General features: G+C 69.3%; 50 protein-coding genes (2 of these 50 running past the window's edge). 34 read left to right on the top strand and 16 right to left on the bottom strand.

The window, feature by feature from the left end:
* Positions 1-1,049 carry the 3' portion of a dGTP triphosphohydrolase gene (gene dgt / locus FL344_RS04320; RefSeq protein WP_141617646.1) on the top strand. 370 nt of this gene lie to the left of the window's left edge, so 1,049 of the gene's 1,419 nt are visible here — the last part of the coding sequence; its start codon lies beyond the left edge, outside the window; it ends in the stop codon at positions 1,047-1,049.
* Between the two features lie 15 nt (positions 1,050-1,064).
* Here dgt and FL344_RS38925 read toward each other — a convergent pair whose 3' ends face one another.
* Complete coding sequence (locus FL344_RS38925; RefSeq protein ID WP_228564773.1) at positions 1,065-1,805, bottom strand: hypothetical protein; 741 nt, start codon at positions 1,803-1,805, stop codon at positions 1,065-1,067.
* 52 nt (positions 1,806-1,857) lie between these two features.
* Positions 1,858-2,040, bottom strand: a complete 183-nt coding sequence (locus FL344_RS04310) for a hypothetical protein (RefSeq protein ID WP_090491820.1) — start codon at positions 2,038-2,040, stop codon at positions 1,858-1,860.
* 96 nt (positions 2,041-2,136) lie between these two features.
* On the opposite strand from FL344_RS04310, the gene FL344_RS04305 reads away from it, so the two are divergent.
* Complete coding sequence (locus FL344_RS04305; protein WP_141617644.1) at positions 2,137-2,811, top strand: SOS response-associated peptidase; 675 nt, start codon at positions 2,137-2,139, stop codon at positions 2,809-2,811.
* 10 nt (positions 2,812-2,821) lie between these two features.
* On the opposite strand, the gene FL344_RS04300 is transcribed toward FL344_RS04305, so the two are convergent.
* The gene (locus FL344_RS04300; RefSeq protein ID WP_140876523.1) at positions 2,822-3,211 is read right to left on the bottom strand and encodes a DoxX family protein; all 390 of its coding nucleotides are present in this window, start codon (positions 3,209-3,211) and stop codon (positions 2,822-2,824) included.
* A 58-nt stretch (positions 3,212-3,269) separates the two neighbouring features.
* Entirely contained in the window at positions 3,270-4,784 is a 1,515-nt protein-coding gene (locus tag FL344_RS04295; RefSeq protein ID WP_141617620.1) for an Hsp70 family protein, read from the bottom strand.
* Positions 4,785-5,044: 260 nt separating this feature from the next.
* Here FL344_RS04295 and FL344_RS04290 point away from each other — a divergent pair, with 260 nt between their 5' ends.
* The 3 genes from FL344_RS04290 to FL344_RS04280 all read left to right on the top strand — a co-directional run bounded on the left by FL344_RS04290 (position 5,045) and on the right by FL344_RS04280 (position 7,032).
* A complete protein-coding gene (locus tag FL344_RS04290; RefSeq protein ID WP_228564772.1) occupies positions 5,045-5,785 on the top strand; it encodes an AzlC family ABC transporter permease in 741 nt (246 codons plus the stop codon).
* Complete coding sequence (locus tag FL344_RS04285) at positions 5,782-6,090, top strand: AzlD domain-containing protein (protein WP_141592305.1); 309 nt, start codon at positions 5,782-5,784, stop codon at positions 6,088-6,090. Before FL344_RS04290 ends, FL344_RS04285 begins: the two co-directional genes overlap by 4 nt.
* Positions 6,091-6,189: 99 nt before the next feature.
* The gene (locus FL344_RS04280) at positions 6,190-7,032 is read left to right on the top strand and encodes a pesticin C-terminus-like muramidase (protein WP_141617618.1); all 843 of its coding nucleotides are present in this window, start codon (positions 6,190-6,192) and stop codon (positions 7,030-7,032) included.
* A 146-nt stretch (positions 7,033-7,178) separates the two neighbouring features.
* Here the strand turns inward: FL344_RS04280 and FL344_RS04275 are convergent, their stop codons facing one another.
* Positions 7,179-8,675 carry a sigma-54 dependent transcriptional regulator gene (locus FL344_RS04275; protein WP_141617617.1) on the bottom strand — a complete coding sequence of 499 codons (1,497 nt, stop codon included), beginning with the start codon at positions 8,673-8,675 and terminating at the stop codon, positions 7,179-7,181.
* Between the two features lie 219 nt (positions 8,676-8,894).
* On the opposite strand from FL344_RS04275, the gene FL344_RS04270 reads away from it, so the two are divergent.
* The 7 genes from FL344_RS04270 (at position 8,895) to FL344_RS04240 (ending at position 17,829) form a co-directional block, all read left to right on the top strand.
* Positions 8,895-9,644, top strand: a complete 750-nt coding sequence (locus tag FL344_RS04270) for an OmpA family protein (RefSeq protein ID WP_141592307.1) — start codon at positions 8,895-8,897, stop codon at positions 9,642-9,644.
* A 22-nt stretch (positions 9,645-9,666) separates the two neighbouring features.
* Positions 9,667-10,101, top strand: a complete 435-nt coding sequence (locus FL344_RS04265; RefSeq protein ID WP_163884324.1) for a chemotaxis protein CheW — start codon at positions 9,667-9,669, stop codon at positions 10,099-10,101.
* Positions 10,102-10,104: 3 nt separating this feature from the next.
* Positions 10,105-10,476, top strand: a complete 372-nt coding sequence (locus FL344_RS04260; protein WP_140794280.1) for a protein CrdC — start codon at positions 10,105-10,107, stop codon at positions 10,474-10,476.
* Positions 10,473-12,260 (top strand): methyl-accepting chemotaxis protein, encoded by a 1,788-nt coding sequence (locus FL344_RS04255; protein ID WP_011555120.1) that lies wholly within the window; start codon positions 10,473-10,475, stop codon positions 12,258-12,260. The genes FL344_RS04260 and FL344_RS04255 overlap by 4 nt, the downstream gene beginning before the upstream one ends.
* A complete protein-coding gene (locus FL344_RS04250) occupies positions 12,257-14,074 on the top strand; it encodes a methyl-accepting chemotaxis protein (RefSeq protein WP_141617616.1) in 1,818 nt (605 codons plus the stop codon). The genes FL344_RS04255 and FL344_RS04250 overlap by 4 nt, the downstream gene beginning before the upstream one ends.
* On the top strand, positions 14,071-16,467 hold the full coding sequence (locus tag FL344_RS04245; protein WP_141617615.1) for a response regulator: 2,397 nt from the start codon (positions 14,071-14,073) through the stop codon (positions 16,465-16,467). Before FL344_RS04250 ends, FL344_RS04245 begins: the two co-directional genes overlap by 4 nt.
* 180 nt (positions 16,468-16,647) lie before the next feature.
* A complete protein-coding gene (locus FL344_RS04240; protein ID WP_141617614.1) occupies positions 16,648-17,829 on the top strand; it encodes a hypothetical protein in 1,182 nt (393 codons plus the stop codon).
* A gap of 112 nt (positions 17,830-17,941) precedes the next feature.
* On the opposite strand, the gene FL344_RS04235 is transcribed toward FL344_RS04240, so the two are convergent.
* Positions 17,942-18,700, bottom strand: a complete 759-nt coding sequence (locus tag FL344_RS04235; protein WP_141617613.1) for a DUF6209 family protein — start codon at positions 18,698-18,700, stop codon at positions 17,942-17,944.
* Between the two features lie 340 nt (positions 18,701-19,040).
* Between FL344_RS04235 and cheB the strand changes: the two genes are divergently transcribed.
* The 7 genes from cheB to FL344_RS04205 all read left to right on the top strand — a co-directional run bounded on the left by cheB (position 19,041) and on the right by FL344_RS04205 (position 24,936).
* On the top strand, positions 19,041-20,099 hold the full coding sequence (gene cheB, locus FL344_RS04230; protein WP_141590196.1) for a chemotaxis-specific protein-glutamate methyltransferase CheB: 1,059 nt from the start codon (positions 19,041-19,043) through the stop codon (positions 20,097-20,099).
* Between the two features lie 6 nt (positions 20,100-20,105).
* Positions 20,106-21,428 carry a protein-glutamate O-methyltransferase CheR gene (locus FL344_RS04225; RefSeq protein ID WP_141617612.1) on the top strand — a complete coding sequence of 441 codons (1,323 nt, stop codon included), beginning with the start codon at positions 20,106-20,108 and terminating at the stop codon, positions 21,426-21,428.
* An 88-nt stretch (positions 21,429-21,516) separates the two neighbouring features.
* Positions 21,517-22,356: a tetratricopeptide repeat protein gene (locus FL344_RS04220; RefSeq protein WP_194858375.1), complete on the top strand. Its 840-nt coding sequence runs from the start codon at positions 21,517-21,519 to the stop codon at positions 22,354-22,356.
* On the top strand, positions 22,353-22,487 hold the full coding sequence (locus FL344_RS39700; protein ID WP_002634075.1) for a hypothetical protein: 135 nt from the start codon (positions 22,353-22,355) through the stop codon (positions 22,485-22,487). Before FL344_RS04220 ends, FL344_RS39700 begins: the two co-directional genes overlap by 4 nt.
* 72 nt (positions 22,488-22,559) lie before the next feature.
* Positions 22,560-23,498: a 5'-nucleotidase gene (locus FL344_RS04215; RefSeq protein ID WP_141617610.1), complete on the top strand. Its 939-nt coding sequence runs from the start codon at positions 22,560-22,562 to the stop codon at positions 23,496-23,498.
* A 111-nt stretch (positions 23,499-23,609) separates the two neighbouring features.
* Positions 23,610-23,831 carry a 50S ribosomal protein L31 gene (gene rpmE, locus FL344_RS04210; protein WP_011555112.1) on the top strand — a complete coding sequence of 74 codons (222 nt, stop codon included), beginning with the start codon at positions 23,610-23,612 and terminating at the stop codon, positions 23,829-23,831.
* Between the two features lie 220 nt (positions 23,832-24,051).
* Positions 24,052-24,936 carry a site-specific DNA-methyltransferase gene (locus FL344_RS04205; protein WP_140794271.1) on the top strand — a complete coding sequence of 295 codons (885 nt, stop codon included), beginning with the start codon at positions 24,052-24,054 and terminating at the stop codon, positions 24,934-24,936.
* Between the two features lie 21 nt (positions 24,937-24,957).
* Here FL344_RS04205 and FL344_RS04200 read toward each other — a convergent pair whose 3' ends face one another.
* Positions 24,958-26,712, bottom strand: a complete 1,755-nt coding sequence (locus tag FL344_RS04200) for a M1 family metallopeptidase (RefSeq protein WP_141617609.1) — start codon at positions 26,710-26,712, stop codon at positions 24,958-24,960.
* A gap of 127 nt (positions 26,713-26,839) precedes the next feature.
* Between FL344_RS04200 and FL344_RS04195 the strand changes: the two genes are divergently transcribed.
* On the top strand, positions 26,840-29,218 hold the full coding sequence (locus FL344_RS04195; protein ID WP_141253589.1) for a 3-hydroxyacyl-CoA dehydrogenase/enoyl-CoA hydratase family protein: 2,379 nt from the start codon (positions 26,840-26,842) through the stop codon (positions 29,216-29,218).
* A 79-nt stretch (positions 29,219-29,297) separates the two neighbouring features.
* Entirely contained in the window at positions 29,298-30,470 is a 1,173-nt protein-coding gene (locus tag FL344_RS04190; protein WP_026114036.1) for a thiolase family protein, read from the top strand.
* A 74-nt stretch (positions 30,471-30,544) separates the two neighbouring features.
* Here the strand turns inward: FL344_RS04190 and FL344_RS04185 are convergent, their stop codons facing one another.
* Positions 30,545-32,389 (bottom strand): DNA mismatch repair protein MutS, encoded by a 1,845-nt coding sequence (locus FL344_RS04185; RefSeq protein WP_194862986.1) that lies wholly within the window; start codon positions 32,387-32,389, stop codon positions 30,545-30,547.
* 166 nt (positions 32,390-32,555) lie between these two features.
* On the opposite strand from FL344_RS04185, the gene FL344_RS04180 reads away from it, so the two are divergent.
* Positions 32,556-33,650, top strand: coding sequence for a vWA domain-containing protein (locus FL344_RS04180; protein ID WP_141617607.1), 1,095 nt, complete (start codon positions 32,556-32,558; stop codon positions 33,648-33,650).
* A gap of 13 nt (positions 33,651-33,663) precedes the next feature.
* Here the strand turns inward: FL344_RS04180 and FL344_RS04175 are convergent, their stop codons facing one another.
* Positions 33,664-35,370: a HEAT repeat domain-containing protein gene (locus FL344_RS04175; protein WP_141617606.1), complete on the bottom strand. Its 1,707-nt coding sequence runs from the start codon at positions 35,368-35,370 to the stop codon at positions 33,664-33,666.
* A gap of 168 nt (positions 35,371-35,538) precedes the next feature.
* On the opposite strand from FL344_RS04175, the gene FL344_RS04170 reads away from it, so the two are divergent.
* Both FL344_RS04170 and FL344_RS04165 read left to right on the top strand, forming a co-directional pair.
* On the top strand, positions 35,539-36,297 hold the full coding sequence (locus tag FL344_RS04170) for a metallophosphoesterase (RefSeq protein WP_228564771.1): 759 nt from the start codon (positions 35,539-35,541) through the stop codon (positions 36,295-36,297).
* A complete protein-coding gene (locus tag FL344_RS04165; RefSeq protein ID WP_141617604.1) occupies positions 36,297-36,893 on the top strand; it encodes a hypothetical protein in 597 nt (198 codons plus the stop codon). Before FL344_RS04170 ends, FL344_RS04165 begins: the two co-directional genes overlap by 1 nt.
* A 45-nt stretch (positions 36,894-36,938) precedes the next feature.
* Here the strand turns inward: FL344_RS04165 and FL344_RS04160 are convergent, their stop codons facing one another.
* Positions 36,939-38,834 carry a sulfatase-like hydrolase/transferase gene (locus FL344_RS04160; protein ID WP_228564770.1) on the bottom strand — a complete coding sequence of 632 codons (1,896 nt, stop codon included), beginning with the start codon at positions 38,832-38,834 and terminating at the stop codon, positions 36,939-36,941.
* A 95-nt stretch (positions 38,835-38,929) separates the two neighbouring features.
* Between FL344_RS04160 and FL344_RS04155 the strand changes: the two genes are divergently transcribed.
* On the top strand, positions 38,930-39,850 hold the full coding sequence (locus FL344_RS04155) for a LysR family transcriptional regulator (protein ID WP_141617602.1): 921 nt from the start codon (positions 38,930-38,932) through the stop codon (positions 39,848-39,850).
* A gap of 103 nt (positions 39,851-39,953) precedes the next feature.
* Complete coding sequence (locus FL344_RS04150) at positions 39,954-41,525, top strand: aromatic amino acid hydroxylase (RefSeq protein WP_194862985.1); 1,572 nt, start codon at positions 39,954-39,956, stop codon at positions 41,523-41,525.
* Position 41,526: 1 nt separating this feature from the next.
* Here FL344_RS04150 and FL344_RS04145 read toward each other — a convergent pair whose 3' ends face one another.
* The 4 genes from FL344_RS04145 to FL344_RS04130 form a co-directional block, all read right to left on the bottom strand.
* Entirely contained in the window at positions 41,527-42,105 is a 579-nt protein-coding gene (locus tag FL344_RS04145; protein WP_141590209.1) for an SMI1/KNR4 family protein, read from the bottom strand.
* Between the two features lie 124 nt (positions 42,106-42,229).
* Positions 42,230-42,976 (bottom strand): Crp/Fnr family transcriptional regulator MrpC, encoded by a 747-nt coding sequence (mrpC, locus tag FL344_RS04140; RefSeq protein ID WP_002634092.1) that lies wholly within the window; start codon positions 42,974-42,976, stop codon positions 42,230-42,232.
* Positions 42,977-43,249: 273 nt separating this feature from the next.
* Positions 43,250-44,713 carry a sigma-54 dependent transcriptional regulator gene (locus tag FL344_RS04135; protein ID WP_141590210.1) on the bottom strand — a complete coding sequence of 488 codons (1,464 nt, stop codon included), beginning with the start codon at positions 44,711-44,713 and terminating at the stop codon, positions 43,250-43,252.
* Positions 44,714-44,720: 7 nt separating this feature from the next.
* Positions 44,721-45,695 carry a histidine kinase dimerization/phospho-acceptor domain-containing protein gene (locus FL344_RS04130; RefSeq protein WP_368667064.1) on the bottom strand — a complete coding sequence of 325 codons (975 nt, stop codon included), beginning with the start codon at positions 45,693-45,695 and terminating at the stop codon, positions 44,721-44,723.
* Between the two features lie 44 nt (positions 45,696-45,739).
* On the opposite strand from FL344_RS04130, the gene FL344_RS04125 reads away from it, so the two are divergent.
* From FL344_RS04125 to FL344_RS04115, 3 genes are all read left to right on the top strand, one after another.
* A complete protein-coding gene (locus FL344_RS04125) occupies positions 45,740-48,616 on the top strand; it encodes a fused MFS/spermidine synthase (RefSeq protein ID WP_141617600.1) in 2,877 nt (958 codons plus the stop codon).
* Positions 48,617-48,780: 164 nt separating this feature from the next.
* A complete protein-coding gene (locus tag FL344_RS04120) occupies positions 48,781-49,038 on the top strand; it encodes a hypothetical protein (protein WP_026114034.1) in 258 nt (85 codons plus the stop codon).
* Positions 49,039-49,213: 175 nt separating this feature from the next.
* The gene (locus FL344_RS04115; protein ID WP_194862983.1) at positions 49,214-49,993 is read left to right on the top strand and encodes a MerR family transcriptional regulator; all 780 of its coding nucleotides are present in this window, start codon (positions 49,214-49,216) and stop codon (positions 49,991-49,993) included.
* On the opposite strand, the gene FL344_RS04110 is transcribed toward FL344_RS04115, so the two are convergent.
* Positions 49,990-51,138, bottom strand: coding sequence for a hypothetical protein (locus FL344_RS04110; RefSeq protein ID WP_228564768.1), 1,149 nt, complete (start codon positions 51,136-51,138; stop codon positions 49,990-49,992). The two genes, FL344_RS04115 and FL344_RS04110, sit on opposite strands and share 4 nt — an antisense overlap.
* Positions 51,139-51,236: 98 nt before the next feature.
* Here FL344_RS04110 and FL344_RS04105 point away from each other — a divergent pair, with 98 nt between their 5' ends.
* The 5 genes from FL344_RS04105 (at position 51,237) to FL344_RS04085 (ending at position 56,627) form a co-directional block, all read left to right on the top strand.
* The gene (locus FL344_RS04105) at positions 51,237-52,562 is read left to right on the top strand and encodes an amidohydrolase family protein (protein ID WP_141617597.1); all 1,326 of its coding nucleotides are present in this window, start codon (positions 51,237-51,239) and stop codon (positions 52,560-52,562) included.
* Positions 52,563-52,570: 8 nt separating this feature from the next.
* On the top strand, positions 52,571-53,557 hold the full coding sequence (locus FL344_RS04100; protein WP_141617596.1) for a class I SAM-dependent rRNA methyltransferase: 987 nt from the start codon (positions 52,571-52,573) through the stop codon (positions 53,555-53,557).
* 262 nt (positions 53,558-53,819) lie between these two features.
* Positions 53,820-55,046 (top strand): serine/threonine-protein kinase, encoded by a 1,227-nt coding sequence (locus FL344_RS04095; protein WP_090491584.1) that lies wholly within the window; start codon positions 53,820-53,822, stop codon positions 55,044-55,046.
* Positions 55,047-55,049: 3 nt separating this feature from the next.
* Positions 55,050-55,847, top strand: a complete 798-nt coding sequence (gene truA, locus FL344_RS04090) for a tRNA pseudouridine(38-40) synthase TruA (protein ID WP_141617595.1) — start codon at positions 55,050-55,052, stop codon at positions 55,845-55,847.
* A gap of 21 nt (positions 55,848-55,868) precedes the next feature.
* Complete coding sequence (locus tag FL344_RS04085; RefSeq protein ID WP_141617594.1) at positions 55,869-56,627, top strand: hypothetical protein; 759 nt, start codon at positions 55,869-55,871, stop codon at positions 56,625-56,627.
* A 25-nt stretch (positions 56,628-56,652) separates the two neighbouring features.
* Here the strand turns inward: FL344_RS04085 and FL344_RS04080 are convergent, their stop codons facing one another.
* A protein-coding gene (locus FL344_RS04080) for a universal stress protein (RefSeq protein ID WP_228564767.1) crosses the window boundary here: on the bottom strand, positions 56,653-57,014 show its 3' end. 505 nt of this gene lie beyond the right edge of the window; only the last 362 of its 867 coding nucleotides appear in the window; the start codon falls outside the window, past its right edge; its stop codon occupies positions 56,653-56,655.

Genomic DNA, 57,014 nt, shown 5'->3' with positions numbered 1-57,014 from the left:
AGCATTGGGTGTCACAGCGGCTGGCGCGGCCCGGTGCCGAGGTGGACGGGCGGAAGAGCCCCTTCGAGACGGTGGAGCAGTGGCAGGACCTGGAGGCCTTCGAGGGCAACGCGCAGGGCTTTCGAATCCTCAACCGGCTTCAGTCTCGGGAGCGGCGGGGCGGCCTGCGCTACACCGCGGCGACGTTGGGGGCGATGAGCAAGTACCCGCGCGCGTCGGTGCTGCCGGGCGGGCGTGAGCGGGACAAGGGGCGCGTGTCTGAGAAGAAGTTTGGTTACTTCCAGGACGACGAGGCTCTGGCGCTGGAAGCGTACCGCGCGGTGGGGTTGGTGGAACGGGAGGCTGGCGTGTTCTCCCGGCACCCGCTGGCGTTCCTCGTCGAGGCGGCGGATGACATCTGCTACGCGGTCATCGACCTGGAGGACTCGGCGAAGCTGGGGCTGATTCCCATCAAGGATGCGTGTGAGTTGCTGGACGCGGTGCTGCCTCGTCCGGTGAAAGGGCCCGTGCGCCCGCCGCCGTCGCATCCGGAGACACGTCTTGCGCAGGCGCGAGCGCGGGCCATTGGCGAGCTCATCCAGGCCTCCGTGAAGGTGTTCCTGGAGAACGTGGAGGCGATGGAAGACGGGAAGTGGGAGACGCCGTTGGCCTCCGCGCGGGACGACGTGGCGAAGCCGCTGAAGGCCATCCGCAATCTCACGCGGCGCTACGGCTATGAGAGCGAGCGCGTGCTCCAGATTGAGAGCGCGGGCTTCAAGACGCTGGGCGGATTGCTGGACATGTTCGCGATGGCGGTCGTCACCGACACGCCGAACCGCGAGGAGAAGAAGCTGCGGCAATTGCTGCCACTGGACCTCTTCCAGCGTCCGGAGCACGTCCGGGACATGGCGGAAGCGCCCGCGTCCCGAGACGAAGCCATCACCGAGGCGGTGGCCCGTCTGTCGAAGTACCAGCGGCTGCTGTGCGTGACGGACTACATCTCCGGCATGACGGACGGCTTCGCCGTGGAGCTGTTCCAACGGCTGTCAGGCATCAAGCTGCCGACGTGATTCGCGTGGCGGGCCTCAATCCCCGGCGACGGCAATCTGCCAGTCGCCTTCGGGGGTGATGCCCACGCGCAGGCCGAGGTAGCTGCCCTGGTCCTTCATCCCCGCGATTTCCTCGTCCGGGTAGACGCCCTTGAGCGCGCCCCAATCCTTGTCGGACGTCGCGCCGGTGACATGGACGGCCGGCCAGAAGTAGAGATTGTCCTGCTTCGCGTAGGGCAGGTTCAGGACCTGGACGATGCGGGCCAGCTCCGGGTTGCCCAGCTTCTCCGCGGCGCGCCAGTACTCTCCCGCGTCGGTGCCGTCGCCGAAGGTGAACCGCACGGCCTTGCCGTTCTCGTCCGCCAGGGTGTTGAGCGCCGTGTAATCACAGGCCACCGCCGCGGCGATGATGCGCTGACGCATCGACTCCACGGGCGCTGGCAGCGCCGGGGAAGCCGGTGCTGCGCGCGGAGACAAGCTCGCCGCTGAGCAGGTGCCCTTCTCCGCGGCCGGCGCTCCCGTGTACTCGCCGACGCCCGAATCAGCGTTGGCTGCTTCGGCCGTTGCCGAGCCCGGCACCGCGGCATCCGGGCTGCCCGCGCCCTGGGACTCCGTGCTCGGAGCGGGGGAGGGCGTCTGTCCCTTGCCCGGTGCGGCAGGGGCGACAGGCGCGGCGCCGATACCGGAGTCGACTCCGGCGGCGGGGCTCGAGGTTCGCTCGGTGCAGGCGACGAGCGAGGCGGCGACACAGAGAGAAAGCAGAGTAGTCCGGTTCATGGCCCGCCCGTTGTAGTCCAGCGGACAGGCGGCAGGCTCCGGATTCCGCTGCTCAGCCGCCGCCTTTTGGTGACTCGATGACGACGGCGAAGGGGTCGAAGGGCTTGTCATCCTTCTTCTTCGCGCTCGGCATGCCGAACTCGCCGGTGGGGTGCTCAGGCCGGACCGACGTGTACGGGTCGATCTTCACCGGAACGCCAAACACCTTCGGGTTCTTCTTGGGGCCGTCGCTCATGCCGCCCATGCTACTGCAGCGGCCACCCGCCTGTTTGGCTGCACTGGCAAGGTGTCTTCTTGGGCATTCGGCCTGCCAGGGCGATACTTCCTGCCCATGTGTGGCCGTGTCACCGTCCGAACCTCTCCTGAGCAGATTGTCACCGGTCTGGGCCTCGCGGGCATTCGTACCGCCGTGGAACGCCCGCGCTTCAATCTCTGTCCCACGCAGTTGATGCCCGTGGTGACCAATGATGGCGCACGGATGTTGGATGCCTTCCGCTGGGGGCTCGTCCCGTCGTGGGCGAAGGACCCCGCCATTGGCAACAAGCTCATCAACGCACGGGGCGAGACAGTGGCGGAGAAGCCCAGCTTCCGCTCCGCGCTCAAGCGGCGCCGTTGCCTCGTCGTGGTGGATGGCTGGTACGAGTGGAAGCAGTCCACGAAGCCGAAGACGCCGTACTATTTCCACCGCAAGGACGGGCAGCTCCTGACGCTCGCGGGGCTGTGGGAAGAGTGGACCGCGCCCGACACGGGCGAGGTGCTCAACACCTGCACCATCATCACCATCGGGCCCAACGCGCTGATGGCGCCCATCCATGACCGGATGCCCGTCATCCTCGAGCCGGAGGCCCAGGAGGTGTGGCTGCGTCCGGAGCCACAGGAGTCCTCAGGGCTGCTCCCGCTGCTGGTGCCCTGCGCCGAGGAGTCGCTGGACGCCTACGAGGTGTCGCGCGTGGTGAACTCCCCCGCCAACGACACCCCGGAGTGTGTGGAACGCGTGGCCGCCTGATTCGCGTGGCTCAGGCGCGACGGCGGACCTTCGCGTCGAGGCTCCACGGCCCCGCGCCGATGAGCGCGATTCCGGCCATGACGGCGAGGTAGAGCAGCGCCATTTCCATGCGGCCGAAGGGGTCCGCGCGGTGCCGGTAGAGGGCCACTGCCATGGTGAAGCCCGCCATCGCCGCCGCCGGTCGCGTGAAGAGGCCCACGGCCACCAGCAGCCCGCCCAGGAACTCCGCCATCGTGGCGCACCAGGCGAAGAACGTCGGAAACGGGAATCCGAGCTGCGCCACGCCCGCCGCAAACTTGCTCATGTCGCCGGTGAGCTTGGGCAGGCCGTGCCCCAGCGCCAACGAGAGACCGAACACCACGCGGATCAACGTCAAACCCACCGCGGACTTACCCACCATGCTGTGTACCTCCCAGGTTGCCCGCGCATCCTCGCACGGCGACGTGCGTCACGCAGCGTTACGCGGAGCGCTTGGGCGCACGCATGTCGCTGATGGCCAGCGGATGCCGGGCGCCCTGAGGGGAGACGAGCGCGGCGCTGAGGACGAAGTCCTGGCCCATGCGGAGCTCCAGCGTGGTGGGGCCCTTGTAGGTGGTGCGCCAGTCCAACTCGACGCGGACGGTGCCCAGCAGCTCGCGGTCCACGGTGGTGGTGTCCAGCGCCTCGAAGAGGGCGATGGAGAGCGGCCCGGGAATCATCGGCAGCTCCAGCGTCACGGACTTCGTCGCGGGCACGGGGGTGTTGGCGGGGATGACCTCGTGCTGCGCGCCGCCGGGAACCATGATGCTGATGGGCATGGGCACCACGTCCGCCAGGCCGGTGATGCCGCGCGCCAGGTTCCGGCCGAGGATGGCCGCGCCCACCGCGACGCCGAGCTCTGGGTTGACCTCCTTGTCGGAGGACATGCGCTTGAAGTGGGAGAAGCGCTGGCGGATGGCGGGCATGCGCGTCTGGCCGCCGACGAGGACCAGCTCGTCAATCTGCTCTGCCTTCAGCTTCGCGCGCTCCAGCACGTCGTCGCAGGCGGAGGCGGTGCGCTCGATGAGCTGGAAGGCCATCTCCTCCAGGCGCTTGCGGGTGAGCGTGTAGTCGAAGTCGATGAAGCCGCCGTCCTTCTGGGCGATGCACGGCACGCGGAGCACCGTGGCGTCGCGCTGGCTCAGCGCCATCTTCGCGGACTCAGCGGCGAAGACGAGCCGCTGCATCACCACCTTGTTCCCGCGCAGGTCGATGCCGTGCTTCTGCTGGAAGTCGTCCACCAGCATCTCCACGATGCGCTCGTCGAAGTTGGCGCCGCCCAGGAAGGCATCACCGCCGGTGGCCAGCACCTTCACCACCTTGTTCTGCACCGCGAGCAGGGTGGCGTCGAAGGTGCCGCCGCCCAGGTCGAACACCATCACCGTCTGCTCGGGGTTGCGCAGGTTGGCGTAGTAGAGCGCGGCGGCGGTGGGCTCGTTGACGATGGCGCGCACCTGGAGGCCGGCCTGCTCCGCGGCATGGCGCACCGCCGCGCGCTGGCGGCTGCTGGCGTGCGCGGGCACGGTGAGCACGCACTCGCGGAAGGGCGTGCCGGCGGTGTGGTTCGCCAACGTGAGAATCTGCTTGATGATGAGGTGCGCCACTTCCGTCAGCGACGTCTGCTTCCCGTACATCGTCACGGCCGTGTAGCCGTCCTCGGCCTCGACGAGCTCGAAGGCGTACTTGTCCTTGTGCTGGGTGACGTACTCGGACTGGAAGCGGCGGCCCAGGAAGCGCTTGGCGCCGAAGACGGTGTGGCGAGGGTCATCAATGATTTGCCGGCGCGCGGCGTGCCCAACGATGGCCTTGTCCGCCGCGTGGAACCAGACGACGGAAGGCAGCGTGACGCTCTTGTCCGTCACCGGAACGACGCGAAGCTTGCCGGCCTTGTCGAAGAAGGCCGCGGCGGTGTTGGTGGTCCCGAAGTCGATGCCAAGGATGGAGCCCGTACTCATCACCGCTGACTCTCCCACGTCCCGTGGGCACGTTCAGCCCCTGAAAATGTCATCGAGTACAGCGTGGGTGGGTCACTTGAAGCCCTGTTGCGCTTCGCTTCACTCCGCGGCGGCGGTGGGAGGCGACGGGCAGTAGAAATGTACCGTTGGGTGGGCGCAGCGCGTACGCGGGGGCTTGCCGGCTCGAAGGCTGGGGCCTCGAGGTCCGTGCCGGTGTTCGTCGTTGACCGGCCCGTGTCTTCGTTTCATGGATGCGCGCCATGGCCATGGGGCATGTGGATCGAAGTCTGGTTCGGGATGTCGCGGCGATTGCCGCCGCCTCTGGCGTCATCGGGGCTTCGTTCGGCGCCATCTCGGTGGCGTCGGGATTGTCGGTGTGGGTCGCGTCGGCCATGTCCGTGCTCGTCTTCGCGGGCGGTTCGCAGTTCATGGCCGTGGGGGTGGTGGCGGGCGGTGGCAGTCCCGTGGCCGCGGTCATCGCGGGGCTGCTGCTCAACGCGAGGCACCTGCCGTTCGGCCTGGTGATTTCGGACGTGCTGGGAAAGCACTGGCTCGTGCGGCTGATTGGCACGCACTTGATGGTGGACGAGTCCGTGGCGTTCGCGCTCGCGCAGCCCACGCCGGAGCGCCGGAAGGCGGCGTACTGGCTGTGCGGTGGGGCGCTGTTCATGGCCTGGAACGCGGGCGTCCTCGTCGGCGCCCTGGCGGGAACGGCGCTGGGCAGCCCGGAGGCGATGGGGCTCGATGCCGCGTTCCCCGCCGGGTTGCTGGCGCTGCTGCTGCCGTCGCTGACTGCCCCCGCCAAGCCTCCGAACGCCGAGCCCGGTACCGCGGAGGGCGAGGTCGAGACAGCACGCGCCCACGAGGCCCGCGCGGCGGCTGCCCAGGCGCGCTGGGTGGCGGGGGGCGCGGCGCTCATCGCGCTCGCCACCACGCCGATTCTTCCCACGGGGGTTCCCGTGCTGCTCTCGCTGCTGGCGCTCGGGCTGGTGCTGCGATGACGCTGCTCCCCATCCTGGTTCTGGCGGCGGGCACCTATGCCTTCCGGCTCGCGGGCCCGCTGCTGAGCCAGCGCATGCAGGTGTCCGCGCGGGTCCAGGGCCTGCTGTCCCTCTCCGCGATTGCGCTGCTCACCGCGCTGGTGGCCACGGCCACGCTGTCGTCGAACGGGGGCTTTTCGGGCTGGGCACGTCCGGCGGGGGTGCTCGCTGGCGCCGTGCTGGCGTGGCGGAAGCTGCCCTTCGTCGTCGTGGTGGTGGGGGCAGCGGGTGTTACAGCTTTGTTGCGAGTATCGGGAGTGAGTTGAATTTTGGCTAAATCGCGCACTGCGGCTTGATGAAGGGTGATGTGGGTGGCAGGCTCCACACTGTTAGTCGAATTTTCCCGGACTCAGTGAGGACTTGCCATGACTGGAATCGATCGCTCTTCGTCTTCAAGAAGCTCCCAGCGGGAGTCGCGGGTGTCGGGAGGGGAGTCCGCCCGCGGCCTCCGGAATGAGACGAACCGGCGCGAGGACGCGCGGCAGCCCGAGCAGAACAAGGCCAAGGGCTATTCGGTGAAGGACGGCTGGGACTCGCGGCCCGCCCACGCGGCGAAGCAGTCGCAACCGGCGGTCGAGGCCCAGGCCGTGGCTCCGGAGGGCGGAGTTGCCGCCGCGACGGAGCCGGACGTCGACTGGGACTTCATCGCCGAGCAGGAGGGCCGGGCGGTACAGGATGGCTATGTCCCGGACGCCACGGGGAGCAAGAGCGGTGTCACGGTGGGCACGGGCGTGGACCTGGGCGCCCGGGACATGAACGATTTGGACCGGCTGGGGCTGTCGGACGCGCTGAAGACGAAGCTGGAGCCCTACCTGGGCAAGAAGGGCCAGGACGCCGCGGACTTCCTGGAGGAGAACCCGCTGAACTTGACGGCGGAAGAGGTCAAGGAGCTGGACCGGGCCGTGAAGGGCGAGGCGCTGGACAACGTCGTCAATGAGTACAACACCGAGGTAGAGCGCCTGAACGCCGCGGACGGTGGCAGCCGGCCGAAGTTCGCGGAGCTGCCGCGGGAGATGCAGACGGTGATTGCCTCCGTGGGCTTCCAGTACGGCTCGCTGAAGACGGCCACGCCCAACTTCTTCGCGCAGGTGACGGAGCAGCGGTGGGACGACGCGAAGGCCAACCTGGAGGACTTCGGTGACCGCTATCCGTCGCGCCGTGGCCGCGAGGCGGATCTGCTGGGCGAGGGCATCGCGACCCTGAGCTGAGCCCGCTGCGGCCAACAAGGCCCGGAGCGCGGCGGAGACGCCGAGGCTCCGGGCCTGCGCCCGCAGTACGGGAGCCGCCGGGCTGGAGCGGCACGCGATTGCTTTCGCGCGTCTGGAATTGCCTGGCGGTAATGACTGTCAGGCAGTCAGGATTCGCTCTGTCCGCGGCGCAAGCCCAAGGCCTTCATTTTTTTGTAGAAGTGACCGCGTTCCAGGTCGAGCAACCGCGCGGCTTCCGTCACGTTGTCGTGTGTATGGGAAAGCACGTGCTGGATGATTTCCCGCTCGGCGTCTTCCACCTGCTCGCGGAACGTCCGGTCCGCGCGAGGCCGGAAGCCCACGGGCGCGGGAGGCTCGGTCGCCACCGGGGCGGCGATGGCGGGCGCGGGCGTACTGGACGCCAGGACCACTGCGGCCTCGGGAGAAGGAGGGGGCAGGGGGCTCGCGGGTGTCTCCACCGGTGCGGGCGGCGGCACGTTCCGGCCTCGGGGCAACAGCTCCAGCGCATCCGTCCGGGTGACGATGGGGCCTTCACACAGGATGGCCAGCCGCTCCACCAGGTTGCGCAGCTCGCGCACGTTGCCGGGATAGTCGTAGGCGCTCATCACCGCCAGCGCGTCGGGGGACAGCGTCAGCGGCCGGCGTCCATTCTTGGCGCAGGCCTCGTCGAGGAACGTCTTGATGAGGTCCGGCAAGTCTTCGCGCCGCTCACGCAGCGGGGGCGAATGAATCTGCACCACGTTGATGCGGTAGTAGAGGTCCTCGCGGAAGCGCCCGGCGGCAATCTCCGCCTCCAGGTTCTTGTTCGTCGCCGCGACGACGCGCACGTCCACCTTGTGCGTCTCCGCGCCGCCCACGCGCTCCAGCTCGCCTTCCTGCAACACGCGCAGCAGCTTGGCCTGCATCGCCTGCGGCATGTCGCCAATCTCGTCCAGGAAGAGCGTGCCCTCGTGGGCCAGCTCGAACTTGCCCCGCCGCACGCTCACCGCGCCGGTGAAGGCGCCCTTCTCGTGGCCGAACAGCTCGCTCTCGATGAGCTCATGCGGCACCGCGGCGCAGTTGAGCTTCACGAAGGGCTGCCCCTTGCGCTTCGAGTGCTGGTGCAGCGCCCGCGCGATGAGCTCCTTGCCCGTGCCGTTCTCACCTGTAATCAGCACCCGGCCCTCGGAAGGCGCCGTGCGCTGGATGAGCGAGAAGATGCGCTGCATGGCCGGTCCACTGCCGACCATGTCGTAGCGGCCCAGCTGTGCCCGCAGCTCCTGGAGCTCCGCCATGGCGGCCTGGTGCTTGAGCACGTTGCGCAGCGCCACCAGCAGCCGCTCCCGGGCGATTGGCTTTTCCAGGAAATCCCTGGCCCCCAACTGGGTGGCCTTCACTGCGGTGTCGATGGTGCCGTGCCCGGACATCATGATGACGGGCAGCTCCGGCTTCAGCTCGGTCAGCTTCGCCAGGGCCGTGAGGCCGTCCATGTCCGGCATCCTCACGTCCATCAGCACCGCGTCCACGGGACGGGCGCTGACGACATCCAGGGCCACCTGCCCGCTGTTGGCCAGGTGCGTCTGATACCCCGCCAGTTGGAGCGACTGGCTCAGGGTGAGGAGGATGTTCTTCTCGTCATCGACGATGAGGACAGAGGCGGGCATGGCGGGCTTTCCCCGAGGCGCGCCACGGGGCGCGCCACACGCGGGTCAATCGTGACAATCTCACGGAAAATATTTGGAGATTCAAGGGTTTCGGCGATGGGGTGGGGTGTCCTGCGCGGGACAAATGTTTTGACTCACCCCCTCCAGTGAGACTACACGCCAACGACTACACCCCGCGGGCGCGGGCGCGTTTTCGACTACAGAATTCTGGAGGAAATAATGCGTCAGATTTCCCTTTTGGCGGGGCTCTCCCTCGCCGTCGCCATCATGGGCGGCTGCACCCCTTCCTATCCGAAGTGCAACGAGGATGAGCACTGCGCGGAGAAGGGCGAAGTTTGCGTTCAGGGCCAGTGCCAGGAGTGCGCCACTGACGCCAACTGCCAGGAGGGTTTCACCTGCCAGGCGAACAAGTGCGCCCCCAAGCCGCCTGAGTGCACCACGGACAGCGCTTGTGGCAGCGGCCGTATCTGCGAGGCCGGCAAGTGCGCCGAGGCCCAGTGCCAGCAGGACACCCAGTGCCCCGGCGGCGGCAAGTGCGAGTCCGGCCGTTGCCAGGTCCCCGAGAACACCTGCGCGTCCAGCGCTGACTGCGGCGAGGGCCAGGAGTGCCAGGCCGGCCAGTGCGTGACGGCCTCCGCGGAGCGCTGCGACTGGAGCCCCATCCCGTTCGGCTTCAACGAGTCCGGCCTGTCCGCGGACGCGCAGCAGCGCCTGTCCGACCTGGCTCAGTGCATGAAGACCGCGCCGGGCCGCGTCACCCTGGCGGGCCACGCCGACGAGCGCGGCACCGAGGAGTACAACCTCCAGCTCTCCAACCGCCGCGCGGCGTCCGTCAAGCGCTACCTGACGGACCTGGGCGTGCCGGCCAGCCAGCTGGGCACGGTGGGTTATGGTGAGACCCGCCCGGTGAACTCCGCTTCGTCCGAAGACGCGTGGTCCGAGAACCGCCGCGTCGAGTTCCAGCGCTAGTCTGAGGTAGGCTGCGCGTGTGATGGCCGTCCAAGAGCCGGAAGCGCGTCAGTCCTATCTCGTCTTCGCCTGTGGCAGTAGCTGGTATGCGGTACCCGCGGAGAGCGCGGCGGAGGTCGTGACCTTCCCCGAGCTCACGCGGGTGCCCGGCGCTCCAGCCCACCTGCTGGGCGTGTTCGCGCATCGGGGTGAAGTCATCCCCGTCGTGGACATGGGCCTGCTGGTGGGCGGCGTCAGTCAGGGTTCCCGAAGGGCGGTGCTCGTGCGCCTGCCGCGTGGGACCCTGGCCCTCACGGCCAGTACGGTGGCCGGCGTCTCCCCGGTGACGGGCACGCTGGAGCCCCTGGGCCCCACGGGCGTCCACGTCCACCTGCGCGGCCCCGCCAAGAGCGGCCCCCGGGACGTGGCCGTCATCGACCCGGAAGGGCTCTTCGACCACCTCAGTCAGGGGACCTGAGTCATGGAGCCGCCGGGCCACGTCCGGGGAATGCTCCTCTGCCATGCCGGTCCCCACCGGCTCGCCTTCCATGCGCACGAGGTGGCCTCCATCGCGTCGCCCTCCGGGCACGCGGCGGCCTCCGCGCGCCGGGCCTTCCATGAGACGGAGGGTTCCGCCCGCGTGCTGGTGTCCGCCTCGGGTGGGGCGGTGGGCGTGGACGCGCTGGAAATCGACGCGGAGCCGCACCGGGTGCTGCCCGCGCCGCCGGTGACGGTGCGCGCGTCGGGGGGCAGCCTCCAGGGCTTCGTGATGGCGCGAGGAGAGCTGTGGCCCCTCGTGGGACTGGCGGACTTCGAGCGCTTCCTGCGCGGGCATCCAGGGGAGGGTGCATGACGGTGCCCGGGGGCATGAGGGGCCTGGCGCGGTGGACCGCGCGTCCCGCGTTGTTGGGCAGTTCCATGGGCACGGTGCTGGTGCTGCTGCACTGCCAGCTCACCGGCACGGTGCCCGAGGGCACCTGGGGGCCCTTCCTGTTGCTGGTGGGCGTGGCGCTGTCGCTGGCGCTCTGGTTCACCGGCGTCCATGGACGGCGCGCGCTGCGGGTGCTGTACGCGCTGGGCGAAGGCCGGCTGCCGTCCACGCACGAGGCCCTGCTCAAGGCGCTGCTGGAAGCGCGCTCCTTCCCGGAGCGGAGCTTCGCCTTCGTCCTTCAGTGCTGGCTGTTGGCCTCGCTGGGCGTGGCGCTCGTCTTCGTTCCGCTGGTGGGTGGGACGTGGATGCTGGGGATGCGGCTCGCGCTGATGGGCCTGTTCCTGGGGCCGCTGAGCGCGCTGTTCGTCTACCTGATGGTGGCTCGCCGCGCCCGCAAGGCGGTGGAGCTGGTGGCGGCCCAGGGCTTGTCCCCGCTGGAGGTGGTGGCCACGGCGCCGCCGCGCCGTCTGCACATCCGCCGGCGGATGGTGCTCTTCACCGCCATCGCCGTGCTCAGTCCGTCCTTCTTCATCCTCGACGCGTCGGTGACGCGGGCGATGGACGCGGTGGATGCGATGGTGGGCGCGCCAGCCCACGTGCAGCGCGACGTGGCGGGACGGGCCAGTGAGACGAGCGGGCTCGCGGTGGCTGGATTGGTCGCGGTGCTGGTGATGATGACGGCCTATGTGGGCGGCGCCGTCATCGCCGAGCCGCTGCGCTCCATCACCGAGGACGCGACGCGCATCGCCCAGGGCGACTTCCGCCCGCCGCGCATCATCGCCGCGGAGGATGAGGTGTGGGCCACCTCCGCCGCCTTCGCGCAGATGCAGACGCAGCTGGGGCAGGCGCTGGCCCAACTGCGGCGCGCGGGCCTCCAGATTTCCACCACCACCGAGCAACTGGTGGCCACGTCCGGTGAGCAGGAGTCCGGCGCGGATGAGCAGTCCGCGTCGCTCAACGTGACGAGCGCCACCACGGAGGAGCTGGCACGCTCGGCGCAGCAGATTGCCGGCAATGCGGAGTCGGTGTCCGCCATCGCCGAGACGACCTTCGCCGCCGCGCAGACGGGACAGCGAGGCGCCGCCGCCTTCCTGGGCGCGATGCAGCGCATGAAGGAGGACAACCAGGCCATCGCGGACGCGGTGGTTCGGCTCAATAAGCGCGTGCAGCAGATTGGCAAGGTGGTGGAGTTCATCAACGAGATTGCCGACAAGTCCGACCTGCTGGCGCTCAACGCCGAGTTGGAAGGCACCAAGGCGGGCGAGGTGGGCCGCGGCTTCTCATTGGTGGCCGCGGAGATGCGGCGTCTGGCGGAGAACGTCATCCGTTCCACGAAGGCGATTGAGCAGCTCATCGCGGAGATTCGTGATGCGACGCACGCCGCGGTCATGGCCACCGAGGCGGGGCTGAAGACGACGGACGCGGGCACGGTGCTGGCCGCGCAGGTGGACGAAAGCCTGAGCCTCATCCTGGAGCTGGCCCGGCAGACGTCCCACGCGGTGCGCAGCATCTCCCTGGCCACGCAGCAGCAGCAGACGGGAACGGACCAGCTGGCGGCCGCCATGGGCGACATCCTTCGCGTCACCGAGCAGAACTTCGCGGCCACCAAGCAGATGGCGGCGGCCAACGCCGACCTGTCCACCCTGGCGCGTGATTTGAAAGACGCGGTGGAGCGCTTCCACGTCGGGCCGGGAGGTGACGCGTGAGCACGCAGAAGGGCCCCAGGCGGGCCTCCTTCAGCCGGCACCTCATGGCGCCCGTCCCGCTGGCCAACCTGGTGGGCGCGGCGCTCAGCCTGCGCTTCGCGTCGCTCACCCTCGCCGAACCGCTGGCGGGCCGGATGGGCTTGATGGGCATCCTGGGCGGCGCGCTCTGCGCGACGGCGCTGGTGTCGGGGGCCGCTGTGTCCCTGGGACGGCAGCGCACCCTGCGCGGGCTGGAGCGTGGGGATGTGCCCACCACACCGCAGACGCTGGCGTCGGCGGTGGCGGAGGTAACGCGCGCGCCGGACGAGGCCTTCCTGGGCTCGCTGGGACTGTGGCTGGTCACCACCCTGACGCTGGGCGCGTGCATGTGGCTGGGCGTGGGCGTGGAGTTGGCGGTGGCCGCTCGCATCGCCGCGCTGGGCCTGCTCTTCGGGCCGTTGACCGCGCTGCTCGTGTACTGCCTCGTCGTGCTTCGTTCGCGCAAGGTGGTGCTGTGGCTGGCGGAGCTGGGCATGACGCACGCGCAGCTCATCGAGGCCATGCCCCGGCGCGCGGAGCTGCGTGCGCGGCTGGCGGCCTTCGCCTTCGTGGCGGTGATGACGCCCGCGGTGCTGTCCGCGCAGCTCGCGTCGGCGCTGAGCAACCACATCTTCACCCGGCTCATGGCGGAGCGGGACGTCAGCCGTCAGGTGATGTTGGCGCAGGAGCTTCGAGTCGAGGCGCTGACGCAGGGCGGAGGGCTGGTGCTGCTCGTCTTCGCGCTGGCGCTGACGGCCGCCTACCTGGGCGGCACCATGCTGGGGCGGCCCCTCCGGGAGCTGTCGCGCGAGGCGAAGCGCATCGCCGAGGGGGACCTGGCCAGCCCGCGCGTGGTGCCCGCGGAGGACGAGGTCTGGGACGTCTCCGCGGCGTTCACCACCATGCGCGTGCATCTGGCGGACGTGATGTCGCAGTTGCAGCGGGCGGGCGCGCAGATTTCGGCGACGACGGAGGAGATTCTCACCACGTCGGGACGCTACGAAGCGGGCGCGACGGAGCAGGCCAGCTCGCTGGACGAGACGAGCGCCACCACGGAGGAGCTGGCGCGTTCGGCGCGGCAGATCGCCGAGAACGCGGGCTCGGTGGCGGAGATTGCCCAGCGCACGCTGGGCGCGGCGCAGCAGGGGCAGGGGAGCGCGGAGGCCTTCCTGGGCTCCATGGCGCGCATGCGCCAGGACAACGGCGCCATCTCCTCCGCCGTGGTGCGGCTCAACAAGCGCGTGCAGCAGATTGGCAAAATCGTCGAGTTCATCAACGGCGTCGCCGACAAGTCGGAGCTGCTGGCGCTCAACGCCGAGCTGGAGGGCACCAAGGCCAGCGAGGTGGGCCGGGGCTTCTCGCTGGTGGCCGCGGAGATGCGGCGGCTGGCGGAGAACGTGCTGGAGTCCACGAAGGAGATTGAGGGGCTCATCGAGGAGGTGCGGGAAGCCTCCGCCGCGGCCGTGTCCGCCACCGAGGGTGGCGTGCGCGCGGTGGAGACGGGCACCACGCTGGCGCAGCAGGTGTCCGAGTCGCTGCGGCAGATTGTCGACCTGGCCGGGCAGACGTCCTACGCGGTGCGCAGCATCTCCCTGGCCACGCAGCAGCAGCAGATGGGCACCGACCAGCTCGCCGACACGATGGCGGACATCCTCCGCATCACCCAGCAGAGCCTCAACGCCACCAAGCAGGTGACGACGGCGAACACGGACCTGCTCGTGCTCGCCAGGGACCTGCAGGGCGTGGTGGAGCGCTTCCAGATTGGCCAGGAGCCGCTGGGGGAGGAGGGCGGGTGACCCCGAGCGAGCGCCTGCTCAGACAGTTCCGGGACCTGGTGACGGTGCGCCTGGAGCGCATCACCCGGTCCTTGATGGAACTGGAGTCTGGCGCCAGCGCGGAGGCGGGGCGGGGTGTGCTGCGAGAGCTGCACGGCTTGAAGGGTGAAGCCCGGATGATGGGCTTTGATGACGTCAACGTGCTGGTGCACGAGATGGAGGAGTTGGTCCGCTGCACCGAGCCCTTGCGCTACGCGCTCTCCCCCGCGTCCACGGATGCGTTGCTGACCACGGCGGACGCCGTGCTCGTGTTCTCCGGGACGCAGGCCGCCGATGAGCCGCCGCCCGCGGTGGAGCGGCTCGTCGCGTGGTTGCAGGAGTGCGTCCGCTCCGAGTCGGTGCGGCTGCCGACCGGAAGTCTCGCGCCCGCAGAAGGAGCCCCCGCGACTCCGGAGGCCGCTGGCCGCGTAGGCGCCCAAGGTGGCCCTCACTCCGCCGTGCAGACGAACCCGGGGGCAACTCCGGGGCGGCTGTTGACGGTCCCCGTCGCGGAGGGGAGCCGACCTCACGTGCCTCCACCGGGCCGGAGCGCGATGCCGAGCCTCGTCTCTCCGCAAGCCTCTGGCGCCGCGGCGTCCTCCGGCGCGGGAGCCCGGGCGGCCTCCTCGGCTCCGACGGTGCAGGGTTCCAACGGCCTCACGGCGCCCCGGCAGCCCGAGTCACGTCCGGACACCGCGGTGCGCATCGGCGTGGAGAGCCTGGACCTGCTCACCAGCGCCGTCACCAACCTCACGCAGGTGGCGCGTCGCCGGGAGCTGGCCAATGCCCGGCGCCTGGCCCTGGCCCGTGAGCTGAGCCAGCTCGCACGCGAGGCGGAAGACCTGGGGCCCGCGGGCGCCGCGTTGGCGGCACGGTTGGGCTCGGCCAAGGAGATGGCCGCGGTCCTCCACCGCGAGTCGAAGCTGCTTTCCAACGCGGAGCTGCGCGACCTGGGCATGTTGGTGGAGGAGGTGCAGACGCTGCGCATGTTGCCGCTCTCCGTCCTCTTCGAGCCCTATCCGCGCATGGTGCGCGACCTGTCCCGCGCGCTGGGCAAGGAGGTGGAGCTGGTCGTCGACGGCGAGGACACTCGCGCCGACCGCGCCGTCGTGGAGGCGCTTCGCGAGCCGTTGATGCACCTGGTCCGCAACGCCCTGGACCACGGACTGGAGACGCGGGTGGACCGCGTCACGGCGGACAAGAAGCCGCGTGGCTGTCTCACGCTGCGTGCCGCTCGAGAGGGCAACCGCATCAACCTCCGTGTTGAAGACGACGGCATGGGCGTGGACCCCGTCCAACTCCGTAAGGTGGCCGTCCGCAGGGGGCTGTTCGACGAGAGCGCCGCCAACGCCCTGTCCGACGCCGCGGCCCGCGAGCTCATCTTCCTGCCGGGCTTCACCTCGCGGGACGTCGTCACCGACCTGTCGGGCCGGGGCGTGGGGTTGGACGCGGTGCGCACCTCCATCCAGGCCCTGGGCGGTGACGTCGGGGTGGAGTCTGCACCGGGCTGGGGCACCATCTTCGAGCTGCGCGTCCCCGTCTCCCTCACCGTGGCCCCGCTGCTCTTCATCCAGGTGGGGACGGAGACGCTGGCCCTGAGCGCCACCCATGTCTCGCGGGCGCTGAAGGTGGACTCGGTGGACCAATGCGAGGTGGCCGGCCGCCCGTCGCTCCTGGTGGAAGGCCGGGTCCTGCCGCTGGCCCCGCTGTCGTCACTGCTGGGGCTGGGGCCTCCGCGGCCCGCTCGAGAGGGGGAGCTGGCCCTGGTGGTGAAGAGCCAGAGCGGCGCGGCGGCGCTGGTGGTGGACCGCGTCCTGGAGGAGCGGGTCCAGGCCATCCTCCCCTTGAAGGGCATCCTGGGCCGCTTCGGCCACCTCACCGGGGCCACGTCCCTGGCGGATGGGCGCCTGGCCATGGTGCTCTCGGCGGCCTTCCTCACCGCCAGCGCCCACCAAGGCAATGCCTTGCCGCGTCCACCCCCATCGGTGGAGCCCGGTCCCGAGGCCCGGCGGCGCCGCATCCTCGTGGTGGACGACTCGCCCCTCACCCGGGAGCTCATCGCCAACCTGCTGGAGGCGGTGGGGTACGACACCGTCATCGCCTCGGACGGCGCGGAGGCCCTGGAGGTCCTGGAGTCGCATCCCGTGGACCTGGTCGTCACGGACCTGGAGATGCCGGGGGTGAACGGCCTGGAGCTGGCCCGGCGCCTGAAGGGGCACCCCGTCCATTCGAGACTCCCGGTGGTCATCCTCACCACCCGTGGGGGGGAGGAGGACCGGCGGCGGGGGTTGGCGGCCGGGGTGGACGGCTACATCACCAAGGGCGACCTGGTGCGCCAGGACCTGGTGGATGTGGTGCGGCGACTGCTGGGCTGACAGGCCCCTGTAGTGGCTGTACCCCGTCGGCGTAGAGGCGGGATAGGAGCCATGTTGGTTGAGGGTGAGGGCTGGAGTGGGGGAGGCGAGGAGGACCGGTGACGGGGGCCGGCCGGTGGATAGACTGCCGAGCCATCGCGGCGGTGTCGCTCAAACTCACCGCGCTCGAGGGCCAGGCCGATGGGTTACGACGTGAGGTGGGTTCGATACGACGACACGCTCCACACTGCGGCGTTCGTAAAGGCAGCCAGCCAGGAGGCAGAAGCGCGCGGAGGACTCGAAGTCGAGTTCAAACGCGGAGCCGGTGTGACCCGCTTGTTCGTCAAGTTGCCGCGCAGCTCACTCGAGGTGCAACCGGGTGAATCGGAACGAGCCCCGGACGACGGGGAGTGCTGGGGCGAGATCCACTTCAGCGTCATCCCCTCAGCTCAGCGTGGTTTCGAGGTCCTCCGACACTATCCGGATGAGCGAGGTTACATCGCGCTCTCGCGCTCCGGAGACGACGTGCTGATGCTGCGCGACGACGGAGTGGTGAGCCGGTGGGATGGCGTGGCCGTTCACGACGGGCCCCGCGTGTCCGAAGGATACCTCGACGATCTCTGGTCTCCAGAGCCAGGGGTGGCGTGGGTCGTGGGGGACGAGACGTTTCACCTGGGTCCCAGCGGCTGGACGCGCGTGGAGACGGGGGCGGGCGTTCCGCTTCATCGGGTCTCCGGCCGCCATGCGCGAGACGTATGGGCAGTCGGCGAAGGGGTGGTCTTTCATTGGGATGGGACTCAGTGGAGTCGAATCCCTTCGCCCGATTTCGGCGTGGGTTATGGCTTGTGGGTCGACGCCGAGGGGGTCTGGCTTACGGGCTCGAACGTGAAACTGCTTCGGTTCGAAGGCTCGCAAATGGTTCCGCTCGAGATTCCAGGCGGCGTCGGCGCCGAACACTCCTGGTACGAGGCCATCTTCCGAAGTGGCGGCGAGCTCTGGCTTGCAGCGGAAGGCGAATGCGTTCGCTGGAACCGCGGCGGGGCCACGGTGCTCAGGACCGGCGTCGAGGGCCCCTCTGCCTTTGCAGGCACTTCCTCAGACGCGTTGGTCCTGGTGGGGACTTGCACCTCGGCCTCGTGGGACGGCGGCAGTTGGTCGCCAGTCGCATCGCTCACCGAACGGTACGTGGCTGCGTGCGTTTACAGCGATGGTTCAATCCTCGCGTCGAATCCGGATGAAGGGCTCACGCGTCTGGTGCCCAGAGGCACGCACGCCGTGCTCTCTGTCAGCTCCGGCTTCAGTTCCAATCGCAACCTATGGCTTTCGATCGCTGAGTTCGCCGCCGCGATTGCACGTCGCCTGAACATGACGGTTCAACCTTAGGTCGGCGGTGCCGATGAGGATGGGGCGATTCGGCTCCGGGTTCACCACGACGCCGCCTGCAGTCTCGAGCCTGATGACACTGCAGCCGGTCGCGACCCAGCAGGTGCGGCTCTCACTCCACGGCGAAGTGATAGTTGGAGCCGTATTGACTGTCGTAGCTCACGCAGGAGCTGCGGTCCGTGTTGCGGAACCACATCTCCAGATGGCGGGCGCCGGCCGGCGCGGTGATGGCCGTCGGCTCGGACCTGCCGGAGCCGGTGACGACTGTCTCTTGGATGGGGCCGTTGTCGAAGCGGTACTGCGCGACAATCGCCCAGGCCGGGCCGTTGTATGTCGCGCGACACTCAGGCAGGCGGTCCACGTCGTAGTTGACGATGAACTGCTGGCCGGCGCGCAGCGTGCCCGCAGTCACCTCGTCCCAGTTCGCGTTGAAGGAGAGGGTCGGCGCGCCGATGGCGAAGTGGTAGTTGCTCCCGTGGTTGGAGTCCCAGGCTTGGCAGTCCTGGCTCGAGATGTCGAACCACATCACCAGGGCGCCGCTCAACCCCGCGGGGAGATGCAGGACGCGCTGGGAGGGGTTGCCGTCCGGCGCGTGGCCGGCCACCCAGAAGCTCACCACCGGGCCGCGGTTCACCTGGACGTGGCCGGTGATGGTCCAGGTCGGGTTGCCCGAGGAGGTGGTGCCCCGGCACTGCGGCAGGCGGCTGACGTCGTAGTTGACGACCACCTGGCCACCCACGGGAATCAGCTCCACCGATGGCGTCTCGTTCCAATCGCCATCGAAGGTGATGGAGGTGGGGGTGGTCTGCGCCGCGGCCGTGGAGGCCACCAGCAGCAGCGGGAGGAGGGAGGGAAGAAATCGCCGGACCAAGATGCGCTCCTTTCGAGCGGCAGAGGGGTCGGACGGCGGTATCCGGGCTCCCGTGCATCGGGTCAATGGCTTCCCCGCTTATCTATATAGGTTGGAAAAAGCCACATTGAGGGTGCGAGTCGGGCTCGGGCCTCACCGCCACGCGGCCTGCGGAGGCACCCCGTCCATTCGAGGCTCCCGGTGGTCAGCCTTCACCATCCGTGGGGGGAGGAGGACCGGCGGCGCGGGGGCTGGCGACACCGCCCAGGGCAACCTGATGGATGTGGTGCTGCGACTGCTGGGCTGACAGGCCCCTGCATTGGCTATACTCCCGGGCTCGCGCACGGGGTATGGACAGGGCATGGGCAAGAAAGTGTCGGTGCTGGTGGTCGATGACTCCCTCATCTGCCGACAGCTCATCTGCGAGGCGCTGAGCAAGGACCCCGATATCGAAGTCGTGGGCACCTGCGCGGACGGCAAGCAGGCCGTGGAGATGACCAAGGAGCTGCGTCCCCACGTCATCACCATGGACGTGGACATGCCCGTCATGGACGGGCTCACGGCCACCGAGCACATCATGGCCGAGTGCCCCACGCCCATCCTGGTGCTCACGGCGGACCCGCGCTCCCAGGCGCCGGAGCTGACGTACCGCGCGCTGGAGCTGGGCGCGCTCGCCCTGCAAATCAAGCCCGCGATCGACGCCGGGCCGGACGCGTGGAACCTGGTTCGCGAAATCCGGCTGCTGTCCTCGGTGCGTGTCATCCGCCACCTGCGCCGGCCCCAGCGCGGCCCGCTGTTGCCGCCCCGGGTGGCCACGTCGGTGCTGCCGGCGGTGTCCATGGGCGTGGTGGTGGTGGCGGCGAGCACGGGCGGGCCCCAGGTGCTCTTCAAGATGCTGTCGGAGCTGCCCGCGGACTTCCCGGCGCCCATCGTCATCGTCCAGCACATCAACGCCGCCTTCGCGGAGTCCCTGGCGGGGTGGCTGGCCGGGGCCAGCAAGTTGAAGGTGCGGCTGGCGCAGGACGGAGAGCCGCTGATGCCGGGGCACGTCCTCATCGCTCCGCCGGGGCAGCACACCGTCATCCCCTTCCGGGGACGCGTGGGGATCAAGCAAGGCGTGGAGCGGGATGGGCACATGCCGTCCGGCACGGTGCTGCTGGAGAGCGCCGCCCGCACCTATGGCCGGCGCGCGGTGGGCCTGGTGCTGACGGGCATGGGCGCGGATGGCGCGGATGGCCTCCTGGCCATCAAGCAGGCTGGCGGACTGGCGGTGGCGCAGAACGAGGAGTCCTGCGTGGTGTTCGGCATGCCGGGCGCGGCGGTGGAGCGCAAGGCGGTGGACCACCTCATCCACGGTGACGAAGTCGCGGCGACGTTGGTGCGACTGGCGCGGGGAGAGTCCCTCTCGGTGGGACGCTGAGCCCGGGTGGCTGACGGCGCGCCATGGGCCGGAGTGCGCGCCTTCCTGTCGGCGCGGACGGGGATGGCCCTGAGCGGCCCTCAGGTCCGCCGGCTGGATGAGCGGCTGGCGGCGCGCAGCCAGGGCCTCACGCCGCACCAGTACCTGATGTTCCTCCAGTCCCCGTCGGGCGTGACGGACCTGGAGGACCTCATCGCCGCGGTGGTGGTGAACAAGACGGACCTGTTCCGCGACGAGGTGCAGCTCGCCGCGTTTCGAGCGCAGGTCCTCACCCCTCTGGTGGCGAGGAATCGGCGGCCCCTGCGCGTCTGGAGCGCGGGCTGTGCCACGGGCGAGGAGGTGGCCACGCTGCTCGTCCTGCTCGCGGAGGCAGGGGCGGACCCGGACAGCACGGTGTTGGGGACGGACATCGCCGGGGACACGCTGCGCCGTGCGCGGTGGCTGGCCTACGGCCGGGAGCAGCTGCGCCGCGTCCCACCGGAGCTGCGCTCGCGGTACTTCGTCCGGTCCGGCGCGAAAGAAGCCCTGACGCCCGCGCTGCGGGAGCGCGCGAGCTTCCAGTGCCACAACCTGATGGAGTCGCCGTATCCGGTGGCGCCCGGCGGAGGCGGCTTCGACGTCATCTTCTGCCGCAACGTCCTCATCTACTTCACCGCGGAGGCCTTCCAGCACACCGTGGAGGCGCTCGCAGGGAGCCTGGCGCCCGGCGGCGCGCTGGTGCTGTCCGCGTCCGAGCCGCTGCTCCGGGTGCCGCCAACACTCCGGGTGCGGCGCGGCGAGCAGGCGTTCTTCTACGTCCGGCCGGAGGAAGGGGAGCCCGAGCCGCCGCCAGCCCCGCTCTCCTGGAACGGCGCTGCGTCACCGTCAAGGAAGCGTGGCATGGCCCTGCCCCCGGGCCGAGCCCCTGAGCGCGCTCGCACCGAGGCTCACCATGGGCTTTCTGTCCCGGCTCCCCTGGATGCGGAGGGCGTCCGGGGGCCCGTGGCTACCGCGCCCGAGCCCAGCCCGGAGGCCTGCGCGGAAGCGGACCTCCTCTTCGCCTGCGTGCTGGATGGCGCCGCCTCGGGTGTCTCTGACGCCGTGGCGGAGCAGGACCTGCGTCGCTGCCTGACGCTGGACCCGGACCACGCCGCCGCCCGGTACCTGCTCGGGCTGCTCCTGGAGCAGTGCCGGCGCACCGCCGAGGCTGCCGCCGAGTACCGCCGGGCCTTCCAGGCCCTGGAGTCGGGCCGCTCGCGCCCCGTGGCCTTCTTCCTCAACCCCGACCGCCTCCGGGTGGCCTGCGCGCATGCTGCCGAGCGGCTGGAGTTTTCCATCCAGAAGCGGTGACCGGCCAGCCGGGCAGGCCTTGGCGGGGGCCCCAACTGGACGAGAGAAGTCCGGACGGGCAGGGCGTTTGCGCCTAAGATGGCGCCCGATGCGAAGCTTGGCGCTGATATCCCTGCTGGCCCTCCCTGGTTGCTTCTATCCCGCTGACCGCGGCCGTGCCCTCGAGGCGAAGGTCGACCGGCTCGGCACCGACTCCGCCCAGATTCAGACGGAGCTGAAGGAGACGCGCGAGCAGCTCGCCGCCACGCTCCCGAAAATCGACGAGAAGGTCGCGGAGGTCACCAAGGCCCTCAAGGGTCTGGACACCGCGGCGCGCCGCAAGGACGCGGACATCGGTGTGCAGTTCCAGAAGACGGTCGAAGACCTCGCCCAGCTTCGTGGCCAGGTGGAGACGTACCTCCACAAAATCACCGAGCTGGAGACGGCGCTGGCCGCGCAGGACCAGAAACTGGTCTCCATGCAGGGCGAGGCGGCGCTGAAGGAGGCCGAGGCGAAGAAGAAGGCCGAGGAGCTCAAGCGCCCCACGGACAAGAAGGAGTTCCTGGCGCTCGCCAAGGCGAAGGCCAAGGCCGGCGACGTGCTGCTGGCGCGCCAGCTCTACAACGAGTTCATGAAGAAGTGGGCCAAGGACCCGCTGGTGGGGGACGCCCACTTCGGCCTCGGTGAGACGTACTTCTCCGAGTCCAAGTGCCGCGAGGCCCTCTTCGAGTACGGCAAGGTGCTGCAGGACTTCCCGAAGGCGGAGTCCGCGCCGGAGTCCTACCTGCGCTCGTCGGACTGCTTCGCCCAGCTGAAGATGAAGGAGGAGTCGCGGCTGGCGCTGGAGGAGCTCATCAAGAGCTACCCGAAGTCCGCCGAGGCGAAGACGGCCAAGGAGCGCATCGCCGAACTGGACAAGAAGGCGCCCGCCAAGAAGGGCAAGAAGTGAGCCCGCGTCCGGTGAAGCTGGCCGCGCTGGCGCTGCTGCTCCTGCTGCCCCTGGTGGCGGGCGCGGCGCCCAAGCAGCTCGTCCTCCTCTTCACCGGAGACAATGGGGGCGAAGTCGCCCCCTGTGGTTGAAGGCACAACCCCTCTGGCGGTCTGGCCAGACGAAAAGTCGCGATTGAGAAGGAGCGCAAGCAGGGCACGCCCGTGCTGGTGCTGGACGCCGGCAATGCGCTCTTCAAGAGCCGGGACAGCGCGCAGGCCCCGGATGCCCGGGCGCGCGCGGAGCTCGTGCTGTCGCAGATGGACGCGCAGGGCACCGCGGCCATGGCCGTGGGCGCGCGCGACCTCGGGTTCGGCGTGGGCTTCCTCAAGAAGCAGACGCGGCAGGCGAAGCTGAAGCTCCTGTCGGCGAACCTCGCGGACGCGCAGGGCAAGCTGCTGTTCCCCGCCTCGTGGGTGACGACGGTGGGCGGCGTGAAGGTGGGCGTGGTGGGCGTCTCTCCCGCCATGGCCAAACCCACCCCGGTGGGGCTGGCCGTTCCGGGCCAGGCCCAGGAGCAGGTGCAGGGCCTGCCGGTGCAGCCCGCCGTGGCCGCCGAGGCGAAGCGCCTGCGTGAGAAGTCGAAGGTGGACCTGGTGGTGGTGCTCGCGGCGGTGCCCCACGCGGAGGCGCTCCAACTGGCCGACCAGGTGGAGGGCGTGGACTTCGTGGTGCAGTCCCACGAGGGCCGGGGGCAGGCCATCGCCCAGCGGCAGGCCCTGGCCACGGTGATTCCTTCCGGGGCCCGGGGCCGCGAGTTGGCGAAGCTGGTGCTCCAGTTGGAGGGGACGGGCCGCTTCGCCGACGCCTCCGTGCAGGAGCGCACGCGGCAGCAGCTGCGCCTGCTCGAAGGCAACCTCACCCGGGCGAAGGCGCGGCTGGCGGGGACCCAGGATCCGGCGGAAAAGCAGCCGCTGGAGGCGACGATTGCCCGCCTGGAAGCCTCGCGGGCGGCCTACCAGAAGGAGCTGGCCGGCGGCGCAACGGGCGCCGGGCGCACGCATCTGTTGTCGTACATCCAGCTTGGCAGTGACGTCCCGGCGGATCCGGTCGTCCAGAAATGGGTGGAACGCGTCGAGCCCCCCGGCTCGGCGGCCCATTGAGCCGTGCTGGCCTTGTGAAGCGGTCCAAGCGCCATTATAAGCGCCGACCATCCCTCAGCGCCGGACCTCCTACCCGTCAGCGGGTGGGGGCAAGGCATACTGGAGCGTGTCATGAAGCCTGAAATCCATCCCGTCTACCCGCCGTCCCGCGTGACCTGCATGTGCGGCAACGTCGTGGAGACGAAGTCCACCCGCGGCTCGTTCTCGGTGGAAATCTGCTCGAACTGCCACCCCTTCTTCACGGGCAAGTACAAGCTCGTGGACACGGCCGGCCGCATCGACCGCTTCCGCAAGAAGTACGGCGCGTCGCCGACCTCCGCCAAGAAGGCGTAGGCCGCGGGGGCCACACACGGGCCCCGCCACAGTCCAAGCAGTACCCGTCGAGCAGGGTGTCGGAGGGCCTCCACGAGAGGCGCTCCCGCCCTGCTCGCGGCGCTTCTACGGCCTGAATCACCCGTCAAGTTTCAGGGTGCTACAGGCCAGAAATTAGACGTAGCACCGAAGCGACCGCACAGTCCGCCGCGTCCACGACGAAGAGTCCGACGGAGGCGAGATGTCCGCGCACGCTGCAGCAGCCCCTTCCCTGAAAGTCGTCCGCCGTTCGCTCAACGAGAGCGTCTACGCGAAAGGGGAGGCCTATACGCTGCTGCACGGTGACAGCCTGGAGCTCATGTCGCAGTTCGAGCCCCAGACGTTCGACATGATTTTCGCCGACCCGCCGTACTTCCTCTCCAACGGCGGCTTCACCTGCAAGGGCGGCAAGCGCGCCTCGGTGGCCAAGGGCGGCTGGGACGTGTCGCGCGGCGTGGAGGAGGACCACAAGTTCACCACCGAGTGGCTCGCGGCCTGCCAGCGCCTGCTCAAGCCCACCGGCACGTTGTGGGTGAGCGGCACCCAGCACGTCATCTTCAACGTCGGCTTCGCGATGCAGAAGCTCGGCTACAAGCTGCTCAACACCGTCACCTGGTTCAAGCCCAACGCGAGCCCCAACCTGGCGTGCCGCTACTTCACGCACTCCACGGAGCTGCTCATCTGGGCCTCGCCGAAGTCCGGCGGCAAGCTCCAGCACACGTTCAACTACTCGCGCATGAAGGCGGAGAACGGCGGTAAGCAGATGCGCGACGCGTGGGTGCTGCCGCCCTCCGGCGACGCCGAGCTGACCGCGGACGGCGAGGGCCGGCTGTGGACGCTCACCGTCCCGCGCGGTGGCGAGGAGAAGGCCTTCGGCAGCCATCCCACGCAGAAGCCGGTGGCGCTGCTGGAGCGCATCCTGGAGGCGAGCTGCCCCCCGGACGCGCTGGTGCTGGACCCCTTCAACGGCAGCGGCACCTCGGGCGTGGCGGCCCTCAAGCTGGGCCACCGTTACGTGGGCATCGACATGGACGAGAAGTACCTCGCCCTGTCGGAGAAGCGCCTGAACGCGGCGGCCTCGAAGTAGTCCCGTCCTGCTCGCGCGTCCTCAGGCGCGCGAAAGGATGAGCTCCACGCCCTGACGGGCGATGGGGTGGTAGCGCTCCCCGTGCTTCTTGAAGAGCGCGCGCGCCAGACTCCGGTGCGCATGCGACGCGGAGAGCACCCCGTACAGCGGCTTGAGGTACTTCATCCGGCCCACCTCGCCGAGGAACGTCTCGGTGCGAGCCACGGCCGGCTCCCAGCCCGCGCGCAGCGCCACCACCAGCCACGCCACCAGCACCTCCGAGTTGCGGCTCTCGGTGAGGCTGAAGCGCGCGTCGAGCTGTTGGATGACGTCCCGTGGCATGTCCCAGGGCAGTGACTCCAGGTAGAGCTGCCACTCGGCCGGCGTCCAGTCCTTCGCCTGCTCCGGCGTGGGCACCTTGCCGCGCAGCGCGTCCATCGCCTCCAGCCGCAGGGAGCGCGGTGACGGCGCCCCGGGGGGCACGCCGGGCCGGTGCAGGTACGCCTCCGCGTCCACCTTGGTCAGCACGCCGGGCAGCTCCTTCTCCGCGAAGGCGACGAACTCCTCGGTGGTGAGCGCGCGGAAGCGGTAGGTGGCCAGGTAGCGGCGGAGGAACTCGTCGAAGGCGGGCCGCCCGGCCGCGTCCTCCATGGCGCGCAGCAGCAGGTAGCCCTTCTCGTAGGGAATCTGGGAGAAGGCCTCGTCCGGGTCCACGCCGGCCAGGTGGGTGCGCAGCGACGTCAACTGCGGGTGCGCGCGGAAGTGCTGCAGCGCGGAGTCCAGCGCGCGGCGGCCCAGCGCGCCGTGCAGCGCCGACACTTCCGGACCCTCCAGGACCTCCAGGATGCGGCGCTCGGCGAAGACGGTGAAGCCCTCGTTGAGCCAGAAGTGCTCCGCGGAGGCGTTCGTCACCAGGTTGCCCGTCCACGAGTGCGCAAGCTCGTGCGCCACCACGTTGACCAGGCTCTTGTCGCCGGTGATGAGCGTGGGCGTGAGGAACGTCAGGCGCGGGTTCTCCATGCCGCCGTAGGGGAACGAGGGCGGCATGGTGAGCAGGTCGAAGCGCTCCCAGTCATAGGGCCCGAAGAGCGACTCGGCGGCGCGCAGCATGTCGTCCACGCCGGAGAACTCCTCCGCCGCGTCCTCCAGCAGCTCCGGCTCCGCCCACACGCGCGAGCGCGGCCCCAGCTCCTTCGGCGCCAGGCTGCCCACCGCGAAGGCCAGCAGGTACGGCGGCACCGGCTGGGGCATCTCGTAGTGCTCCTCCGCCTCCACGCCGTGCTCCTCGCGCCGCAGGAAGCTGGCGGCCATGACGGCCTTGAGCGCCTTGGGAATCCGCAGCGACGCGGTGTAGCGGATGCGGATGCGCGGCGTGTCCTGGAGCGGCACCACGCTTCGGGCGTGGATGGCCTGGCACTGGCTATAGAGGAAGGGGTGCTTCCCTCCGGCCGTCTGGGAGGGCGTCAGCCACTGGAGCGCGCTGGCGTGCGGCGCCGTGCGGTAGCGCACGGTGAATTGCCGCAGCCCCACCGGCAGCTCGATGCGCAGCCGGCTGCCGAGGATCGGCTCGGAAGGGGAGAGGATGTAGGGCAAAGGACGACCCGCGGCGTCGACGACGTCACGGATTTCCAAGTCCCGGGTATCCAGGTCCAGCGGCCCGGCCGAGGCTTCCTTGAGGGTGTGGGTGACCTCCGCGTGCAGCCGCTGCGTCTTGAAATCGACGCGGGCCCTCCAGTCCAGGGTTTCCGTCTCAGGCTGCGTGCTGTCGTTGTACGAGTGCGGGTCGAGGCGAGCCATGGAGGGCCGGTATCTAGTCGGCTTGTCCTCTGGTGGCGAGTGTCCTGGCCGTCCGAACCGATTGACTTTCGGGTCAATCGCCTACATTTGTGCAATCCCCTCCTTCCCAACAGGGAGCCTTTTCCACATGACGACGCGGATCCGCAAAGTGGCTGTGCTGGGCGCCGGAGTAATGGGCAGCGGCATCGCCGCGCACCTGGCCAACTCGGGCGTGCGCGCGCTCCTCCTGGACATCGTTCCGCCCAAGGCCGCGCCGGGCGAGGACACCTCCTCGAAGGCGTTTCGCAACAAGTTCGCCCAGGGCGCGCTGGCCAACCTGCGCAAGCAGAAGCCGAGCCCCATCGTCTCTGGTGAGGTCTTCACCAACATCGAGGTCGGCAACTTCGAGGACGACCTGCACCGCATCGCCGAGTGCGATTGGGTGGTGGAGGTGGTGAAGGAGGACCTGAAGATCAAGCAGGACCTTTTCGCCAAGGTGGAGAAGCTCATCCGCCCGGGCACCATCGTGTCGTCCAACACCTCCGGCATGTCGATTGTGGGGATGACCGAGGGCCGCGGCGCGGAGTTCAAGAAGAACTTCCTCGTCACGCACTTCTTCAACCCCGTCCGCTACATGAAGCTGCTGGAGCTGGTGGCCGGCAAGGAGACTGCCCCGGAGGTGCTCAAGACGCTGCACCGCTTTGGCGAAGAGGTGCTGGGCAAGGGCATCGTCTACGGCAAGGACACCACCAACTTCATCGCGAACCGCATTGGCGTGTACGGGATGATGCGGACCATCGCCGCCATGGACAAGGCGGAGCTCTCCATCGAAGAGGTGGACAAGATTTTCGGCCCGGCCATGGGCCGTCCCAAGTCCGCCGTCTTCCGCACCGCGGACATCGTGGGCCTGGACACGTTCACCCACGTGGCCAAGAACTGTTACGACACGCTGACGCACGACGAAGAGCGTGACGTGTTCGCCAGCCCCGCCTTCCTCCAGAAGATGGTGGAGAAGGGCATGCTGGGCGACAAGAGCGGCGGCGGCTTCTACAAGAAGCAGGGCAAGGACATCCTCGCGCTCGACCTGAAGACGCTGGAGTACCGGCCGCAGGCGAAGGTGCGCTACGAGTCGCTGGGCGCCGCGCGGGACATCGAGGACGTGCGCGAGCGCGTGGCCTCGGTGATGAACGCCGAGGACAAGGCGGCGAAGTTCGCCGAGGGCGTCACCCTGGACGTGCTGGCCTACACCAGCCGCCGCATCCCGGAGATCGCCGACGACGTGGTCAACGTGGACCGCGGCGTGCGCTGGGGCTTCGGTTGGGACCTGGGGCCCTTCGAGGTCTGGGACGCCTACGGCGTGAAGAAGGGCGTGGAGCGGATGAAGGCCCTGGGCCTGAAGCCGGCCGCGTGGGTGGAGGAGATGCTGGCCGCGGGCCGCGCGTCCTTCTACGGCGTGGAGAACGGCAAGGACACGTACTGGGACATCCCCACGAAGTCCGTGAAGGTGGTGCCGGAGAACGCCCGCACGCAGCGCGTGGAGTACCTCAAGCGCGGCAACAAGAAGATCGCCGGCAACGACGGGGCCACGCTGTGGGACATGGGCGACGGCGCGACGCTGCTCGAGTTCCACACCAAGATGAACTCCATCGATGACCAGATCATCGAGATGATGAACACCGCGCTGGATGAGACGGAGAAGAACCACAAGGGCCTCGTCATCGGTAACGACGGCTCCAACTTCTCCGCGGGCGCGAACATCGTGGCGCTGCTGTGGGCGGCCAAGAGCGGCGAGTTCGAGTCCATCCGCAAGCTGGTGACGGGCTTCCAGGCCGTCAATCAGCGCATGCGCTACAGCCCGGTGCCGGTGGTGACGGCGCCCTTCAACCTCACGCTCGGCGGCGGCGCCGAGGTGACGATGGGCGGCAACGCCATCCAGGCCAGCGCCGAGCTGTACATGGGCCTGGTGGAAGTGGGCGTGGGCCTCATCCCGGGCGGCGGCGGCAACATGCAACTGCTGCGCAACGTGTACGGCCCGTTCGGCACGGACAAGGACTTCGACTTCTTCCCCTTCCTGAAGAAGATCTTCCTCACCATCGGCATGGCGAAGGTCGCCACCAGCGCCGAGGAGGCCCGTGAGGCGGGCTTCCTGACGCAGGCGGATGGCATCAGCGCCAACCGGGACTTCCTGCTGTCCGACGCGAAGGCCCGCGTGCTGGGCATGGCGGACGCCGGCTTCAAGGCGCCCCGCCCCACGCGCTTCCGCCTGCCGGGCACCAGCGGCGCGGCCACCATCGACATGATGCTCTACGACATGGAGCTCAACGGCCAGGTGAGCGCGCACGACCGGAAGATCGCCCAGAAGCTGGCGAAGGTGCTGACGGGTGGCAACACCAGCCCGTCGCTGCTCGTGACGGAAGAGCGCTTGCTGGAGCTGGAGGCGGAGGCCTTCCTGAGCCTGTGCGGCGAGGAGAAGACCCAGGACCGCCTGCAGCACATGATCGAGAAGGGCAAGCCGCTGCGGAACTGACGGCCGGCCAGTATCCATAGGCTACTGAACCTGAGATTCGCTGAATGCCCGGGTGCCCCCCGGGCAAGGAGACATCAAAATGGCTGGTCGAGTCGTGATTGCCAGCGCGGTCCGCACGCCCTTCACCCGCGCGCACAAGGGAGAGTTCAAGGACACCCGGCCGGATACCCTGGCCGCTGTCGCCATCAAGGAGGCCGTTGCCCAGGTCCCGGGCCTGAAGCCGGAGGACATCGGTGACGTCGTCCTGGGCTGTGCCATGCCGGAGGCCGAGCAGGGCATGAACGTGGCCCGCGTGGCCACGCTGCTGGCGGGCCTGCCCGTCACGGTGCCCGCGATGACCATCAACCGGTTCTGTTCCTCCGGTTCGCAGGCCATCGCCCAGGTGGCCCAGGCCATCCAGGCGGGGATGTACGACGTGGGCATCGGCGGTGGCACCGAGTCCATGACGATGGTCCCCATGGGCGGCAACAAGGCGAGCGCCAACCCCGAGGCCATGGAGCGCCTGCCGGAGATCTACACCTCCATGGGCGCCACGGCGGAGAACATCGCGTCGCGCTACGGCGTGTCGCGTGAGGACTCGGACAAGTTCGCCGCCGAGAGCCAGCGCCGTGCCGCCACCGCGCGCGAGCAGGGCAAGTTCAAGGAGGAGATCGTCCCCGTCACTACGACGTACTACGACGACGACGGCGTGGCGCAGAACGTCACCGTCACGGTGGACACCATCCTCCGCCCGGAGACCACGCAGGAGGGCTTGGCCAAGCTGCGCCCGGCCTTCAACCCCAAGGGCGTGGTGACGGCCGGTAACGCGTCGCCGCTGACGGACGGCGCCGCCGCCGCGGTGGTGATGAGCGAGGCCAAGGCGAAGGAGCTGGGCGTCAAGCCGCTGGGCTACTTCATCGACGCCGCGGTGGCGGGCGTGCCCCCGGAAATCATGGGCATCGGCCCGGTTCCCGCGGTCCGCAAGCTGCTGGAGAAGAACAAGCTCAAGGTCGAGGACATCGACGTCTTCGAGCTGAACGAGGCCTTCGGGGCGCAGGCGCTGTACTGCGTGCGCGAGCTGGGCATCCCCGCCGACAAGGTGAACCCCAACGGCGGCGCCATCGCCCTGGGTCACCCGCTGGGCGTCTCCGGCGCGCGCATGGTGGCCACCATCCTGCGCGAGCTGAAGCGCCGCAACGGCCGCTACGGCGTCGTCTCCATGTGCATCGGCGGCGGCATGGGCTTCGCCGCCCTCATCGAGGCGCCCAAGTAGTCACCGCTTCGACGTGAGCCACTGATTCAAGCGCGGGCCTCGGGGGAAACCCCGGGGCCCGTGTCGTTTCGGGCTCAGCGCGCCGCCGTGGCTTCGTCCGGGTCGTCCACCGGTACGCCGGCCAGACGCAGCACGCGCAGGGCGTTGGTGGTGTCCACCACGCCCTGGCGCAGCTTGTAGTCGAACATCATCTTCCCGGCCTCCAGGTGGTCCCGGAAGTGGACGTTGACGACATGGGCGCCCGGCTCGTCCGCGAGCACCGCCAGGGACAAGTCGTGCGTCGTCACCGCGCCAATGGCGCCGGTGCTCAGCAGCAGGCGCAGCACCTCGCGCGAGGCAATCTGCCGCTCGCGGGTGTTCGTCCCCAGGAGGATTTCGTCCAGCAAGAACAGCACCTGCCCGCGCGCGGCCTGCGCCGCGTCCAGCACCGCCTTGATGCGCTGCACCTCCGCGTAGAAGTAGGAGACGCCGCGCTCCAGCGAGTCCTTCACCCGCATGCTGGTGAGCGTCTGGAGCGGTGTCAGGCGGAAGTGCTTCGCGCTCACCGGCGCGCCGGCCAGCGCGAGCACCACGTTGGCGCCCACCGCGCGCATCAGCGTCGTCTTGCCGCTCATGTTGGAGCCGGTGATGAGCAGCGCGTGCCGGGGGCCGGGCAGGGACACGTCGTTGGGCACCGGCGCGTCCAGCAGCGGGTGGCCCAGCGCCGTCGCCTCCACACAGGGGCCATTGGCCGCCAAGACGGGCCAGGTGAAGTCCGGCCGGTCATGGGCGAGGCCCGCGACGCAAGACAGGGCTTCCAGTTCGGCCAGGGCCTCGAACCACTGGCGCAGCTGCTTGCCGTGGGCCTCGCGCCAGCGCTCCAGCGCGAAGTGCGCGTGGATGTCCCAGAGCGTGAGCCAGTGAATCAGCGGGTGGAACTGGTGGCGCTTGAACTCGATGAAGGAGAACAGCCGGCTGAAGCGCTTGAAGTGCTCGGACACGGGCGGCTGGCCGGGCTGCTGGAGGCCGGCCTGGAGCGTCTTCAGGCGCGGGTGCTCGAAGCGCTGGGCCTCCACGCGCTCGAAGATGGGGGCGTAGCGCACGAAGCCGCGCTCACCCACCTCCACGCCTTCGTCCATGACCTTCAGCGGGCGGCGGGTGATGACGGCCACGCCCAGCTGCGCGGCCAGGCCCACCCAGAAGGCCGACTCCGGCAGCACCTCGAACTTGCCCAGGACGTAGACGGCCAGCGTCACCAGGGGCAGCACCACCGCCACCGGTCGGGCCCAGCGGATGGCGTTGAGCTGCGGACCCAACTCCGCCCACTGGATGAACAGCGCCGGGTCCGCCTTCTCGCGCGAGGCGTCCCGCGCGTCCACGCAGAGGTCCTGGCGGAAGTCCAGGTTGGGCGCCAGCTCGCGCGCGGCGCCCTGTCTGGCTTCGACCTCCTGGGCGGACGCGGGGGCGGAGAGCCACGCCGCCAGCCGTTCCTCGCCTGCGCGCGTGGCCGTCTCGTTGAGGAGCTGGAAGAGGCTGCCCTGGCCGAAGACATCCAGGTCCGGGGTGTACAGGTGGCTGGGGGACAGGAAGCGTTCACCGCGCTCGGTGAAGTCGTGCCAGCCGGGCCCCAGCCGCGCCAGTCCGCGTTCGTTGAGCGTCACGTACAGCTTCGCCCGGGCCTCGCGGCGGAAGACCTGGTGGTGGAGGACGGCGAGCACGCCGTAGAGCAGCAGCGCGGCGGCGCTGGCCCACCACCACACCTTGGGCAGACGCCCCGCCAACACGAAGCCCGCGACGCCGGCCGCGGCCAGGAAGGCGAGTGTTCGCAAGTTGGCGTAGCGGGCGCTCACGCGGTCCAGCGCGGTCAGCTCCGCCTGCGCGGCGGCTCGGCGCTCGGTGTACGTGCGATGCGGGGATGGGGGCTCGGCGGTGGCGGACACGATGGGCACGCATGCTGCGGTCACGCGGCGTCCAGGGCAAGCGGCAGGTGCAAATGCGTGACGCCGGGTCGACGGAGGCCCGGCCAACACCCCATTTCCTGGCCTGATTCATGTCAGACCCGGCGCGTAGATTTGTCCTCGTCGGCGGTCACGAGGGGGCACCGGAATGAGCACGTCAGTCATTGATAACCGCGTCGAAATCGTCTTCAGCTTTGACACCACCGGCAGCATGTATCCGTGTCTTGCACAGGTGCGGAAGAAGCTGCGGGGCACCGTGTCCCGGCTGATGAAGGAGATTCCAGGCATCCGCATTGGAATCATCGCCCACGGGGACTACTGCGACGCGGGCTCCACGTATGTCACCAAGATACTGGACCTGACGGACGACGAGGGCGCCGTGGTCCGCTTCGTGGACCGCGTGGAGCAGACGGGCGGGGGCGATGCGCCCGAATGCTACGAGTTCGTACTGCATCAGGCGCAAAGCCTGTCCTGGACAGTCGGGTACACGCGGGCGCTGGTCTTGATTGGCGACGACGTTCCCCACGGGCCCGCGCAGAATCCACACAAGCTGGACTGGCGCAAGGAGGTGGCCGCGCTGGGGAAGATGGGCATCCCCGTGTATGGCGTGCAAGCCCTGGCGCGCCGGCACGCGACGGCCTTCTACAAGGAGTTGGCGGAGAAGTCGGGCGGCTTCCACCTGAGCCTGGACCAGTTCGCCCACGTCACCGACCTGCTGCTGGCCGTCTGCTACAAGCAGTCCTCGGACGCGCAGCTTCAATCGTTTGAGCAGGAAGTGGTGCGCGAGGGCCGCATGAGCCGCGGCCTCAACGTGATGTTCAGCACCATGCTTCAGCGCACGGCGCCGCCGCTCTACGGCGAGGCGGACCTGCGCGCGGTTCCACCGGGCCGCTTCCAGGTGCTGGACGTGGACCGGACCCAGCCCATCAAGGACTTCGTGCAGGAGAACGGCCTGCGCTTCAAGACGGGCCGGGGCTTCTACGAGTTCACCAAGACGGAGACCATCCAGGGCCGCAAGGAAGTGGTGCTGATGGACCGCAAGACGGGTGACCTCTACAGCGGCGAGCGGGCCCGCGAGATGCTCGGGCTGCCGCCCGGGGAGACGGTGCGCATCCGGCCCGCCAGCCTGGAGAAGTACGTCGTCTTCGTGCAGAGCACTTCGGCCAACCGGAAGCTGATGGGGGATTCGAAGTTCCTCTACGAGGTCGAGGACTGGGATGGCGCCCGGTCCGCCGCGGCATAGCGGTTCCCTCGCGTCAGTCGCCGTCGTCCGGCTCCGTGTCGGCCTGCCGGAGCTCGATGAAGTGCAGCGTTCGGGGCGCCTCCGTGCCGGAGACGACGTCCTGGGCCAGCTCCAGGCGGAAGCGGTGGGGCGGAGCTGCCGGCGTGACGGTGAAGGCCGTCCTTCGTTCGGGCGCGCCCTTGGGTTGGACGCGGAGCTGGTCGTCGATCGCGGTGTACTGGAAGGCGTCGACCCGGCCATCGGTGCCCTGGCGCTCCAGAGTTCCGCCTTCATAGAAGTAGAAGCGCTCGGTCGCGGGGTAGCGTTCGGGGGCCGCGATCCACTGCGCCACGCTCTGTTCCGTTCGCGCCGGGTCGAAGAGGAGCCGCTCGGCGGGCGAGGCCGCCCCAATGGGCGTGTCGCCAGGCGCTTGCTGTCGTTCGAGCGCCGCGTCCAGGTGTCGCAGAACGTCCGGGTCGCGTTCGGTGGCTTGATGGTCGCGGAGGGTTTGAAGGGCCTCCGGGCTGGCCTCGAGGCCCAGGGCTCGCACGGCCATCCGCCGGACCTCGGGCACGGAGTCCTCGAGCGCAAGCCGCAGGGCTCGGTGGGCGACCTCCGGGCGGCGGTTCATGAGGGCCAGGGCAACGGCCTTCCGTGTTTCCGTGTCGGGGGCGCCTCGCAGGCGCTCCAGCAGCACGGTGATTGCGTCGGGTGGCGCGTCGTCCGAGGCCCAGGCGATGATGGCGGCGCGCCGGACGCGGGGGGATTCATCCGAGAGCGCCTGGCGAAGCGCCTCCCAGGCCTCCGGCCCCCCGAGTCCACCGAGTGCGGCGATGAGGTCCGCCCGTTCATCTTCGTCGCGTGTCCGGGCCAGCATCTCCAGCAGGGTGGGCGTCGCACCGGTGCAGCCGAGCCGTTCGGTGGCGAAAATCGCCCTTCTGCGGAGTGAGGCGTCGGGGTCGGTCAGGAGCCGGCACACGGGCTCGCATGTGCTGGCGTCACGCCGAAGGATGAGCGCCTGAAGCGCCTGTGCGCGGACGGGTGGTGAGGACGATGCAGCGAGCAGCGGGACGAAGACGCTGGCGGGTACGTGCGCGCGATAGGTCAGCGTGCGGAGGGCGTGGAGTTGTACGTTCTCGGAGGCATCCGTGAGCAGGTGGATGAGCAGGCCCTCTGTTGCCTCGCCTTCTCGCGCGACCAGGTCAACCGCCGCGGCCCTGATGGTGGAAGAGGCCGAAGCCAGGCCGAGTCGAGCCAGGGTGCCGGATTCGGGGAGCCCCAGCCGTTGCGCGGTGGCGAGCGCGTTCAGCTTCTCCGCCTCCGGAGCACGCTCGAAGCGCTCGAGGAAGAGGTCGCTCGCGGCCGCCGGATTCATCCTCGCGAGCGAGTCCATGGCGGCGTACTGCACGGAGGGCTCGGTATCATCCAGCGCCTCCTGGAGGCTCCGCCAGTCCGCGGCGTCCTGTGCGCTCGCCAGCACCCGGGCCGCCAGGGCTCGGACGTCAGTCGCTGCGTCGCGAAGCGCGAGCCGGGCCAGGGCATGGGCTTCGGGTGACGCCAGCTCCCGGAGCACTCGCAAGGCCGTGGTCTTCTCCGAAGAGGTGCCCGACGCCAGGACGTCCCGGGCGACCTGCGTGAAATCCGCTCGCGCGAGCAGTGCGTCGAGGTCTTCCCGCGTGCTCCGGGTGGGCTTCGTGGCCACCCAATGCAGCAGCTCCCATGTCGACAGAGGTGAGCTCACGGCACCGCCGTCATGCGCGCGGCGAGAAGGCTGCTGGAGGACACCTGAGTCCGGTTCATATGGCGCGTGAGAATGGCTGCTCCTTGTCGCCGCGTGCTCCTGAATCCGGCGTCACATTCCATGGAAGCATCGGGAGGCCGACGTTAGCGTGCGTCCGTGCGCGTCTGGGTGACATTGCTACTGGTGTGCGCGGGCTGTGGCGCCTTCGAATTCCACCCCTATGAACTCCGGGGACCCCACCGGGACTTGCATGCGCGTTCGCTCGAGCGGCTGTTCGAAGCGGAACCGAAGCGTGCCTTTCGCTTCGCGGTGGTGGGCGACATGCAGCTGTTCCTGGATGACTCCGCGGCGGCGATGCGGGACCTGGAGCAGCGCGGCGTCGACTTCGTGGTGCAGATGGGCGACCTGACGGAGTTCGGCAGCACGCAGGAGTACGAGTGGGGCGTCGAGCTGCTGTCCCGCTTGAAGGTCCCGTTCTTCGTGGTCATGGGCAATCATGACGCGCTGGGCATGGGGCAGAAGCTCTACCGGCGCACCTTCGGACCGGAGTCCTTCTCCTTCACGTATTCAGGCACGCGCTTCGTCTTCTTCGACTCCAACTCCCGCGAGTACGGCTTCCCGGGCGACATCCCGGACCTGCAGTGGTTGAAGACGGCGCTCACGCCAGAGCCCGCGGTGCTGAACACCTTCACCTTCTCCCACGTGCCTCCTGGGAATGGGGACTTTGACGATGCGCTCGTCGCGCCCTTGGTGAAGCTCCAGCAGAAGAAGGGCGTCGCCATCTCCTTCCACGGCCACGTCCACCAGTACCACGACGTCCATTCCCACGATGTCCGGTACGTCACCACCGATTCGATGAAGGGCCGGAGCTACCTCAAGGTGGACGTCGATGGCACCTCGGTGCAGGTGCAGAGGGCCACCTTCTGATGGCCGCGCACGGGAGTCTCCGCGCCTCGCTGCTGGCGGCGCTGCTGTTGACGGCACGGGAGTCGCGGCCGGAGCCGGCGCACGAGGCGTCACCCTGGTACGTGCCCGACCATGCGGCGATGCAGTTCGCGGGCGCCATCGGCTTTCTCTCCGCGGGGCCGGGCTGGAGCTTTCTCGACGACACCGTGGAGGCCGCGCTGCTGGTGGGCTGGGCGCCGCCCGCGTTGGCGGGGGAAGACTTCTTCACCTTCACGTTGAAGGGGCAGTGGCGGCCCTTCCTGCTCGATGTGGCGGGGTGGACCTTCCGCCCGCTCATGGTGGGCGCGATGCTCAGCTACACGGTGGGCGACGACTACTTCGCGGGCCTGCCCAGCCGTTACGACCGGGGCTACTACTGGTTCCGCACCGCCATCCGGCCCGCGCTGCTGCTGGGAGCCAGCGTGGGGCGCCCGGTGGAGGCGCTGAACCTGCGATTCGTGGAGGGGTACTTCGAGCTCGTCGCCACCGACTACCGGCTGGTGCAGTTCGTCCGCAATCCTGCCACCGTGAACGTCGAGCTCTTCACGCTGGCCCTGGGCGTGAAGCTCCGGTTTTGAAGCGGCGCGTGTGAGCACCGCCCCAGGGCCTGCCGCGAGGGACCGTCAGGGCACGTCCGTGGCCGTGGCGGAGTCGGGAAGCGTCGACTCCGACGTCCCTCTCAGCCGGCGGAGGATGCGCGGGGCCTCGGCCGCGAGGCGCTCCTTGCCATCGGCCAGGGGACGGTCGCGCAGGTCGGTGATGACTGTGCCGGGCCGTCCCGCGCCGAAATGGACCTTCAGCCCCTGGCCGATGAGCGCGTAACGCGCCTCCCAACCCACGGTGGTGAGGAGGTATCGCTGCGGGTCCGGCCGGGACATGGGAATGCCGTCACCCAGCATCGCCGGGCTGTGCGTGTCTCCCAGCAGGTCGAAGATCGTGGACACCACGTCGATGTGTCCGGTGACGGCGTCGACCTGGCCCACGGGAAGCTGGTCGTCGAACACGAGCATGGGCACGTGAAGCTGGGAGGCCGTCACGTCGCTGGCGTGGCCTACGCGGCCGTGCTCACGGAACTCCTCGCCATGGTCGCCGGTGAAGAGCGTCAGCGGACGCGTGCCGCGCAAGCTTTCGATGCGCGCCAGCAGCTCTTCGACCTTGGTGTCCACTTCGTAGGCCGCGTTCCACGCGCGAGCCTTGAGGTGTTCGGGAGGCACGCGTGCCGTGGAGAGTCCGCCCTTGCCATTCCAGGCGGGCGAGAAGACCTCGGAGCGCGGCGGGTAGTCGTAGTCGAAGTGCGTGCCGGCGAAGAACACGAACAGGAACAGCGGCTTGTCCTGAGGCGCGGCCTCCACGGCCGCCAGCGCGTCGCGGACCATGGCTTCGTCCCGCAGGTGGCTGCGGCCCGTGTAGTCCGTGCGCAGGCCTCCCGTTACGTCGCGGAAGACGGTGTCCTTGAGGCCCATCCAGTCAACGGAGGACGCGGCGAAGAAGAACTGCTGGTAGCCATTGTGGGCCAGCGCGGGGAAGAGGAGGGGCGTGCGGCCCGCGCCCACCACGGCATTGCGGCGCTGGGCCTCCAGCCCGAAGAACATGCTGAACAGCGAGTAGTCCGTGGAGCTGGCCGCGCTGTGGTGATGCAGGAAGCGCGTGCCGCTCTGCGCCCTGCGCCACATGTTCGGCATGACGTCGGCGGTGAAGAAGTCGTCACGCAGGCTCTCCACCAGGACGACGACGATGTCGGGACGGCGGGTGAAGCGCACCTCCGCGGGGTCGATGCTCGCCGCGGGCACGCCCGCCTCGGGGCTCACGCCCAGGCGCAGGCCGGACGCGGGCGCCTTGCCAGTGATGCGCGAGAGGAGGGTGTTCATCCGCACCGGTGCCTGGAGGGGCAGGGTGGTGGTGGCGTGCTGCACGGCGCCGCCGTGGGCGAAGACGAGGGACGCGGTGATCAGCCGCTCAGCGGTGCACAGGGCCGTCATCAACACCACCGTGCGCGCCACCCGGCGAGGGCCAAAGCCCCGGCGCAGGAACCAGATGCCCGCCGCCGTGTCGAGCGCGAGGATGACCACCATCGCCCCGGCCACCAGCGCCACCTCCGACGAAGACAGCCCCGTCTCCGCCAGGGCGTGCGGCTGGAGCGCCACCGCCAGCACCAGGCCGTTGATGTGGAAGCCCAGTGAGTTGAGCACCAGCGCGTCCAGCCCGAGCAGCACGCCGCCCACCGCCGTCAGCACCGGGAGCGCGAAGCGGTAGCGGTGGCCGAGCAGGATGGTCAGGGGGAGGGTTACAAGAAAGGCCACCAGCCCCAGGAACAACGCCTGGGCGAAGCTTCCCGCGAGCAGGAGGGGGCGGAGCCCCGGCGCCAGCCGCTCCACGGCCACGCGCAGCGCGCCGCCGAAGTACAGCAATGCGACGAGCCCGTGGAGCACGCACCAGGTCAGCGCGGTGCTCAGGTAGGGCCGGGCTGCTTCGAAGCGCTGGAGGAAAATGGCGGCTGCGGAGGACGCCGCATCAGACATCCGTGACATTGCACGGCGCAGGTATTCCGGATGCCGGACTTTCGCAAGCAGCAATGAAGTCCGGGGGCTCATCCCGCTGATGGCGACGTGCAAGGATGCTGCTCATGCCTCCGCGCAAGCTCGTTCGGCACCTCGTCTGGTTGGAGTCCTTCGCCGCCGCCGTGGAGGCGGGCAGCATCGAGGCCGCCGCGGAGCACCTGGGCGTGGCGCGCTCGGTGGTGAGCGAGCACGTTCGCTCGCTGGAGCTGGCGCTGGCGGATGGTGCGCCGCTGTTGGAGCGCGGCCCTGGCCGTCGCTTGCAGCTCACCGCCCGGGGGGAGCGGCTCTTCGCGGGCACCCAGACGCCGCTGCATCAACTGGACATGAAGCGGCTGCGCGACCTGGCCAGCGCCGAGCCCGTGGTGCGGCTGGGCCTCAACCCGACGCTGTCCTTGTCCCTGGTGGGCGCCGTGGCGAGGGACGCCGCCGCCGCGGACCTCAAGCTGGTGCTCAGCTTCGGAGGGCCCCACGAGCTGACGCGCCAGGTGCAGACGCGGCAGCTCGACCTGGCGCTCGACTTCACGCCCCTGCCAACCCATGAAGGCGTGGAGTCAGAGTCACTGCTGCGCATGCCCTTCGTCGTGCTCGCCGGGCCGGACAACGAGCTCGCGCGGCAGGCCGCGTCCCGGAAGTCGCTGCACGTGAAGGACCTGGAGGGGCAGCGCTTCGTGGACTGGCTGCGTGATGACCCCTACGGCGGCGCCAACAGCGCCCGCTTCGCCGCCCACGGTGTGACGGTGGATGAAGTGGGGCGCGCGGAGAGCTTCCTTCTCCTCTACGAACTGCTGCGCGCGTTCCGCGCCTGCTCCATCACTCCGGACCTGCGCCCCATGCACCCGTTTCCACCGGACCTCCATGCGTGGCCCCTCCTGGAAGAGGAGCCCCAGGCGGTAGAGGTGGTGGCCTTGTGGCCTTCGGGAGCGCTCAGCCCCGGCGCCCGGTTGGTGCTGGATGGACTTCGCCGCAAGCCGGGTTAGTTCGACGTTAAAACGACGAAGACGTCGAATTCTGACGGATTTCCGTTCGCCCAGAGAAGGGATATCTTCAAAAAGAAGAAGATTCCGCCAGAGGTGAATGATGATGACTCCCACGGAACGGACGATTGCCCGCCTGCCTGCTCATCTGCGTCGCTACGTGGTGAGCCAGGACTACGCGGCGTATACGTCGCGGGACCAGGCCGTCTGGCGGAACATCCTGGGCTCCTTGAGGGGCCACCTGGCGGACAAGGCGCACCCCGTCTACCTGGAGGGCCTGGAGGCGACGGGCATCGGCTCGGAGTGCATCCCCAGCCTGGATGAGATGAACGAGAAGCTCGCTCGCCTGGGGTGGGCCTGTGTGGGGGTGCGTGGCTTCATTCCTCCCGCCGTCTTCACGGAGCTCCAGGCGATGGGCGTCCTGGCGATTGCCGCGGACATCCGCACCCACGAGCACATCGAGTACACGCCGGCGCCGGACATCGTCCATGAGAGCGCCGGGCACGCGCCCATCATCGCCAACCGCCGCTACGCGGAGTACCTCAAGGCGTGCGGGCTGGTGGGCTTCAAGGCCATTGCCAGTGTGGAGGACCAGGCCGTCTTCGAGGCCATCCGGAACCTGTCGGTGGTGAAGGAGGACCCGGACGCCAGCGAGGAGGAAGCGGCACACGCGCAGGCCCGGCTGGAGGCCGCGAGCGCGAGCCGCCGCTACGTCAGCGAGAGCACGCGGGCGAGCCGCCTCTACTGGTGGACGGCGGAGTATGGCCTCATCGGGAGCGTGGAGTCGCCGCGCATCTACGGCGCGGGGCTGCTGTCCAGCATTGGCGAGGCGCAGCACTGCCTGACGCCGGCGGTGAAGAAGCTGCCGCTGAGCGTGGCCTGCGCGGACATGGACTACGACATCACCCGCATGCAGCCGCAGCTCTTCGTGGCGCGGGACTTCGAGCACCTGTTCGAGGTGCTGGCGGAGTTCGAGTCCACGCTGTCGTGGAAGCGGGGCGGCGACTTCGGCCTGACGGAGGCGCTGCGCGCGCGGACCGTCAATCACCTGGTGCTGGCGGACGGCCGCGAGGTGACGGGCCGGGTGCTGGAGATGCTGGCCGCGCCGCGCGAGGTGGCGCCGGGGCTGGGCACCGCGCTCGTCTGCATGGAGGGGCCCATCATGGCCTCGCGCGGCGGGCGCTCCCTGGACGACAAGCCGTGGAGCGGGCCGGCGCTGGTGGCGTTCGGCGCGGGGACGCTGCCGGAGCGCGGGCCCTTCAAGCTGTCGCTGGAGAGTGGGCTGGAGCTGGAGGGCTTCGCCACGGACGGTGGCCAGGTGCTGGCGCTGCGTGGCCGGTTGGCGGGGCGCGAGCTGGCGCTTCCCGCGGTGGCGAAGCTCTTCGTCAGCACGCACCTGCCCTCGGTGGCGGGGGGGCCTTCGGACCCGGCGACGTGGGACCGCTGGTACGGCGAGCTGAGCGCCTTCGCGGAAGGGGATGGCGAGGAGAAGGCCCGCACACGCAAGGCCCTGGCGCTGCATCCGGCGCTGGCCGCGCTCTACCGCGAGGTCCGGAAGATGCGGGAGACGCACTCCGTGAAGCCCGAGCGGCTGAGCCAGATTGCCGCGGCGGCCACGGACTTCCCGGACGACTGGCTGCTTCGCGCCGAAGTGGAAGAGCTGCGCCGCCGCGTCTGAGTCAGCGCCCCCAGTCCTTCTCCTCCAGGCCCTCCCGGAGGACCCAGCGCAGGTGTTCGTCGAAGTCGAAGGTGCAGCCCGAGACGTCGGGCGCTCCGTCCAGCAGCCACGTCGACAGGTCGAAGTCGTCGTGGCGCGCCGGGAAGATGAGCAGCCCGGTGTCGCGACGCATCCCCGTGTCGAAGTAGTAGTAGTCGCTCACGTTCGAGCAGGCGCTGTACTGGAAGGGGATGAGCCGCTCGCGGAGCTTCTTCTCGAGGATGGCGGCTTCCAGTTCGTCCTCGTTGTCGCCGAAGGCGCCCTCCTCGACGTACGCCTTGGACCACTCGAGTGTCTCCAGCACCTCGGTGGGGCTCAACATCCGGGCGCGCTCATGTCCCTGCCAGTCCACCGCGGAGAACAGGCCGTGGCGGGAGATGAAGTCGACGTAGGCCTGGGGAAGCAGCGCGCCCAGCGAGGACTCCAAGACGCGGAGGTCCTGCGCGGCCACCGGCGTGAGCGACACGGACCGGAGCGGGAGCTTTGTCTCGTGCTTCAGGCGCTCCTGGAGCGCGAGGATGGAATCAATGGCGCCAGACATTCGCGCCATCCTACGCACATGCGGGAAGCGCCGTTCGCTGGAAACACCACGGGCCCGGCCACGCGGCATGCGCATGGTCAGGCCCGTCTGGTGTCCTGCTGCCCGTTCGCCGCGGGCGCGCGGACTACTTCTCCTTGCCGGCGATCTTCCGCAGGGCCTTCTGGTCACGCACGCAGAGGATGCGGCCGACGTTGCCGAGCACGCCCTCGCGCTTCATCTCGTTGATGAGCGTGGACACGAAGGAGCGGGAGGCGCCCACGAGGTCCGCGAGGTCCTGCTGGGTGATGCCGCGCAGGTCCGTCTCGCCGCCGTGCGGGCAGCGCTCGCCGTGCGCTTCAACCAGGGTGAGCAGGGTGTCCGCCAGGCGGGCCGGAACCTCCTTGAACGTCAGGCCCAGCACGCGCTTGCGCAGGGCGCGCACGCGCTCGGCGTAGGCGCGGACCACGTCCACTGCCAGGGCCGGACGGGCCTCCAACTGGGCGCGGAAGTCGCGGCCCTCGATGCTCCAGACCTCGGCCTCACCGGCGGCGATGGCCATCTCTTCAATCGGCGTGCCCTCGGGGCGGAACAGCTCGCCGAAGAGGTCGCCCGGGCGGAGGATGGACACCACGGAGCGGGTGCTGTTCTTGCCGATGCGCATCAGGCGCACGCGGCCGGACTTCAGCAGGTAGACGCGGTCGGTGTTGTCACCGGGGCGGTAGATGGTCGAGTTGTGCGGGAAGGACTCGACCTTGAAGTAGCCCTTGAAGTCGATGGCTTCCTGGCCGGGCACCAGCTTGTTGGCGGTGACCATCATCCCGGAGCTGGTCGTCTGCAGCGGCGCCACGACGTTGGAACCGATGGGGCCGAGGGGGCGATTGAAACCGTGCATGGCATTACTCCTGGGAAGGAAGCGTAGGGAAGTCGGGCCGCCTGCTTCAGCGGCGAACGGGACTTTCCTTCTCCAAGGTTCGTGCCAGCGGGAATTGAAATGCCGCCGGGACAACACCTCCTGAAATGCCGGGTACTTAGCGCTACAGGCCCGCACCAGAGCCCGTTCTGTGTCCAAAACCTGAAACAGAACGTTCAAACAGTCTGATCAATTTGAACGAAACGTTCAAACCGGGGGCGTGAGTGTCGGAGCAGCGACACTGTCCAAGAGTGCTCACAACGCATCCTTCACAGGGAAGGTGTGCACTTGAGGGCTCTGGCCCTGTGCAAGACCGTACTTCTGGAGCTTGCGCTCCAGGGTGGGGCGGCTGATTCCAAGGATCTGACAGGTGCGACCCTTGTGCCCCTTCGTGACGGTCATCGCACGGGCGATGAGCTGGCGCTCGGCCTCTTCCAAAGTGGGAATCAGGCTGGCGTCGTCCTCGGCCGGCGCGGCGAACATGGCGCTGGCGGTGTGGGCGGAGGCGGCCCGGCCTGGCTCCGGCGAGGGGAGGGGCGACTCCAGGGCGGGCAAGTCGTCCCCGCGCAGGACGTCACCGGGGGCCAGCACCACGGCGCGGGTGAGCACGTTCTCCAGCTCGCGCACGTTGCCGCGCCAGGGCAGGCGGGTGAGGCGCTCCATGACCTCGCCGGGCACGCGGGTGACGCGCTTGTGGACCTTCTCGTTGATGCGCTCGAGCAGGTGCTTCACCAGCGGGGGGATGTCCTCGCGCCGCTCGCGCAGCGGGGGAATCTGGAGGGTGATGACCTTGAGGCGTTGGTAGAGGTCCTCGCGGAAGCGGCCGGCCTCCACCTCCTCCACCAGGGCGCGGTGGGTGGCGGCGATGACGCGGGCGCGCAGCTTGATGCGTTTGACGCCGCCCACGCGCTCGAACTCGCGCTCCTGCAGCACGCGCAGGAGCTTGGCCTGGAGCATCAGCGACATGTCGCCAATCTCGTCCAGGAACACCGTGCCGTCCTCGGCCAGCTCGAACTTGCCCGGCTTGCCCGCCGTGGCGCCGGTGAAGGCGCCCTTCTCGTGGCCGAAGAGCTCGCTCTCCAGTAGCGTGTCGACGATGGCCGAACAGTTGATGCCGATGAAGGGCCGGGGCTCGTCGTAGGAGTAGTTGTGGATGACGCGGGCGATGAGCTCCTTGCCGGTGCCGCTCTCGCCCGTAATCAGCACGGTGGCGTGGCTGCCGGTGACCTTTCCAATCTCCTTCACCAGTTGCTGCATCAGCGGGCTGGTGCCCACGATGTCGCCCAGGCGGGCGGCGGCATTCTCCCGGTGGACCTCGTCCGCGCGGCGCGACAGCTGGCGGTACTCCAGCGCGCGCTCCACCACCAGGTCCAGGGCGGCCGGGTCCGGGAAGGGCTTGTGGATGTAGTCGAAAGCCCCGGCCTTCATGGCCCGGATGGTGGTCTCCATGTCGTGGTACGCGGTGACCAGGATGATGCGCGCGTCTCCGCACAGGCCCTTCATCTCCTCGATGATTTCCAGGCCCGTGCGGTCCGGGAGCATCATGTCGAGGATGACCACGCTGGGCATGGTCTCCTGGGCGGCGCGCAGCCCCGCAGCGGCGCTGGTGGCGGTGGCAACCTGGTAGCGGGGCTGGCCGTCCTGCTCGATCTCCTCGAAGTGCATCTTCAGTGTTTCGAGGAGCGAGACGTCGTCGTCGACGATGAGAAGGGTCTCCATGGCGCTCTCAGGTGGCGAACGTCAGCGTCAGCACCACGCCCGGCTCGGCGCTGCCCCGGGCGGCCACGTCTCCCCCCACGCCCATCATCACCCGGCGCAGGGCCGCCAGGGACAGACCGGCGCCCCGGGCCAGCCGGGAGCCGAAGGGCTCGAAGAGCGAGCCGTTCTCCTCCGGGGGCAGGGCGGCGGCGGGGTCGTGGAGCACCATCATCACCTGGTGGGGGCCACCCCGGCGCAGGGCCACCTCCATCGGGCTGCCCTCCGCCTGGCCCATGGCGACGTTGAGCAGCACCTGGGCCAGCACGGGCCGCAGCCGCGTCGGGTCCACCCGGACGCGGGGCAGGTCGGGTTCCTCGTCCACGCGGACCTCCACGCGCCGCTCGGCCAGCTCGGGGGCCACCATCTCCGTGGCCTCCTGCACCACGCCGCGCAGCGGATGGGCGTCCATCTTCGGGGTGGTGTCGCGGCCGTATTCGGAGAGGAGCCAGAGCATGCGCTCCATGGTGCGAATCTCCCGGTTGGCGATGGTGAGCCGCCGCTTGTCCCGGTCATTGAGGCCGGTGTTTCGGGCCAGCGTCTGCACCGCCATCTTCACCGAGGAGAGGGGGTTGCGAATCTCGTGGCTGAGCGAGGAGGACAGCCGTGAAATCTGCACCGGGGGGGCGCCGTCCAGCACGGCGTTGAGGTCCAGCACGGTGGCACTGGCCTCGCCGTCGTCCAGTCCCAGGGACAGGCGGAGGGGGCACGCGTCCTCGCCGCCGAGGTTGGCGGAGACGAACTCCACCGCGCGGCGGTCCTCGCGGGCGCGGGCGTCCAGCTCAAGGGCGCGCTTGGGCGACACGCCGAGGACCTCGTGGAGCGGCTGCTCCAACAGGGCCTCGGCGGGGCGCCGCAGGATGCTGGAGAGGTCGCCTTCGGCGCGTGTCACCCGCAGGCTTGGAGTCCAGGCGAGCATCGCGGCTTGCAGGAGATGGGTGTTCATTTGATGGGCCTGAAACATACCGACTAAGGTTCCGCGCTGTCCCCATGTCATCTCCGGCGCGTTTTCCTAAGAACCTTGTGGCCTGCCTCCTCTTCCTGTCCGGGGGCACTGCGCTCGTCTACGAACTCGTCTGGTCCAAGTACCTCGGGAATGTCCTGGGGAACAGCGGCCAGGCGCATGCAGTGGTGCTCGCCACGTTCATGGGCGGGCAAGCGCTGGGGGCATTTGTCTTCGGGCGGACAGCCGACCGGGCAAAGAACCCCCTGGCCCTTTACGGCCTGCTGGAGCTCGGCGTGGGCCTGTACGCGCTGGCCTTCCCCTATGTGCTCGATGTGTTGGGGGCGCTGTGGCTGAACGTGGCCCCCTCCGTGCCGGATGGCTGGCGACTGGGGCCCCGGCTGCTGGTCTCCTCCGCGTCGCTGCTGATTCCTACGCTGCTGATGGGCGGCACGCTGCCGGCGCTGGTGCGGCATTTCGCCTCCAGCCTGTCGGGGGTGCGCTACGAGCTGGCGCGGCTCTACGCCGTCAACAGTCTGGGCGCGGCGCTGGGTGTGTTCATCGCCGGGACGAAGCTGGTGCCCGCCATCGGCCTGTCCTCCTCGGCGGGGCTGGCCGCGGGGCTCAACATCCTGGTGGCGCTGGCCTCGCTGGGGCTGGCCCGGCGCTTCCCGCCCGCGCTGGTGCCGGGACAGACGCCTCCCGCGGAAGCGGGCGACGCGGAGGTGTCCTATCCGCGCATCGCGGTGAGGGCGGCGCTCATCGGCGTGCTGCTGTCTGGCTTCACGTCCATGCTCTACCAGGTGACGTGGATCCGCCTGCTGTCCATCGTCCTGGGGGCCTCCACCTACGCCTTCACGCTCATCCTCACCGCGTTCATCATGGGCATCGGCCTGGGCAGCTTCTGGCTGATGACGCGGAAGGGACAGGTGGACTCGCTGCGCCTGTTCGGCCGGCTCCAGGTCGCGCTGGTGGCCAGCATCTGCGTGGCGCTGCCGCTCTACGTCCGGCTGCCGCACCTGTTCCGCAAGGCGCAGTGGATGATGACGCGCTCGCTGGATACCTGGCCGCTGTTCCAGGTGCTGACCTTCGGCTTCTGCTGCCTGGTGCTGCTGGTTCCCACCTTCTTCATGGGCGCGGCCTTCCCGGCGGCGGCGCGCGTGGCCACGGCCAAGGTGTCCGAGGTGGGGCGCCAACTGGGTGGCGTCTACTTGTGGAACACGGTGGGCACGATTACGGGGTCGGCGCTGGGTGTGCTGGTGCTGATGCCGTGGTGGGGCATGGAGGGCAACTTCATCGCGGGCGTGGCGGCCAACCTGCTCGGCGCGGGGCTGGCCTTCCACGCGGCCCCCGGTCGTCCCGCGCAGCACGCGCGTGCCTTGTGGCCGGTGGCCGCCACGGCGGTGCTGGCGCTGGTGGTGCTGGGCGGGATGAGCGGCTGGGCGGTGCGGTTGTCGGGCATCGCCTCCATCCGCTCCCACGAGAAGCCGCCGGAGAGCTACGCGAAGCTGGTGGCGGACACGGAGGCCATCATCCGCCCCATCTTCTACCAGGACGACACCTTCGCCACGGTGATGGTGGCGGACGCTCCCGTGGACAACCTGCGGTTCATGAAGCTCAACGGGAAGGTGGACGCGTCCAACGGGAGCGACGTGGAGACGCAGGTGGTGGCCGGTCACCTGGGCGCCCTGTTGCACCCGCGTGAGCCCAAGACGGTGCTGCTGGTGGGCGCCGGCGCGGCCATCACCGCGGGCAGCGTGCTGGTGCACCCCGTGGAGCACCTGGACATGGTGGAGATTGCTCCCGCCGTCATCGACGCGGCGCGCCTGTTCAAGGCGGACAACCGCAACGCGGTGGATGACCCGCGCACCCACGTGCACGTGGACGACGCCAAGACGTTCATGGCGCTGTCGCCGCGCAAGTACGACCTGGTGGTGAGCGTGCCGTCCAACCCGTGGGTGTCCGGCGTGTCCGGCCTCTTCACGCGGGACTTCTTCCAGACGGTGGACCGGCACCTGGCGGACGACGGCGTGCTGGTGCAGTGGATTCACACCTACGAGAGCAACGAGGACCTCATCAAGCTGGTGGTCCGCACCCTGCGAGACACCTTCCCGCACGCCACCACGTGGCTGGGGCCGCATGACCTAGTGATGGTGGCCAGCCGCAAGCCCCTGGCCTTCGATGCGGCGCGCCTGGCCGAGCGCATGGGGCATCCGGAGGTGCGGAAGGACCTGTCCCGCGTGGGCATCAACGACGTGTTCGCGCTGCTGTCCAAGCAGGTGCACAGCGAGGCCGGCCAGCTCGAGTTCGCCGGTGAGGGCCCCATCAACACGGACGACCACAACCTGCTGGAGTACGCGTCGCCCATCGCCTTCTTCGTGTCGAATCTGGACGTGCGCGTGAAGGACGAGCGGCGCGCGCCCGAAGGGGCGGACCGCCTGTTCCTGCACGACTACGTCCAGCAGCACCCGCCCACCGCGGAGCAGGCCGCCGGGCTGTACCGGAACATCGAGCGCTACCACGCGCCCAATGACCCCATGGTGCGCGGCGCGGCCGCGCAGTGGCGGCGGCTGGCCCCCGACAGCCCCGAGTCCGCCCTGGCTCTGGGCAAGGCGGCGCTGGCCCAGCAGGATTTGACGCTGGCCGCCTCGCTCCTGGAGCCCGAGGTGGCGCGGGGAGGACGTGAGCCCGCGCTGGTGACGGCCTACCTCCGGCTGGTGACGGCCCAGATCTGGGCTTCGCGCACCATGTGGACGCCTGTAGGTGCCCTGCACGACACCGTGGCCCTGGGGCGCGAGGTTGCGTCCCGGCACCCGGACGACGAACATCTGGCCCGGGCGCTGCGCTCGCTCTGCGAGGCGCTGCCCCGTTCGAGCTGCGAAGGCACGGCCCAAACGCCCGTTGCCGCCCCCGGGGGCCCCTGAAATGGGGGCCTGGATCATCCCAATCGGGCCAATTGCCTGGAATCACTGAGAATTCCTGGCATCCTCCCGATGACCGATGGAGGTGGAAGTGGGATCTGCCCTAGGGTGCGAATCACCCAAGCAGCAGGGTGTTTTTTCCACCACTGCAATCCCCGGAGAGTTCCATGAAGGCGATCTCGAAGAAGCAGCAGCTCCGCAAGGCTCGTGGCCAGGGCATGACCGAGTACATCATCATCGTCGCCCTCATCGCGATCGCCGCCATCGGCGTGGTGACCCTGTTCGGCGACAACATCCGCAAGCTGTTCGGCGCCTCCGCCGACGCGCTGGCCGGTAACGCCTCCGTCGACTCCGAGGCCACCGAGCGTCAGCGCCAGCTGGAGAAGAAGACCATCAAGACGTTCGGCCAGAACAACGCGTACTGAGCCGTGTCCTTCCGGGGGGAGCCATACCTGCCTCGTGCGGGTGGCTCCTCTCGGGCGGCTGAGGTCGAGGGCTGAGTCGTCAGCCCGGTGCCCGGCCGGAAGTGGCAGCACCCCCGCCCAGGGGCTTGACCCTCACGCGACGTGAGGCCCTACACCTCCTCATCAAGAGGTGGAGATGGCCCTGACGGTGAGCCAGGTCGCCCGGTTGGCGAAAATCAGCATCCGCGCGTTGCACCACTACGACGAGCTGGGCCTGTTGTGTCCTTCGGACCGCAGCGAGGCCGGCTACCGGCTCTATTCACAGGCGGACCTCCAGAAGCTCCAGCAGGTGCTCTTCTTCAAGGAGCTGGGCTTCCCGCTGGAGGACATCCGCCGCATCCTGGGCGACCCCACCTTCGACCTGCGCACCGCGCTGCGGATGCAGCGGCAGCTCCTGACAGAGCGGGCCGCCCGTCTGGACGCGCTGGTGCATGCCGTGGACTCGGCGCTGGACGCGCTGGAGAAGGGGACGCACGTGGACAAGGACGCGATGTTCGAGGCCTTTGGCGACTTCGACCCCTCGAAGTACGAGGAGGAGGCGAAGCAGCGCTGGGGGAACACGGAGGCCTACAAGGAATCCGCCCGGAGGGCGGCGCGCTACAAGAAGGAGGACTGGAAGCGCATCAAGGAGGAGGGGGACGCCCTCTTCCAGGCGTTGGCGGACCTGCTCGCAGCGGGCACCAGCGCCGCGTCGGCCGCGGCCATGGACCTGGCGGAGGCGCACCGGCACTACCTGGGCAAGTGGTTCTACGCGTGCCCACCCGCCATGCACCGGGGCCTGGGGGAGATGTACGTGGCGGATACGCGCTTCACGGAGAACATCGACAAGGTGCGCCCTGGCCTGTCGCTGTTCCTCCGGGATGCCTTCGCGGCCAACGCGGAGCGACAGGGGGCCACCGATGCTCCCTGCGGCTAGCTGAAGCCCAGCCGCTTCAGCATCACCGCGCGGATGGAGGGAATCCGGAAGCGGTAGATGAGCGCGTCCGCGAAGTAGTGCGCCAGCACCACCGCGAAGCCCAGGGACGTCATGGCGCGCAACAGGGGATGCGTCTCCGCCACGCCCATGTTGCTGCCCAGCGCGCCGCGCACCACGCCCTGCTGGAGCAGGTCGTGCACCGCGCCCAGCGCCAACAGCGGCAGCATGGACGCAATCATCGCCGGGACGATGAACTTCCGCGGCAGCCGGGGGGGGTCACCCTCGCGCGGCTCCAGCATCCGCGCGGTGAGCATGTAGTACTCCAGGCCGTGCATGCCGGGCAGCATGACGTAGCCCCAGGTGGGCGCCACCAGCACCAGCCCGGTCGCCGTCGCCATGGCCAGGAGGTAGAGCACCTTGGGCCCGCTGACGGCCTCCGCGCGCAGCACCGTGCGGAACAGCAGCATGAAGTAGCCCAGCCACACCGCCAGCAGCACCCCTAGCGTGCCGTGCGGGAGCACCGCCCCCTGGCCAATGTCGAGGTACGCCGGCGCATCGGGCCCGGGGGCCTCCGGCACGAAGAAGATGCGCACCAGCAGCAGCGTGAGCAGCAGCGGGACGTACATCTGTTGCAGCTTGCGCTCCAGCGCCGACGCGCCGGGCAGGCCGGCCTTGCCCGCGCGCAGCCCGTGGAGTGACCAGATGCCCCGGTGCTGGGACAGGGTGTGGTGCGTGCCGAAGACGTTGAAAATCACCGCCACGCCATACGTGTGCGCCGTGCGCTCCGCGTAGAAGGTGAAGAAGAGCACCGTGCCCACCGCGAGCATGCCCAGCGAACCCGCCAGCACCTGCCGGGGCTGGCCCGGGGCGGACGTCAGCACGTCCCGGTGCACCGCGAAGAGCAGGAACGTGAGGATGACGTGGGTGGCGTTGCCGAGCAGGTTCTGCGCCGTCCAGGCTGAAAGGCGGTGCGCGCCTTCCGCGGCGCCCGGGGCCAGCCAGACGTTGGCGGCCGCCGTGCACAGGGCCAGGGCCAGGGGCAGGGCGACGATGAGGGCATCTGCCCGCGGTGAGAAGAGCCACAAACCCCGGAAGGCCAGCGCCCCTCCCGGGGAGGGGGCCGCCACGGGAGACGGGGAGTTCACGGCGGGGCTCAGCGGCGTCATACCGTACGGACCCTAACATGCTCGCTGGCGGCGGCGCCGCTCGCGCCACGCCGCGCCCGTGTTAGAACAGAGCTTTCATGGAAGGCCGCCTGCTTCTGAAAAACTGTGCCGTGTTCAGGGCGGACGGACGCGTCCGCCATGGCATGGCCGTGGTGGTGGAAGGCAACACCATCCGCCGCATGGCTCCGGACGCCCAGGTGCCCGTGCTGCCCGGGGACTGGGAAGTCGCCTGTCATGGCCGGCTGGTGGCGCCAGGCCTGGTGGACTGCCACACGCACCTCGTCAACGGCCAGTTGCTGCCGCCGACGGGACACTTCCTGATGCTTCCGCCCCGCGAGCGCCTGGACCGGCTCCGGCACGTGGCGCGGCTGCTCACGAACGAGGACGTGGAGGCCCTCACCCGCTACGCGGCGGCCCGGGCCCTGCGTCACGGCGTCACCCTGGCGGTGGAGCACCTGTCCTGCCAGGACGTGGCCGGAGGACTCGCCGCCCAGGCTCGCGCCGCGGAGGCGGTGGGCTTGCGGCTGGTGACGAGCCACTCCACCCACGGATTGGACGGCGCGGCGCAGGCGCAGGCGTGGCTGGACGCCAACGCGGACTTCACGCGCGCGCATCGGGACCACCCGCTGGTCCGGGGCGCGCTTGGCTTTCATGCGTCGTTCACCTGTGACGACGCGCTGCTGCGCCGCATCGCGGAGCTGAGCCGGGTGCTGGACGCGCCCACCGTCTTCCACCTCGCGGAGAGCGAGGACGACCTCTCCACCACCTACTCGCAGCACGGCAAACGCGTGGTTCCGCGGCTGGATGCGCTGGGGCTGCTCGGGCCGCGTGCCATCGCGGGCTATGCGCGCGTGCTGGACAGCGCGGAGGCGGAGCTGCTGGAGCAGAGCGGTGCCTTCGTGGCGCTGGCGGCCCGGGGCGTGCGCGCGCTGGAGCGTGGCGCGGACCCCATGGACGCGGTGCTGTCGCGGGTCCACCTGCTGGGGCTCGGCACGGGGGGCCATGGCAGCCTCCAGGACGAGCTGCTCGCCGCGCTGGTGGGCGTGCTGCGCATCTCCCGTTCCGGAAGGATGCCGGACGTGGATGGCGCGCTGGCGCACCTGCTCGTCAACGGCCCGGCGGAGCTGTGCACGCGGCTGTTCGGCCTGCCCTCCGGGAGCGTGGAGGAGGGGAGCATCGCGGACCTCGTCGTCTACGACGTCGTGCCCACCGCGGATCCGGAGACGGGCTACTCTCCCTATCTGCTCGGGCAGTTGGCGCATTCGCCGGTGGGGTGGACCATCGTGAACGGCCGGGTCTGCGTGCGGGAGGGGCAGTTGCTGGGGCTCGACTACGTGGCGCTTTCCCGTGCGGCGACCCAGGCCCTGGAGCGTGTCTGGACGCGCGCGCGTCTGGGCAGTTGAGGGGCGGCATGGGCACATTGCCTTCTTCTCTCGTGGAGACGCTGCGCGCCTCGCGCGGCCGGCGCGGGCCGCTGCTGGGAGACGCGCGGACCACGGCCTGGCGCGTGGTGAACGCCGAAGCGGACGGCGTGCCGGATGTGACGGCGGATGTGTTTGGTGACGTGTACGTCATCAGCCTCTACCGGGACTTCACGCCGGATGAGGAGCAGACGCTGCTCGACGCGGCCATGGCCGCCTGGGCACCTCGAAGCCTCTACCTCAAGCGCCGGCCCCGGGAGGCGCGTGTCCTGGCCAACGTGGCGAAGGAGTCGCTCGCACCCGAGGCGCCCGCCCGGGGCGAAGCGGTGGAGTCCTTCACCGCGCTCGAAAACGGCCTGAAGTTCCTCATCCGTCCGGCGCAGGGGCTGTCGGTGGGGCTGTACCTGGACATGCGGGACACGCGGGCGTGGCTGCTGTCGCAGGCGCGGGGCCTCACCGTGCTCAACCTCTTCTCGTACACCTGTGCCTTTGGCGTCGTGGCCATGGCGGGCGGCGCGAAGCGGGCGCTCAACCTGGATGCGAGCCGGCGCGTGCTGGAGTGGGGCGAGGAGAACGCGCGCCTCAACGGCCAGACGGTGGACCGGTATGACTATGTGGCCGGTGACGTGTTCGATTGGCTGAAGCGCCTGGCGAAGAAGGGCGAGTCCTTCGACATCGTCATCTCGGACCCGCCGTCGTTTTCGACGACGCGCAGTGGCCGGTTCTCCGCGGCGCGCGACTATGCCCGGCTGGCCGAGGCCGCCGCGCGTGTCGTCAGCCCGGGAGGTCAACTGGTGGCGTGCTGCAACCACGCGGGACTGCCCGCCCGCCGCTTCGAGGCCATGGTGCTCGAAGGGGTGTCCCAGGCGGGACGCCTGGGGAAGTCGTTGGGCTCGCTGGCGCCGTCCGCGTTGGATTTCCCACCGCCGCCCGGACAGGAGCCCGCGCTGAAGGTGCATCGGGTGCAGGTCCGTTAGGAATAGAGGCCAGGGAGGCGGGCCCTCGGTTTGCTCACACGCCCTCTGGTACGCTCCAATGGGATGAAGCCCTGGGAGCGGGTCGTGTTCATCATGTGCATGGTCTTTGTCTTCTCGTGGCTCGTCTACGAGTGCAGGGGCTTCATGAAAGTCGACGGATGCCTTGACCGGGGTGGGCGCTGGGATGAGGCCAAGGATGCATGCAGCTTTGAACCTGAATAGTTGCCACTCCCTGGTCCGGCACGGGTAGGCTCGCCACGTCATGCCTCCCGCCGCCCCGCAGCGCGACACCGGCCGCTTTGGAAAGTACCGCCTCATCGACCGCATCGCCGTGGGAGGCATGGCCGAAATCTTCCTCGCGCATCAGCAGCAGGAGGACGGCCGCGAGTCTCCCGTCGTCATCAAGCGCATCCGCCCGCATCTGACCAAGCACGCGGCCTTCGTGAAGATGTTCCTCAACGAGGCCCGGCTCGCCGCGCAGCTCAATCACCCCAACGTGGTGCAGATTCACGACCTGGGGAAGATTGCTGACAGCTACTTCATCGCGATGGAGTACGTGTCCGGGCGGGACATGCGCCGCGTCGTCCCCAAGGCGGAGGCGCTGGGGATTCCCTTCCCGCTGGTGTACGCGGTGAAGATTGCCTCGTGCGTCTGCGCGGGCCTGCACCACGCGCACACCAAGGTGGACCTGTACGGCAACCCGCTCAACATCGTCCACCGGGACGTGTCACCGGAGAACATCGTCGTCGCCTTCGACGGCTCGGTGAAGATTCTGGATTTCGGCATCGCCAAGGCGGCCAACCAGATGGAGCAGACGCGCAACGGCGAAATCAAGGGCAAGCTCAGCTACATGAGCCCGGAGCAGTGTCTGGGCAAGCCGCTCGATTGCCGCAGTGACGTCTTCTCCCTGGGCGTGGTGCTCTACGAGTGGCTCACCGGCTTCAAGCTCTTCACCGGTGAGTCCGAGGCCGCGGTGATGCGCAGCATCACGGACGGGAAGATCTACGCGCCGTCGTACTTCCGCGAGGACCTGCCGGAGCGCCTGGAGACCATCCTGATGCGGGCGCTGGAGCGCGACCGGGACAAGCGCTACCAGACGGCCGCGCAGATGCAGAAGGACCTGGACGCCTTCCTGGACGCGTACGACTTCACGCCCACGGCGCTGCACCTGTCCAACTTCATCAAGCAGCTCTTCGAGGAGGAGCTGGCCGCCGAGCAGCGCCGCCTGGCCGTGCGCGCCGCGGCCGCGCCCACGTCGGAGGAGGCCCTGGAGCTGTCGGATGTGGCGGACGCGCTCGACACCGCGAAGGCCATGCCCGCTCCGGAGCCGGAGCCCCCGGCCCACGATGACCGCACCGAGCCGCGCACCCTGGCCGTGCCGCTGAGTCCCGCCGTCTCGGAAGCGCTGGAGGCGGTGGCCCGCCGCAACAACGTTCCCGCGGGCCGCATGGTGGCCGAGCTGCTCGAGTCCTGGCTCAAGTACCGCTGACCCATGCCCCGGCTGAAGCTGACGCTCGAATACGAAGGAACGCGCTACGTGGGCTGGCAGGTGCAGCCCAACGGGCCCTCCATCCAGTCGGTGCTGGAATCCGGACTGGAGCGGCTGCTGGGGGTGCGTGTGTCGGTGGCGTCGGCGGGGCGCACGGATGCGGGCGTCCATGCCTCCGGGCAGGTGGCTTGTTTCGACTCGCCCCGGGTGTTGCCGATGAAGGCGTACGTCATGGGGCTCAATGGCCTGCTGCCTCCCGACGTGGCCGTGGTGGACGCGGTGGAGGTGGCCGAGGACTTCGACCCGCGCCGGTGGTCCCGGGGCAAGCGCTACCGGTATCGCGTGAGCAACCGGCGCACGCGCTCGCCCCTGCGGCGGATGACGCACTGGGAAGTCTTCGCTCCGTTGGATGTGGAGGCCATGCGGCAGGCGGCCACGCACCTGCTGGGGCGGCATGACTTCTCCGCCTTCAGGGCCGCGGACTGCCAGGCGAAGCACGCGGTGCGGGAGATACGGAGCCTGGCGGTGGAAGGCACGTCGGGGGACGCCGTGTCGTTCGTGGTGGAGGGCACCGCGTTCCTGAAGCACATGGTGCGCAACTTGGCGGGGACGCTGGTGGAGGTGGGGAAGGGACGGCGGCCCGCGTCCTGGGTGGCGGAGGTGTTGGTCTCCAAGGAGCGCAAGCGCGCCGGGCCCACCGCGCCGGCTCAGGGGCTGGTGCTGGAGGAGGTCTTCTACGGGGACGGCCCGCCTGCCCGCACGCCGGGGGGAACGACGGACGCGGAAGAGGAAGAGGGCTGAAGTGGAGTAGGCTGCCTGCCCGTGAGCTCCAAGACGAGTGTCCTCGAACCGCTGCGCGTCCGTGTCCGTCGCTTCCAGTTCATCATGGGACTGGGGTTCATCGCGCTCATCGCGGGGTCGATTCTGAGCGTGGCGCTGACGCTTCGGCTGAGCGTGCGCATCCAGGCGGTGCCGGTGGGCGTGCTGCGGGTGGCGCTGGCGGTGCTGCTGGAGAACCTGTGGGTGCTCGGGATGTTGCCGGTGCTGTGCTACGGCGCCGCGCGGGTGATGGAGCTGCGTCCGTGGACCACGGCGGGCGGTGCGGCGCTCACGGGCGCGGCCTTCCTGAACGCGATGGCCTTCATCCAGAGCGGCGTGTACGGGCTGTGGGCCGGGGACATCGGCTCCGTGTTCAGCCTGGCGGCCTTTGCTGGAGGCGTCGTGCTCAGCGCGCGTGCGGTGATGATGGGCCGGCACGCCGCGGCACAGCAGTCGGTGAAAACCCAGGCCAAGGCAGCGGAGCGCAAGTCCGAATACGACGAGTTCCTCCGCGCGGCGGAGCAGGGCGGGGCGCGGCTGGAGCAGCGAGAAGCCCAGTCCACGGCTGTGGCGGGAGACGCGCTCACGGCCGCGGCCCTCTCGGCGACGGTTGCTTCCGCGCCGGCTCAGGCGCCATCCAGCGACGCGAACGCTCCTGCATCGCAGGCGCAGGACTCCGGGGGCGTGGAGCCCACTGCGACGGAAGAGGCAGGGGCATCACCCGCCACCGACACCCAGGCAGGCAAGGCCCCCGAAGCCTGAGCCCGCACGAGCGGGGGCCCTCACGCTAGTCGCGGGGCTCGGCCTCGCGGACGACGAGCACGTCGCACTTCGCTTCGCGGATGAGGTCCGTCGCGACGCTGCCGAGCAACGCGAACGCCACACCGGAGCGAGCCCGGGTGCCCAGCGCCAGCAGGTCCGCGCCCTGGTCGTCCACGAACTCGAGGACGATGGAGCGTGAGCCGCCGTTCTCCATCACCAGGTGGTACGGGATGTCGACTGCATCGAGCTCCCGCTGCAACGCCTTGAGCTTGCGCTCCGCGGTCGCCTTGAACGTCTGCCGGTAGCGCTTGTGCTCCTTCGCCGTCAGCCCGGGGAACACCGCGTACTCCAGCGGCACATCATACGCGTGCACCAGCGTCAGCTCGG

This window comes from Myxococcus sp. AB036A, from assembly GCF_006547355.1.
GTDB classification, from domain to species: Bacteria; Myxococcota; Myxococcia; order Myxococcales; family Myxococcaceae; genus Myxococcus; species Myxococcus virescens.
This window is presented reverse-complemented; position numbering and strand designations above follow the sequence as displayed.

Coding starts and splice junctions, on each gene's coding strand:
- FL344_RS04095 (WP_090491584.1), top strand. CDS start 53,820: ATGCCTCCCGCCGCCCCGCAGCGCGACACCGGCCGCTTTGGAAAGTAC.
- FL344_RS04305 (WP_141617644.1), top strand. CDS start 2,137: ATGTGTGGCCGTGTCACCGTCCGAACCTCTCCTGAGCAGATTGTCACC.
- FL344_RS04130 (WP_368667064.1), bottom strand. CDS start 45,695: ATGAACACCCATCTCCTGCAAGCCGCGATGCTCGCCTGGACTCCAAGC.
- FL344_RS04190 (WP_026114036.1), top strand. CDS start 29,298: ATGGCTGGTCGAGTCGTGATTGCCAGCGCGGTCCGCACGCCCTTCACC.
- FL344_RS04125 (WP_141617600.1), top strand. CDS start 45,740: ATGTCATCTCCGGCGCGTTTTCCTAAGAACCTTGTGGCCTGCCTCCTC.
- FL344_RS04200 (WP_141617609.1), bottom strand. CDS start 26,712: ATGGCTCGCCTCGACCCGCACTCGTACAACGACAGCACGCAGCCTGAG.
- FL344_RS04270 (WP_141592307.1), top strand. CDS start 8,895: ATGCGTCAGATTTCCCTTTTGGCGGGGCTCTCCCTCGCCGTCGCCATC.
- FL344_RS04300 (WP_140876523.1), bottom strand. CDS start 3,211: ATGGTGGGTAAGTCCGCGGTGGGTTTGACGTTGATCCGCGTGGTGTTC.
- FL344_RS04310 (WP_090491820.1), bottom strand. CDS start 2,040: ATGAGCGACGGCCCCAAGAAGAACCCGAAGGTGTTTGGCGTTCCGGTG.
- FL344_RS04115 (WP_194862983.1), top strand. CDS start 49,214: ATGGCCCTGACGGTGAGCCAGGTCGCCCGGTTGGCGAAAATCAGCATC.
- FL344_RS04285 (WP_141592305.1), top strand. CDS start 5,782: ATGACGCTGCTCCCCATCCTGGTTCTGGCGGCGGGCACCTATGCCTTC.
- FL344_RS04205 (WP_140794271.1), top strand. CDS start 24,052: ATGTCCGCGCACGCTGCAGCAGCCCCTTCCCTGAAAGTCGTCCGCCGT.
- rpmE (WP_011555112.1), top strand. CDS start 23,610: ATGAAGCCTGAAATCCATCCCGTCTACCCGCCGTCCCGCGTGACCTGC.
- FL344_RS04255 (WP_011555120.1), top strand. CDS start 10,473: ATGACGGTGCCCGGGGGCATGAGGGGCCTGGCGCGGTGGACCGCGCGT.
- FL344_RS04120 (WP_026114034.1), top strand. CDS start 48,781: ATGAAGGCGATCTCGAAGAAGCAGCAGCTCCGCAAGGCTCGTGGCCAG.
- FL344_RS04135 (WP_141590210.1), bottom strand. CDS start 44,713: ATGGAGACCCTTCTCATCGTCGACGACGACGTCTCGCTCCTCGAAACA.
- FL344_RS04155 (WP_141617602.1), top strand. CDS start 38,930: ATGCTGCTCATGCCTCCGCGCAAGCTCGTTCGGCACCTCGTCTGGTTG.
- FL344_RS04295 (WP_141617620.1), bottom strand. CDS start 4,784: ATGAGTACGGGCTCCATCCTTGGCATCGACTTCGGGACCACCAACACC.
- truA (WP_141617595.1), top strand. CDS start 55,050: ATGCCCCGGCTGAAGCTGACGCTCGAATACGAAGGAACGCGCTACGTG.
- mrpC (WP_002634092.1), bottom strand. CDS start 42,976: ATGCACGGTTTCAATCGCCCCCTCGGCCCCATCGGTTCCAACGTCGTG.
- cheB (WP_141590196.1), top strand. CDS start 19,041: ATGGGCAAGAAAGTGTCGGTGCTGGTGGTCGATGACTCCCTCATCTGC.
- FL344_RS04145 (WP_141590209.1), bottom strand. CDS start 42,105: ATGTCTGGCGCCATTGATTCCATCCTCGCGCTCCAGGAGCGCCTGAAG.
- FL344_RS04160 (WP_228564770.1), bottom strand. CDS start 38,834: ATGTCTGATGCGGCGTCCTCCGCAGCCGCCATTTTCCTCCAGCGCTTC.
- FL344_RS04100 (WP_141617596.1), top strand. CDS start 52,571: ATGGGCACATTGCCTTCTTCTCTCGTGGAGACGCTGCGCGCCTCGCGC.
- FL344_RS04180 (WP_141617607.1), top strand. CDS start 32,556: ATGAGCACGTCAGTCATTGATAACCGCGTCGAAATCGTCTTCAGCTTT.
- FL344_RS38925 (WP_228564773.1), bottom strand. CDS start 1,805: ATGAACCGGACTACTCTGCTTTCTCTCTGTGTCGCCGCCTCGCTCGTC.
- FL344_RS04220 (WP_194858375.1), top strand. CDS start 21,517: ATGCGAAGCTTGGCGCTGATATCCCTGCTGGCCCTCCCTGGTTGCTTC.
- FL344_RS04150 (WP_194862985.1), top strand. CDS start 39,954: ATGACTCCCACGGAACGGACGATTGCCCGCCTGCCTGCTCATCTGCGT.
- FL344_RS04195 (WP_141253589.1), top strand. CDS start 26,840: ATGACGACGCGGATCCGCAAAGTGGCTGTGCTGGGCGCCGGAGTAATG.
- FL344_RS04265 (WP_163884324.1), top strand. CDS start 9,667: ATGGCCGTCCAAGAGCCGGAAGCGCGTCAGTCCTATCTCGTCTTCGCC.
- FL344_RS04290 (WP_228564772.1), top strand. CDS start 5,045: ATGGCCATGGGGCATGTGGATCGAAGTCTGGTTCGGGATGTCGCGGCG.
- FL344_RS04105 (WP_141617597.1), top strand. CDS start 51,237: ATGGAAGGCCGCCTGCTTCTGAAAAACTGTGCCGTGTTCAGGGCGGAC.
- FL344_RS04275 (WP_141617617.1), bottom strand. CDS start 8,675: ATGCCCGCCTCTGTCCTCATCGTCGATGACGAGAAGAACATCCTCCTC.
- FL344_RS04280 (WP_141617618.1), top strand. CDS start 6,190: ATGACTGGAATCGATCGCTCTTCGTCTTCAAGAAGCTCCCAGCGGGAG.
- FL344_RS04260 (WP_140794280.1), top strand. CDS start 10,105: ATGGAGCCGCCGGGCCACGTCCGGGGAATGCTCCTCTGCCATGCCGGT.
- FL344_RS04165 (WP_141617604.1), top strand. CDS start 36,297: ATGGCCGCGCACGGGAGTCTCCGCGCCTCGCTGCTGGCGGCGCTGCTG.
- FL344_RS04240 (WP_141617614.1), top strand. CDS start 16,648: ATGGGTTACGACGTGAGGTGGGTTCGATACGACGACACGCTCCACACT.